General features: G+C 51.1%; 57 protein-coding genes and 1 other RNA gene (2 of these 58 cut by a window edge). 5 read left to right on the top strand and 53 right to left on the bottom strand.

What is annotated here, in order from left to right; genetic code table 11:
• The 5 genes from H8B09_RS04505 to H8B09_RS04485 all read right to left on the bottom strand — a co-directional run.
• A protein-coding gene (locus tag H8B09_RS04505; protein WP_191202243.1) for an adenosylhomocysteinase crosses the window boundary here: on the bottom strand, window positions 1-891 show its 5' portion. The gene continues 381 nt to the left of window position 1, outside the view; 891 of the gene's 1,272 nt are visible here — the first part of the coding sequence; it begins with the start codon at window positions 889-891; the stop codon falls past the left edge of the window.
• Between the two features lie 30 nt (window positions 892-921).
• The gene (gene bshC, locus H8B09_RS04500) at window positions 922-2,586 is read right to left on the bottom strand and encodes a bacillithiol biosynthesis cysteine-adding enzyme BshC (protein ID WP_191202242.1); all 1,665 of its coding nucleotides are present in this window, start codon (window positions 2,584-2,586) and stop codon (window positions 922-924) included.
• A 206-nt stretch (window positions 2,587-2,792) separates the two neighbouring features.
• Window positions 2,793-3,188 carry a DUF3397 domain-containing protein gene (locus H8B09_RS04495; protein ID WP_191202241.1) on the bottom strand — a complete coding sequence of 132 codons (396 nt, stop codon included), beginning with the start codon at window positions 3,186-3,188 and terminating at the stop codon, window positions 2,793-2,795.
• A 27-nt stretch (window positions 3,189-3,215) separates the two neighbouring features.
• Complete coding sequence (locus tag H8B09_RS04490) at window positions 3,216-4,199, bottom strand: ketopantoate reductase family protein (protein ID WP_191202240.1); 984 nt, start codon at window positions 4,197-4,199, stop codon at window positions 3,216-3,218.
• Between the two features lie 190 nt (window positions 4,200-4,389).
• Entirely contained in the window at window positions 4,390-5,043 is a 654-nt protein-coding gene (locus H8B09_RS04485) for an RsfA family transcriptional regulator (RefSeq protein ID WP_191202239.1), read from the bottom strand.
• 317 nt (window positions 5,044-5,360) lie between these two features.
• On the opposite strand from H8B09_RS04485, the gene H8B09_RS04480 reads away from it, so the two are divergent.
• Window positions 5,361-5,597, top strand: a complete 237-nt coding sequence (locus H8B09_RS04480; protein ID WP_110046467.1) for a DUF2626 family protein — start codon at window positions 5,361-5,363, stop codon at window positions 5,595-5,597.
• A 45-nt stretch (window positions 5,598-5,642) separates the two neighbouring features.
• Here H8B09_RS04480 and H8B09_RS04475 read toward each other — a convergent pair whose 3' ends face one another.
• Window positions 5,643-6,863 carry a class I SAM-dependent methyltransferase gene (locus tag H8B09_RS04475; protein ID WP_224753250.1) on the bottom strand — a complete coding sequence of 407 codons (1,221 nt, stop codon included), beginning with the start codon at window positions 6,861-6,863 and terminating at the stop codon, window positions 5,643-5,645.
• 109 nt (window positions 6,864-6,972) lie between these two features.
• Between H8B09_RS04475 and H8B09_RS04470 the strand changes: the two genes are divergently transcribed.
• Entirely contained in the window at window positions 6,973-8,058 is a 1,086-nt protein-coding gene (locus H8B09_RS04470) for a hypothetical protein (protein WP_191202237.1), read from the top strand.
• A 29-nt stretch (window positions 8,059-8,087) separates the two neighbouring features.
• Here H8B09_RS04470 and H8B09_RS04465 read toward each other — a convergent pair whose 3' ends face one another.
• From H8B09_RS04465 to H8B09_RS04455, 3 genes are all read right to left on the bottom strand, one after another.
• Window positions 8,088-9,365, bottom strand: a complete 1,278-nt coding sequence (locus H8B09_RS04465; RefSeq protein WP_191202236.1) for an ABC transporter substrate-binding protein — start codon at window positions 9,363-9,365, stop codon at window positions 8,088-8,090.
• A gap of 145 nt (window positions 9,366-9,510) precedes the next feature.
• The gene (locus tag H8B09_RS04460) at window positions 9,511-10,128 is read right to left on the bottom strand and encodes a GyrI-like domain-containing protein (protein WP_191202235.1); all 618 of its coding nucleotides are present in this window, start codon (window positions 10,126-10,128) and stop codon (window positions 9,511-9,513) included.
• Between the two features lie 219 nt (window positions 10,129-10,347).
• On the bottom strand, window positions 10,348-11,679 hold the full coding sequence (locus H8B09_RS04455; protein ID WP_191202234.1) for a PhoH family protein: 1,332 nt from the start codon (window positions 11,677-11,679) through the stop codon (window positions 10,348-10,350).
• 118 nt (window positions 11,680-11,797) lie between these two features.
• On the opposite strand from H8B09_RS04455, the gene H8B09_RS04450 reads away from it, so the two are divergent.
• Window positions 11,798-12,361, top strand: coding sequence for a YhcN/YlaJ family sporulation lipoprotein (locus tag H8B09_RS04450; protein ID WP_191202804.1), 564 nt, complete (start codon window positions 11,798-11,800; stop codon window positions 12,359-12,361).
• Between the two features lie 103 nt (window positions 12,362-12,464).
• Here H8B09_RS04450 and H8B09_RS04445 read toward each other — a convergent pair whose 3' ends face one another.
• The 7 genes from H8B09_RS04445 to H8B09_RS04415 form a co-directional block, all read right to left on the bottom strand.
• Window positions 12,465-12,605, bottom strand: a complete 141-nt coding sequence (locus tag H8B09_RS04445; RefSeq protein WP_191202233.1) for a hypothetical protein — start codon at window positions 12,603-12,605, stop codon at window positions 12,465-12,467.
• A 71-nt stretch (window positions 12,606-12,676) separates the two neighbouring features.
• Window positions 12,677-13,774, bottom strand: a complete 1,098-nt coding sequence (locus H8B09_RS04440) for an LCP family protein (RefSeq protein ID WP_224753249.1) — start codon at window positions 13,772-13,774, stop codon at window positions 12,677-12,679.
• Window positions 13,771-14,046, bottom strand: a complete 276-nt coding sequence (locus tag H8B09_RS04435; RefSeq protein WP_191202232.1) for a hypothetical protein — start codon at window positions 14,044-14,046, stop codon at window positions 13,771-13,773. Before H8B09_RS04435 ends, H8B09_RS04440 begins: the two co-directional genes overlap by 4 nt.
• Window positions 14,047-14,082: 36 nt before the next feature.
• Entirely contained in the window at window positions 14,083-14,382 is a 300-nt protein-coding gene (locus H8B09_RS04430) for a YlaH-like family protein (RefSeq protein WP_191202231.1), read from the bottom strand.
• 29 nt (window positions 14,383-14,411) lie between these two features.
• Window positions 14,412-16,259 (bottom strand): translational GTPase TypA, encoded by a 1,848-nt coding sequence (typA, locus tag H8B09_RS04425; protein ID WP_191202230.1) that lies wholly within the window; start codon window positions 16,257-16,259, stop codon window positions 14,412-14,414.
• Window positions 16,260-16,326: 67 nt separating this feature from the next.
• Complete coding sequence (locus H8B09_RS04420) at window positions 16,327-16,815, bottom strand: hypothetical protein (RefSeq protein ID WP_224753248.1); 489 nt, start codon at window positions 16,813-16,815, stop codon at window positions 16,327-16,329.
• 213 nt (window positions 16,816-17,028) lie between these two features.
• Window positions 17,029-17,712, bottom strand: coding sequence for a TerC family protein (locus H8B09_RS04415; protein WP_191202228.1), 684 nt, complete (start codon window positions 17,710-17,712; stop codon window positions 17,029-17,031).
• A 330-nt stretch (window positions 17,713-18,042) separates the two neighbouring features.
• On the opposite strand from H8B09_RS04415, the gene H8B09_RS04410 reads away from it, so the two are divergent.
• The gene (locus H8B09_RS04410; RefSeq protein ID WP_191202802.1) at window positions 18,043-18,759 is read left to right on the top strand and encodes a TerC family protein; all 717 of its coding nucleotides are present in this window, start codon (window positions 18,043-18,045) and stop codon (window positions 18,757-18,759) included.
• Window positions 18,760-18,789: 30 nt separating this feature from the next.
• Here H8B09_RS04410 and thiI read toward each other — a convergent pair whose 3' ends face one another.
• From thiI to H8B09_RS04380, 6 genes are all read right to left on the bottom strand, one after another.
• Window positions 18,790-20,004, bottom strand: coding sequence for a tRNA uracil 4-sulfurtransferase ThiI (gene thiI, locus H8B09_RS04405; protein ID WP_191202801.1), 1,215 nt, complete (start codon window positions 20,002-20,004; stop codon window positions 18,790-18,792).
• A gap of 21 nt (window positions 20,005-20,025) precedes the next feature.
• Complete coding sequence (locus H8B09_RS04400; RefSeq protein ID WP_191202227.1) at window positions 20,026-21,180, bottom strand: cysteine desulfurase family protein; 1,155 nt, start codon at window positions 21,178-21,180, stop codon at window positions 20,026-20,028.
• Window positions 21,181-21,431: 251 nt separating this feature from the next.
• Window positions 21,432-22,133, bottom strand: coding sequence for a lytic transglycosylase domain-containing protein (locus tag H8B09_RS30840; RefSeq protein WP_191202226.1), 702 nt, complete (start codon window positions 22,131-22,133; stop codon window positions 21,432-21,434).
• A 144-nt stretch (window positions 22,134-22,277) separates the two neighbouring features.
• Window positions 22,278-22,694, bottom strand: a complete 417-nt coding sequence (locus H8B09_RS04390) for a hypothetical protein (protein WP_191202225.1) — start codon at window positions 22,692-22,694, stop codon at window positions 22,278-22,280.
• Window positions 22,695-22,699: 5 nt separating this feature from the next.
• On the bottom strand, window positions 22,700-22,900 hold the full coding sequence (locus H8B09_RS04385; RefSeq protein WP_110046452.1) for a DUF1540 domain-containing protein: 201 nt from the start codon (window positions 22,898-22,900) through the stop codon (window positions 22,700-22,702).
• A gap of 52 nt (window positions 22,901-22,952) precedes the next feature.
• Window positions 22,953-23,453, bottom strand: coding sequence for a DUF3907 family protein (locus tag H8B09_RS04380; protein ID WP_191202800.1), 501 nt, complete (start codon window positions 23,451-23,453; stop codon window positions 22,953-22,955).
• Window positions 23,454-23,748: 295 nt separating this feature from the next.
• Between H8B09_RS04380 and H8B09_RS04375 the strand changes: the two genes are divergently transcribed.
• Window positions 23,749-25,653, top strand: a complete 1,905-nt coding sequence (locus H8B09_RS04375; protein WP_191202224.1) for a S8 family peptidase — start codon at window positions 23,749-23,751, stop codon at window positions 25,651-25,653.
• Window positions 25,654-25,808: 155 nt separating this feature from the next.
• On the opposite strand, the gene rnpB is transcribed toward H8B09_RS04375, so the two are convergent.
• The 31 genes from rnpB to addB form a co-directional block, all read right to left on the bottom strand.
• Window positions 25,809-26,211, bottom strand: an RNA gene (gene rnpB, locus H8B09_RS04370) — RNase P RNA component class A.
• 74 nt (window positions 26,212-26,285) lie between these two features.
• A complete protein-coding gene (locus tag H8B09_RS04365) occupies window positions 26,286-27,407 on the bottom strand; it encodes a Nif3-like dinuclear metal center hexameric protein (RefSeq protein WP_191202223.1) in 1,122 nt (373 codons plus the stop codon).
• Window positions 27,383-28,171 carry a tRNA (adenine(22)-N(1))-methyltransferase gene (locus H8B09_RS04360; protein ID WP_224753246.1) on the bottom strand — a complete coding sequence of 263 codons (789 nt, stop codon included), beginning with the start codon at window positions 28,169-28,171 and terminating at the stop codon, window positions 27,383-27,385. The genes H8B09_RS04365 and H8B09_RS04360 overlap by 25 nt, the downstream gene beginning before the upstream one ends.
• Window positions 28,171-29,001: a hypothetical protein gene (locus H8B09_RS04355; RefSeq protein ID WP_191202221.1), complete on the bottom strand. Its 831-nt coding sequence runs from the start codon at window positions 28,999-29,001 to the stop codon at window positions 28,171-28,173. Before H8B09_RS04355 ends, H8B09_RS04360 begins: the two co-directional genes overlap by 1 nt.
• Window positions 29,002-29,066: 65 nt before the next feature.
• Entirely contained in the window at window positions 29,067-30,203 is a 1,137-nt protein-coding gene (rpoD, locus tag H8B09_RS04350) for an RNA polymerase sigma factor RpoD (protein ID WP_191202220.1), read from the bottom strand.
• 18 nt (window positions 30,204-30,221) lie between these two features.
• The gene (gene dnaG, locus H8B09_RS04345) at window positions 30,222-32,072 is read right to left on the bottom strand and encodes a DNA primase (RefSeq protein WP_191202799.1); all 1,851 of its coding nucleotides are present in this window, start codon (window positions 32,070-32,072) and stop codon (window positions 30,222-30,224) included.
• 39 nt (window positions 32,073-32,111) lie between these two features.
• The gene (locus H8B09_RS04340) at window positions 32,112-32,600 is read right to left on the bottom strand and encodes a YaiI/YqxD family protein (RefSeq protein ID WP_224753245.1); all 489 of its coding nucleotides are present in this window, start codon (window positions 32,598-32,600) and stop codon (window positions 32,112-32,114) included.
• A 123-nt stretch (window positions 32,601-32,723) separates the two neighbouring features.
• Window positions 32,724-33,533 (bottom strand): pyruvate, water dikinase regulatory protein, encoded by an 810-nt coding sequence (locus tag H8B09_RS04335; RefSeq protein WP_191202218.1) that lies wholly within the window; start codon window positions 33,531-33,533, stop codon window positions 32,724-32,726.
• An 832-nt stretch (window positions 33,534-34,365) separates the two neighbouring features.
• Window positions 34,366-36,447, bottom strand: a complete 2,082-nt coding sequence (glyS, locus tag H8B09_RS04330; protein ID WP_191202217.1) for a glycine--tRNA ligase subunit beta — start codon at window positions 36,445-36,447, stop codon at window positions 34,366-34,368.
• Between the two features lie 2 nt (window positions 36,448-36,449).
• Window positions 36,450-37,328 carry a glycine--tRNA ligase subunit alpha gene (gene glyQ, locus H8B09_RS04325; protein ID WP_191202798.1) on the bottom strand — a complete coding sequence of 293 codons (879 nt, stop codon included), beginning with the start codon at window positions 37,326-37,328 and terminating at the stop codon, window positions 36,450-36,452.
• 634 nt (window positions 37,329-37,962) lie between these two features.
• On the bottom strand, window positions 37,963-39,378 hold the full coding sequence (locus H8B09_RS04320; RefSeq protein WP_224753244.1) for an MATE family efflux transporter: 1,416 nt from the start codon (window positions 39,376-39,378) through the stop codon (window positions 37,963-37,965).
• A gap of 154 nt (window positions 39,379-39,532) precedes the next feature.
• Window positions 39,533-40,282 (bottom strand): DNA repair protein RecO, encoded by a 750-nt coding sequence (recO, locus tag H8B09_RS04315; protein WP_191202215.1) that lies wholly within the window; start codon window positions 40,280-40,282, stop codon window positions 39,533-39,535.
• Window positions 40,283-40,363: 81 nt separating this feature from the next.
• Window positions 40,364-40,525 (bottom strand): YqzL family protein, encoded by a 162-nt coding sequence (locus H8B09_RS04310; protein ID WP_191202214.1) that lies wholly within the window; start codon window positions 40,523-40,525, stop codon window positions 40,364-40,366.
• A 192-nt stretch (window positions 40,526-40,717) separates the two neighbouring features.
• Window positions 40,718-41,641 (bottom strand): GTPase Era, encoded by a 924-nt coding sequence (gene era, locus H8B09_RS04305; protein ID WP_191202797.1) that lies wholly within the window; start codon window positions 41,639-41,641, stop codon window positions 40,718-40,720.
• Between the two features lie 40 nt (window positions 41,642-41,681).
• A complete protein-coding gene (locus H8B09_RS04300; protein WP_191202213.1) occupies window positions 41,682-42,110 on the bottom strand; it encodes a cytidine deaminase in 429 nt (142 codons plus the stop codon).
• A 33-nt stretch (window positions 42,111-42,143) separates the two neighbouring features.
• The gene (locus tag H8B09_RS04295) at window positions 42,144-42,497 is read right to left on the bottom strand and encodes a diacylglycerol kinase family protein (RefSeq protein ID WP_224753243.1); all 354 of its coding nucleotides are present in this window, start codon (window positions 42,495-42,497) and stop codon (window positions 42,144-42,146) included.
• Window positions 42,498-42,508: 11 nt separating this feature from the next.
• Window positions 42,509-43,006: an rRNA maturation RNase YbeY gene (ybeY, locus tag H8B09_RS04290; RefSeq protein WP_191202211.1), complete on the bottom strand. Its 498-nt coding sequence runs from the start codon at window positions 43,004-43,006 to the stop codon at window positions 42,509-42,511.
• Window positions 43,003-45,243 carry an HD family phosphohydrolase gene (locus H8B09_RS04285; RefSeq protein ID WP_191202210.1) on the bottom strand — a complete coding sequence of 747 codons (2,241 nt, stop codon included), beginning with the start codon at window positions 45,241-45,243 and terminating at the stop codon, window positions 43,003-43,005. The genes ybeY and H8B09_RS04285 overlap by 4 nt, the downstream gene beginning before the upstream one ends.
• 17 nt (window positions 45,244-45,260) lie before the next feature.
• On the bottom strand, window positions 45,261-46,232 hold the full coding sequence (locus H8B09_RS04280) for a PhoH family protein (RefSeq protein WP_191202209.1): 972 nt from the start codon (window positions 46,230-46,232) through the stop codon (window positions 45,261-45,263).
• A gap of 6 nt (window positions 46,233-46,238) precedes the next feature.
• On the bottom strand, window positions 46,239-47,432 hold the full coding sequence (gene yqfD, locus H8B09_RS04275; protein ID WP_191202208.1) for a sporulation protein YqfD: 1,194 nt from the start codon (window positions 47,430-47,432) through the stop codon (window positions 46,239-46,241).
• Between the two features lie 14 nt (window positions 47,433-47,446).
• Complete coding sequence (yqfC, locus tag H8B09_RS04270; protein ID WP_191202207.1) at window positions 47,447-47,722, bottom strand: sporulation protein YqfC; 276 nt, start codon at window positions 47,720-47,722, stop codon at window positions 47,447-47,449.
• Between the two features lie 151 nt (window positions 47,723-47,873).
• Window positions 47,874-48,371, bottom strand: a complete 498-nt coding sequence (locus tag H8B09_RS04265) for a YqfB family membrane protein (RefSeq protein ID WP_191202206.1) — start codon at window positions 48,369-48,371, stop codon at window positions 47,874-47,876.
• 5 nt (window positions 48,372-48,376) lie between these two features.
• On the bottom strand, window positions 48,377-49,372 hold the full coding sequence (floA, locus tag H8B09_RS04260) for a flotillin-like protein FloA (RefSeq protein WP_191202205.1): 996 nt from the start codon (window positions 49,370-49,372) through the stop codon (window positions 48,377-48,379).
• 12 nt (window positions 49,373-49,384) lie between these two features.
• A complete protein-coding gene (locus H8B09_RS04255; RefSeq protein ID WP_224753242.1) occupies window positions 49,385-50,794 on the bottom strand; it encodes an NfeD family protein in 1,410 nt (469 codons plus the stop codon).
• 174 nt (window positions 50,795-50,968) lie between these two features.
• Complete coding sequence (locus H8B09_RS04250) at window positions 50,969-51,412, bottom strand: GatB/YqeY domain-containing protein (RefSeq protein WP_191202204.1); 444 nt, start codon at window positions 51,410-51,412, stop codon at window positions 50,969-50,971.
• 15 nt (window positions 51,413-51,427) lie between these two features.
• Window positions 51,428-51,601, bottom strand: coding sequence for a 30S ribosomal protein S21 (gene rpsU / locus H8B09_RS04245; RefSeq protein ID WP_005547957.1), 174 nt, complete (start codon window positions 51,599-51,601; stop codon window positions 51,428-51,430).
• A gap of 83 nt (window positions 51,602-51,684) precedes the next feature.
• The gene (locus tag H8B09_RS04240) at window positions 51,685-52,041 is read right to left on the bottom strand and encodes a histidine triad nucleotide-binding protein (protein ID WP_191202203.1); all 357 of its coding nucleotides are present in this window, start codon (window positions 52,039-52,041) and stop codon (window positions 51,685-51,687) included.
• A 182-nt stretch (window positions 52,042-52,223) separates the two neighbouring features.
• Complete coding sequence (locus tag H8B09_RS30335) at window positions 52,224-52,718, bottom strand: hypothetical protein (RefSeq protein WP_224753241.1); 495 nt, start codon at window positions 52,716-52,718, stop codon at window positions 52,224-52,226.
• A gap of 90 nt (window positions 52,719-52,808) precedes the next feature.
• A complete protein-coding gene (locus H8B09_RS04230) occupies window positions 52,809-53,420 on the bottom strand; it encodes a hypothetical protein (RefSeq protein WP_191202202.1) in 612 nt (203 codons plus the stop codon).
• 56 nt (window positions 53,421-53,476) lie between these two features.
• The gene (gene addA, locus H8B09_RS04225; RefSeq protein ID WP_191202201.1) at window positions 53,477-57,403 is read right to left on the bottom strand and encodes a helicase-exonuclease AddAB subunit AddA; all 3,927 of its coding nucleotides are present in this window, start codon (window positions 57,401-57,403) and stop codon (window positions 53,477-53,479) included.
• On the bottom strand, window positions 57,384-57,671 hold the end of the coding sequence (gene addB / locus H8B09_RS04220; RefSeq protein ID WP_191202200.1) for a helicase-exonuclease AddAB subunit AddB. Its footprint extends 3,336 nt past the window's final position; the window shows 288 of its 3,624 coding nt (coding positions 3,337-3,624); the start codon falls outside the window, past its right edge — the gene reads right to left on this strand; the stop codon is at window positions 57,384-57,386. The genes addA and addB overlap by 20 nt, the downstream gene beginning before the upstream one ends.

The raw sequence follows: 57,671 nt of genomic DNA, 5'->3' as shown, positions 1-57,671 counted from the left end.
ATTGGACAGAATCGCGCCGTTCTTCATCACTTCGTAGTGCTCGCCGCGGATAACGTCACGGTTGCCCGTTACCGTTACGAAGATATCACCTGCTCGAGCAGCGTCCATCATCGACATAACAGCGAAGCCATCCATATATGCTTCAACAGCTTTGATCGCATCGATCTCGGTAACGATAACATTAGCGCCAAGACCTTTGGCACGCATCGCTACCCCTTTACCGCACCAGCCATAACCAACAACAACAACCGTCTTGCCTGCAACGACAAGGTTCGTCGTCCGGTTGATGCCGTCGAATACCGATTGACCCGTACCGTAACGGTTGTCGAACAAATGCTTGCAGTATGCATCGTTAACCGCAACCATCGGGAATTGCAGAGCATCCTGCTTCTCGAGCGCTTTCAGGCGGATAATGCCCGTCGTCGTCTCTTCGGCGCCGCCGCGAATCGTCGACAGGAGATCCTGCCGCTCCGAGTGAAGAATCGTCACAAGATCGCCGCCGTCGTCAATAATCAGATCCGGTTTCGTCTCGAGCGCTTTGATCATCAGCTCTTTGTATTCCTTCGGTTCTGGATTGTATTTAGCGAATACGCTAACGCCGTCCTCAACGAGCGCTGCACATACGTCATCCTGCGTGGACAATGGATTGCTTCCCGTAATCGTTACTTCAGCGCCGCCTGCTTTTACAACCTTCGCAAGATACGCTGTCTTCGCCTCAAGATGAAGGGCAATCGTAACTTTCAAGCCTTTGAATGGCTGATCGCGCTCGAATTGCTCGCGGATGCGGTTCAGCACGGGCATGTGGGCGCTAACCCAATCGATCTTCAGATGGCCCTCTGGCGCCAGCGACATATCCGCTACAATACTCGTTTGCTTCGAATCAATACTCATGTACATCTCTACCTTTCATTCGATAATGAATTACAAATATATAACGCGATGTCCGCCATTCGGATCATATGGCAGTTCTTGCAGACGTTTCAGCCAGTCTAATCCGTAACGGTTCCAATAAGCTGTCATATTCAATGCGCGTTCCTGCGGTTTGCCCGCTGGCCATATAGCCAAGCCGATCCGCTCCCAATGGCGAAGGGACGCTTCATGACTTTTGCGGAACGCGTCCGCTGTCTTCGATTCCAAATAGCTGATTTGCTCAATGATCTTGCTCATATTCGTCTGACCCAATTTCTCCAGTCCAGCCTGCACCTCTGCAGCGAGCGCCACCAGCGGCGTGTACAACTGCTCGAACTGATCCCTGGCGTGGCCGAACTTCGCAGCAATGTCGTAACGATCCTGCGCAGTGAGCCATGCCTGCTTCTTCTCCTCGAAGCGTGCCACGACATCATCGAACGTCAACTCATACTTCAACATATGCTTGGCAATCGTTCCTTCGACTAAGGTAAACGACATGCGAGGTGCAAGGATAGGCATCTCCATTCCAAAATGACGGAACGCTCCGCCTAACTGCGCCCAGTACGCAATCTCACCGGGTCCAAGCACAGCAGCCAGCACCGGCAGCACATAATCCTGCATGATCGGCCGCGTCAGTACATTGTTGCTAAGCTGCTCCGGTTTCGTCTCTGCCAATCCAAGCAGCTGCTCCCGGCTCCAGCTCGACTCTCCTTTGCGATCGGTAAACCCGCTTCCATCCTCGCGCTTGTACAGAAGCACACGCTCGTCCTTCAAGCCGAACTCGTCATTCTCAGGACGGAACAAGAACAAATTCGCACAACCTGGCGTGTAAGTCGCCTGTGCCCGGTAACCCAGCTCAGTCAGTTTGGCCGATGCATTGCTGTACGTATCGCCAAGCGGCTCCTGCTCATTAAGGATACGACAGAACATTGGTGCTTCAAGCGCTCGAAGCTGTTTATCGTCTGCATCCATCAGGACAAGTCCTTCACTGCCGAACAGCGTCATAATGAGATATGCGAATGATTCGCTCAAGGTGCTGCTGCTTGCCGAGATCGACCGCAGCTTATCGAGCAGCGCTTCTTTGAACTCAGAGCCAGGAAGCGTAGCCGCGAGCTCTTCAATCGCAGCTTCCCATGTCTCTGCTGACACAGGCGTTCGGCTGACCGATGTGCGAGGGCCTTCTGGTCTTGCAATCGACAGCTTGCGGAGTCCTTGATCCGTTACCGCCATCACATGATTCGCTTCATCCCAATCATGATCTTCGCCCGCAATCCAGAATACTGGCACAACGGCACGACCAAGAACCGAAGAAGCGTGTTTAGCTGCGGATATCACCGATACTGCTTTGTGGATCACGAGCAGTGGGCCTGTCCATAATCCAGCCTGCTGACCGCCAACAACAACAAGCGCGCCATCACCAAGCGCATCGATATTGGCCGCCACTTCCGAGGTCATGCCGTAACGCGAGTTATAAGCACGAAGCACACCTGCGATTTCCACGGATGATGCACGCTTGCTGACCGAACGGTCAAGATATTGCGCACGATTGCGCCAAGCTTCCTCCGAAGACGGATGACCGCTGTGAAACAGCTCGCCAAGACGTTGATCCGATTGCTGCGCATAAGCTTCACTCAACGGCTGTGAACCCGGAAGCTCGTAAAATTCAGTAGATGTCATATCCCATTTCAACCTCGATCCGCATCATATTCAGCAGCTCGTACGAACCGCACTGTATGCATAAAGTCATCATGAATGTACGATGTTAAAAGTTAACTTATTCATTGTACACAATGGAGCCTTGCAGCGTCAAAGCTCATAAATTCATGGGAATGAAAAAGCCACCCTGCACTTATGCCGGATGGCCGCCTTCCTATCCTATTGATCTACATCGGAAGCAGCAGCACCTTGCCAATTCCGATAAACATAAACAACACGTACAAAACACTCATAAACAAAAAACCGATTCGCCATACCGCCCGAAACACTTTCTTAGAATCCACTGCACCCCGCTTGCGGAACTGCATATTGCCAATAAAGCCGCCAAGCAGCAGCAGTACAAGTACAATCAAGTAGAAGCCGAAGCTGCCGCCGAATATATTGTTAAATAATACAGCTACACAACCTACCAGTAATACGGTCGTCACGTCCATCGCTAGCATGAACGCTTTCTTCCTATCGTTAGCGAAAGATCCATAGCCCCAATAAATGAGAGCGAACGGAATGACTGGTATGACTGCAAGAAATGCATACACTTGCCGAACGCTTTCCCATAGCCACATACCCGCCGCCTCCTTCAATGTACAGTGTTATTTCATTGCATTCACCAGCAGTGCAACGGAAGCATTCACGGGTGCCTCAAGCCCATACTGCGCTGCCAAACGGCAAACGCTGCCGTTAATCCATTCAATCTCCGTCTGCCGCCCTGCCCGAACATCTGCGAGCATGGACGATACGTTCTCCGATGTGCGCTCGCAAACTTGCAGCACCTGCTGCCAGCGATCTTCATCGCCAGTCATACCTGCCGCAACAAGCACATGAAAAGTCTCATCATACAACGCCCGCATTAGCGAAGCACGACGAGGATGCTGCGGAAGTTCGCCGTTGCGAACGTCAAACAGTGCGGTTAAAGGATTAATAACGGCATTCACGAGCAATTTCTGAAAAATACGATTATTCATCTCTTTCGACAACTCTGATGTAATTCCTGCTAATGAAAACGCATTCAATAACATTTTATGCCGTATTTCTTGCTCAGACTGCTTCATTCGTTCATTTAGCCCGTCATCGCTCGCCGATTTTTGTCTCAAATCGTTAAACGCATCCCCAATTGCAATCATACCTTCGCCGGTATGTTCAACCGTCCTCGGCCCATGCCGCAGCGCGCCTTCCGTCGTAACGCCTGTCAGCACGTAAGCATGCGGGACAGCTTGAACCAACTTCTCCACATGTCCAATCCCATTCTGTAAACCAATGACTAGCGCGTTCGGATCAGCCAGCTTACCAACCTGCTCCAGAAGAGCAGCTGTTAATTGCGTCTGCTTGACCGCAAGCAGGATGATCTGTTCCGAATCATCCATCTGCGGCAACTTGCGGCTGCATTCCTGCAGCGGGAAAGCATCTACATCAGCAACTCGGATGACTCCCTGCCTCACCAGCTCTATCCCATCGTCTGCAAGCCGCTCTGCTTGCTCTGCTGTTCTCGTCCATATCGTGACAGGATAACCTGCCAGAGCAAGTCTACCCCCATATAGCAATCCAATTGCGCCGCCGCCTATGATATCAAATCTCATGAAACACATCCTTCTTTATCGGTAGTTCAAAAAATACGCTTTTGATCATGATTTTGAACTCAAACCTATATATAGTAGTAATCAGTTTTATGTACGAGTAAGGTTTGTCCAGCCTACTGGACAATTTTAACGCAAAAACGCCCTCCGCATCTACTCATGCGAGGGCGTCTGCTATAGCTGATCCATTCGGTTATTCGATGCGCTCCAAGTTGCCGTTAGCATCCATTTTGAACCGAGGTTTCAGTTCATCTTCTTCATTTAATACTGCTAGTCTGCGAGCGCGATCCATAATCTGAATCAACGTTTTGTAGTCATCGTTAACGGTCCGATAATCCGTCTGTGCATTCGTGACTTCACTGTTGAGCCGGTGATTCTCAGATCGCAGCTCGGAAAGCTCTTCATCGCGGTCGAGCAAATCCTTCTCCAGCAGCTTTACTTGGCGTTGAAGCTCTTGATAGGCGCCACGCCATTGCCGCAAGAATCGGATAATACCGTCTATCGTAATGCTTTCCTCAGAGATTACATCCTGCTTGAATGACTTCGTGTCCTCATCCACAATGGTGAGGGATGAAACATGCGGTGCAGCTGCAACAGAAGACGATTGTTTCTTCAAATAATTGCGCTTCTGTCTATGCTGCTTAGCGATCTGAATCGCTTCCTCATAGCGTTTGCGAACACAGCTGTTCCAACGGAATCCGCAAGCTGCAGAGGTTCTTCCGATCCGCTCTCCGACCTCTTCGAAGGCAGCAAGTTGTGTACTGCCCTCTCGAATATGTCGCAGCGTTACCTCCGCAAGAATGATATCGTCGTCTGGACTCCAAGCATCTTGTCTGACTGCTGTCATGCTACCCAAACCTCCTAACGTTAAAGGCGCTTAATTATCTCTATGCCCTTGGTAGATTTCATAGAATCTATCGGATACTAATTTATATATCCATTTTTTTATAAGCTCATACATGTTCGGCAACGATTGTGTGCAAACTATAGGTGCAAGCTGTCCAAATGATTCAAATGTACCGAATGTTACCCTCTTACTGGAGACACTTTCTTGGATTTGAAAAAGTTTTCTGGTTTGTCACTGATTCAGGTTTACACTGCTTGTACGTAACGTTATAATTGGCAATAGAAAAAAAGGTCGAATCGAAGAGAGGGGGATGGAGAATGGCACGCATGTTTCGCGTTCTTGGCTTTTGGTGTTTCGTCATTGGCCTGATGTCGTTTGCAGGGGACATGACCGAAATGTCGCTCTTGTTCTTCATGCAAGCCGCCGCGTTCATCTTACTCGGCTATTTGAACTTCTCGGAACGTACATACATACTCATGTTCTGGGGCTACATGGTGTTCTCGTTTGTCGGATTCAGCTACTGGACCGTATTTAAGATGGGTCTCCCATTCTAATACACATCAAACGATCGATACCGCAGCACAAGAAAACAACCGGAATCATACCGATTCCGGTTGTTTTTGTATGCGCTCTATTCGAAAATCGCCTTTGGTCAGAATGATGATCTTGAACGTCTCGCTCATTCCGTCTGACAGCAGCAACTGCCGAATCGCTCGATTGCGCTTCGCCGTCTCGCTGAACGGGTCTCGATCCTGGTGACTGCGCAGCAGGTCAAGAATACCTTGATCAATTAGAAATTGCAGCTGCGTCGTCTCTTCAGCAGCCGTCCACCCTGCTTGCTCCGCCGCTCTCCTGAGCGCCGTAAAATTAACATGTGCGGTAATATCCTGTCCGCCAGGGGAGATGAACGGATCATCATGAGCAAGATGCTGTTTATAGCATAGCAACGTCCCGTACATCCGATATGCTGCACGATACTCCTCTGCTCGATGTCCATAATCGATAAGAATCAGCATCCCGCTCCGTACGATTCCGCCAATCATAGCAAGCCAATGCTCCGCGGCAAGATTCACTTCCGTCTCCTGCCCTTCGACCATCGGAATTCCGTCTGCTTCAATAGATCGCGCAATTACATTCGACGATAGCGGCATGTGAGCCCATTGAAATCGGATGCCATCTTCACGCTCTGATAGGCTTACACCCAGCTCCATCAGCATTCCGCCACGTTTAACGACTCGATGAACAGGCATCGCATCGATCAGCTCATTCGCCGCAATAATGAAATGACGGTTCTCAGCGATCGTTCCAAGCGTCTCTATCGCTTCTTCTGAGCTACTGTAAGAAACCGAATTAATTTCTACTCCACTCGCATTCTGATGTAAGGTTTCAATACGATGACGCGCCGCTTGCAGATGAGCCGGATGATCATCAACCACTTTATAATCAACCTGCCGCAGCCACTCTGAATGCTCTTCCACCCAGGCTCCCAGCATCTGCGCGGTCATGGCTCCCGTACCTGCACCCCATTCAACGATTACACTTTCGCCTTTATTCCCTGCTGCAGCACGCTGAATGTAACGCGCCAACATATGCCCCATTATGCCTCCAATAGCTCCACTCGTATAGAAGTCGCCCTCCCGACCCGTTCGAACGTTGCCACTCCGATAGTAGCCCTCTTGCTCGTCATATAAACACAATTCCATATATCGACTGAAAGTAATCGCCTTGCACGCCTCACCTTCAGCTGTCCTCGCATGTAATCCTTCCGAATCTATAGTTTCGGCTATACGATTAATCAATCGATGCTTCAGCATGTCCATTCTGCTGCCACTCCTTGCTTGATTCAGATATAATAGGAGAAATGAACGCATACAGTAATGCTAGGCTTGACTACATTCGCTGACGCTTACGATAAGGAGGAATCCTAGCATGATCGCCTGGATTCAACGTACGAGTATAGCTGCAATTGCAGCAGCTCTACTCTTGTTCGAGACGGTCGGCACTGCCTCAGCCCTAACCCCTGATGATGTAGAGATTCAACAACTGCTAGAGAAAAGCCTGTCAGTCGTTGAAATCGATAAAGAAATATCGCGTGTGCAGCAGGAACAGGCCCAGCAGCAAACGATACTTGCCGCTACGCAAACTCGCATCGATCAACAAGAGCAGCAGCTCGCCGATCAGCGCGAGGAGACCGGCCGAATTCTCCGCTCCTACTATATGGGCGAGCGGGACTGGCTGTTGAAGGCGCTACTCTCCTTCCACTCACTGCAAGAATGGATCAAGCTGCTGGACTATATCGATATTATTTTCTCGCGGGACCGTACGTTAATGACGCAATATGCAGAGCAAGCCCGCTCGCTCCGCCATGAATACGAAGAGCAGTCGGAGCAGCAGCGCAAGCTGCATCAAGCGGAAGAGGATTTATTGAAACAGCGTGACCGAGTCGCTCAGCTTCAGAAGGAAATGAACATTACGCTAGAGGGGAGATCCGATGCCGACAAGCTTAGATTGCTAATGAATGAGCTTAACACTTACTGGAACAATGTCGGCGTACGCGAGGTTCGCACGTATTTTCAAGCGCTGTCGGAAGCGATGGATCATTTGCCCGATTGGGCGCAGAAGAACAAGGAGTATCTGGAGATCAACGGCTTCAATTATAAGCTGAGGATTCCGGAGGATGCACTCAATGATTTTCTCCGTGAGCAAAATGAGATATTCAACGTATTCGCGTTTCATTTCAAGGATGGACAAGTGATTGCGAGCGGCTCGCGGGACGGCATATCAATCGAGGTTATTGGCACTTATACCGTCGAATCTGATCCGAAGAACCATATCCAATTTCATATTAATTCGCTCAAATTCAACGGCATTCCGCTGCCGGATACGACAAGACAGGAGTTGGAGCAAACGTTCGATCTTAGTTTCTATCCGCAGCAGATCCTTAAGTTTCTTACGGCAAAAGATGTCTCCATTAGTGATGGTGAGCTTGTCGTTTCGCTCGCTGTGAAATTCTAACGTTACTTCGATATGTCTGACTGAGATCTTTAGGAAGCAAAGCTGTTATTCCATAGTTCGGCAATTTCTTTCAACCAGTTATCATCGTGACTTAGATCGTTCCATACCTGCTCCCAATTCGCCAATCGAACCGGCCACTGCGGATCAAGCGTCTGGCTGGTCATCGCATCAAGCTGCTTCAGCCAGACGAAATCAGCCAGCTTATTCATGCCAATATCCAGAATGTTTTGTTCTCGCGTCGTATACAGCGGTTTAAGCGAAGGGAGCAGCCTGTACCGATCATAACTTGTCTGCTGCTCATCTTCACCGGCAATCATCTGCAGCCATAGTGATACCGCTTCTTCCTTCGCTCGGCTATGCGCGAATACAACGAAGCTTCGGCCGCCGTACCAGCCGTTCGGATATCCGATTGCCAGCTTCGAGCGCCGCTCCAACGTCAAGGCTTGCAGTTCAGACCATCGCATTACAGCCGATAGCAGTTCGCCTGCCGCAAGCTTCTCGGCTTTGTCTTTGCCGTTAGCCCGGCTGACTGTAAACGTCGTCCCTTGTCCCTCGGCAAGAAAAGCGAGCCTTTCCTTCAGATCTGCATCGAAGGGCTGAAGCGGTTCTGTCCGTTCCTTGGATGGAAATGAATCCAGCCATACGAGCAGTTGACGCGCATCTGTCGGGTCAAGCCGCACAAGCGGAACATCCGGCAGCTCCGCCCCCTCAGTGGACGCTAGATCAGCAAATGAGTTCCAATCTGCCGGGATCGTTCCGCCTGTCAGCTGATCTAACAACGGCCTGCTCCACACAACTAACTGCGGGTCAGCATCCTTCGGCATTCCCCACCAATAATTATTCCAATTAAGCGGCTCAAGCAGACCGCTAAGCCAGTCTCCAGGCATCGCTGCAACCAGCGAATCAAGCGGTTTCAGATAGCCGAGCACCGCAAACTCCTTCACCCATCCGCTATCCATCAGCGCAATATCCGGCCCCGTACCAAGCTGTGCATCGCTCTTCAAGCTGTCATACGCGAGATCGGGGCTAATATTGCGCAGTTCTACCGTAATGTTCGGATTCGCCTCCATAAAACGGGATGTCGCTTCGAGCATATTATCAAACTCATTCTCATGTATGGAAACGCTTACGATAATGTGCTGCGGATCATTTCCTGATTGCCCTGCGGGCAGCGGTGTAATCGTCTCGCCGCGTTTGGTCGATGGCGAGGAATTTCCATTCGGCAAATTGACCAGTGATAGGAAAACAACAATAACAGCCGCTAATGAACCCGTCAGCAGCAGGAGTGTTGATTTGCGATATACCACAGCACATTTTCCTTCCTTTCCAAATGCAGGTATAGTTCTATCATATCAAATGGGTCGCTCCGTTGTCTCCCACTACTTTATGACTTTTAACCTACGATTCAATAAAGGAAGGCTATGTATTGTTTCTTGATTGATTATCAAGTTATCAAGTTCTTACTTGAAATCTTAACACCGTTCTCAACTTCGCCTGTTCGGTCTTGCGAGGATCAGACAAATAAATTTCTCGATGAGTTTTACTTGCACGGATGAAGCCATGTTCAGTACAGTAAGCTTCCATTCGCGCGAAGCTTTCAGGTTCATCTTCAAAACTGCCCCTATGCATCATTTGACAGCATATACCATCTTCTACATATTCAAAGCGAACTCTGTCAAGGTACGGATTTGATTTTTTCCGCTTCGTCTGTCCTACAAATCGTTCGAACTCCTCTTCTGTCACAAAGTCAGGTTGACGTATCATGATGTTGTACTTAAAGTTGCTTTTATCTGTTGAGGGCTTTGAATAATCAATCAAATCCCATATCCCTTCAAGCGGAAAAACCGTATACTCATAATATCCAACGGGTACATCTTCACTTTTGTAGGACATTCTCACTGCATAACTTAAGCTGTACAAAGCTTCCGTTGCCTTGGCGTATTCCTCTCCATTAGGGTCTCCAGTTCCACTGACAATAAAAAACGGCATCCTCGGCACCTCCACAATTTCAGGAAGCGTTGTCGGCATATAAAGTTGCTTAAAATCTTTTTTGTAATCTACCTTAACCAAGTCCATCATCTCCTTATGTACAGTTATGAAAAAATGCTGCAAGGGGAAAGATCGCTCTTCGAATGTCTCTTAACATTGATGTCACTCCCAATTATAGAACAAACGTTCGCAATAATCAAATATTAACATCATTGCTTAACATCGCCTTATGCCAAAAAAAGACGGACGCTTCTGCGTCCGTCGCTGATTCCTATTAAGATACGCATTCGAATGACTATGCTACAGCAAATCGGCTGCAAGCTGCGCCAGCTTCGACCGCTCGCCTTTCTCCAGCGTAATATGACCGCTGGAGCTCTCACCTTTGAACCGTTCGACGATATGCGTGAGGCCATTGCTTATGGAGTCCAAGTAAGGATGGTCGATCTGCTCTGGATCCCCCATAAGCACGATTTTACTGCCTTCCCCTACGCGCGAGACGATTGTTTTCACCTCGTGCTTCGTTAAGTTTTGCGCTTCATCAATGATAATGAATTGCCCTGGGATGGAGCGGCCGCGAATGTAGGTCAGCGCTTCGACCTGAATGCTGCCGAGCCCCATTAATATTTTATCAATATCGCCGCTCTTCTTCGTATCGAATAAATACTCGAGGTTATCATAGATCGGCTGCATCCACGGTCGCAGCTTCTCCTCTTTCTCCCCTGGCAAATATCCGATATCTTTGCCCATTGGCACGACTGGCCGGGCGATGAGCAGCTTCTTGTACTTATGTTCATCTTCAACTTTCAGCAGGCCTGCGGCGAGCGCCAGCAGCGTTTTGCCGGTCCCTGCCTTACCTGTTAAAGTTACTAGCGGAATATCGTCGTTGAGCAGAAGCTCGAGTGCCATTCGCTGCTGCGCATTGCGAGCCGTTATCCCCCATACCGCATCGTTGCTTAGATAAAGCGGCTCCAGCCTCACCCCATCCTGACTCACTTTAAGCAGTGCCGACTTCGAAGTTCCCATTTCATCCCGCAGGATAATGAACTCATTCGGATACAGCTTCATCGACAACTGCAAGCTTTTTACGGACAGAAACCGGTACGTGTAGAACTCATCTATGACAGAAGGATGCACATGAAGGGTAGAATAACCGCCGTATAGATCCGTTGCAGAAACCGTTCGATCGGACAAATAATCTTGCGCTTGCAGGCCTAACACATCTGCTTTGATCCGGACAAGAACGTCTTTGCTTACCAACACGGTTCTTACGTTCGACCCTTTCTCCTGCTCCTCCATATCATAATTAAGCGCCACAGCGAGAATCCGATTGTCGTTGGTCATTTCGCCGAACATCTCTTGAACGCGGACGAAGCTCCGATGGTTAAGTTCCACCTTCAGCAGCCCGCCATTCTTCAGCACAATGCCCTCGTGCAAGTGTCCCTGCTCCCTCATGCTATCAAGGAGACGTGAGACCGAACGTGCGTTGCGGCCCAGCTCATCGGCCAGCCGCTTCTTGGAGTCGATTTCCTCGAGTACTATCGCCGGTATGATGATCTCATTGTCGTCGAATGCGAAGATGGCTTGCGGATCGTGGAGCAGCACATTCGTATCGAGCACGAAAATTTTTTTCATCGCGGACCCTCCTGGCGCCGAAATCGATGTGGTGACGAAAGGCATACATAACCATATTCAGCTTCGGGCAAACTATGCAGCGACGACAAAAGTGAATTGTGAAAGGTCTGGTGGCGATATGCGCATATTACTGGGTTGCCTTGCGTCCGCTACCGTGCTGTGCCTGCTGACTGCAGGATGCGGCACCGTGGCGCGCAATGAGACATCACCCTCTCCTCAGAATAATCCGAATGTAAGAGTACAGCAGACAGAACCAAGAGCCAAGCCAATCACCGACAGCAAATCCGTTGCGAACCATCTGGAATCGTTAGCCAAAGGTATTCCCGGCGTTCGTAATGCGCACTGCGTCATCGCCGGCAACGTTGCTGTTGTAGGTATTGATGTCGACTCGAAGCTGGAACGCTCTCGTATCGGCACGATCAAATACTCCGTAGCCGAAGCGTTCCGCAAGGACCCTTACGGAGTTAATGCCGTTGTGACTGCTGACATGGACTTATCCGAAAGGCTGAAGGAAATCGGTGCCGACATTCGCAACGGCCGACCGCTCCAAGGCTTCTCTGAGGAGATGGCGGATATTATCGGCCGCATCGTCCCTCAGATGCCGCGCGATACGATACCTAAGGATGAGCATACCGAGCGGAGCAGCACGAACCAAGCGCCGAAAATCAACAAGAACATGTGATAACCTTGTTGATGTCACTCGGAGATGAACGATCTTTGGCAGCTAATAATAAATTGTGGTAAATTCAACGCAAATGAGTACACAAAAAGCCTAGCGATAATCGCTAGGCTTTCATCATGACGGAAGACCATACTTGTCCTTCCATCGTATTCACATTGCGTACAAGACGGCATGCAGCTGCTAATGGTTCGCCAATCAAAGTTATCGATGTAACTTCGGATCTCGCTCGGATAAGTTCAGTCATCCGCATGACCTCCTCGGCAATGGCGTCTACTGTATATCCCCATTATAGCACAGCTTATACGCTTCGTACTACTACTGTTCGGACAATTGGGCTCTCAGCGCCTGACGGGTATCCGCAAGGCTTTGTTCATCCGCATGTACATAAGGACTGACCCATTTGCCTTCAAGCGGCTTAAACTCGACGTCCGAACGCGTGAGACCGAAGTAGGTAAACATCAGCTGGCGGACTTCCGACTCCGGAATGTCCGTCCGCATGTTGCCGCCCACTGCTCCGATAACGGATCCGAGTTTCGTTGCGCCGCCAAGTGACTTCAGACGATCGACAATTTCACCCAGCACCTCGCCTTGACGACGATTGCGGTCGAAGTCGCTCGACATGTTCTTGCCGTCGTTCGATTTGCGGTAGCGAACGAAGTCAAGTGCCTGCTCGCCTGTGAGCTCTTGGCGGCCCTTCTTCAGGTCGATATTCGTACCGTCCGCATTATCGACATAACGCATGTCCATATCGACGTCGACCCTGACCCCGCCCAATGCATCAACGACATCCGCGAAGCCTTGGAAGTTGATGATCGATGCATACTTGATATCAATGCCAAAGTAACGGCCAAACATCGTCTTCATATTATCAAGTGCCTGGAGCTTTGCTTGCTCTTTATCTTTCGTCGTCTTCAACGCATCATGATAAAAACTCGCATAATAGCTGTTAGCTTTGTGTTTCGCATATCCCGACTGTTCGATCCGCGTATCGCGCGGCACGGTCACGACCGTCACTTTCTTCGTCTCCGGATTCAATGCCGCGATCATGATGACGTCCGTATTCATCGTACCGGTCTTCTCACGCGAATCAAGCCCAAGCAGCAGAACGGCAGTCGGCTTCACCTTGACCGACTCTTCTGCCGGAACCTCGATCTTGGTCGGAAGTGAGATCTTGTCGATTGCCTTGCCGGCTTTGAAGAAAAGATCGACTACAAACCATCCGATCAATAGAACGGCCGCAAGAATGAGCATGCCGATAATTCGGCCCCATCGAACACGTTTCTTCGGCTTTACTACCTTACTAGTCTTATACGTCTGCTTCTGGTTGCCTGCATTAGACACCCTTTTGCCCGAACGGGGCGGCAGCGGCGTATTCGAATCCACGTAATCACCTTCTGTCCATGTGTCTTTCATGATTGACAGCGATCATTATAGACATCATTCACCAGTTGGTCTGCCGCTTCACGATCGAAGAAAAACAGCTTAGTGCCGCCCTCCTCCTTCTCGATGCGCACATACACCATCGTCGCATCTTCGGAACTCACGTTAACCTTGCGTATCCCGTGATCCTCCCGAAGCACTTGCAGGAAAAAATCGCGTGTATCGAGCGCAGCCTCATCATCAGGCTGCGCCTGCGCCACACGTTCGATTTGCAGCCAATTGAAGAGAGCATCCTCAAGCTTCATCTGACCCATCGCTCCTCGCCTATTGCAGGCTAATGGTTACTGGCTAGAATCTGTCTTCACATCTCCGTTGCGCTTGTTGCGCAGCTTATCGTACAGCTGCCGTCCACGAAGCATCATCATCATAAGGATCGCCACTGCCATACATTGAATGATTGGGAGTTTATCGACCTGAAGAATGTACAGAACGAAAGCTCCAATCGCCATGACTAGGTGTGCAAGAACTTCCTTGAGGATCGGCAGTCGCTTGACTCGGAACACCGCATTGAAGATGTAAATGATGCACGCCAATATTAAGACGTACGTAACGAGCGGATGGTTGCTAAACCATTCTTGCATCGTACAAATCCTCCTTCAACTACAAAGCATTACGCGTTGGCTTGTGCCATTTTGCGATGTTTCTCTGCACGCTCGCGCTCGCTCTTGTTTAGGATCTTCTTACGCAGACGAACCGACTTCGGCGTAATTTCGCAATATTCATCATCGTTGAGGTACTCCAGTGCAGCTTCAAGGGAGAACAGGATAGGCGTCTTCAGCTTAACCGTATCTTCCTTCGTAGCGGAGCGTACGTTCGTAAGTGCCTTCTCTTTGCAGATGTTTACGATAATGTCGTTGTCGCGGTTGTGCTCGCCAACGATCATACCTTCGTATACTTCCGTACCTGGCTCGAGGAAGAGCATACCGCGATCCTCTACGCCCAGCATGCCGTAGAACGTCGACGAACCATTCTCGCTCGATACGAGAACGCCTTGATGGCGACCGCCAACATTGGAAGCAATAACTGGACCAAAGCTATCGAATGCGTGGTTCATAATGCCATAACCGCGCGTCATTGTCAGGAAGTTCGTACGATAGCCGATCAGACCGCGAGCTGGCATGATGAACTCAAGGCGGACTTGGCCCGTACCGTTGTTAATCATGTTCACCATCTCAGCTTTGCGCGTTCCAAGGCTTTCCATTACTGCGCCCATGCTCTCTTCTGGTACGTCAATGAGCAGACGCTCGTACGGCTCGCACTTCACGCCGTCCACTTCTTTAATGATAACTTCAGGCTTCGATACTTGCATCTCAAAGCCTTCACGACGCATGTTCTCGATCAGAATGCCGAGGTGCAGCTCGCCGCGACCAGCAACGATGAATGCGTCCGGGCTGTCCGTATCTTCAACGCGCAGCGCAACGTCCGTCTCCAGCTCCTTGTACAGACGTTCACGAAGCTTACGGGAAGTTACCCACTTGCCCTCGCGGCCTGCGAATGGACTGTTGTTGACGAGGAACGTCATTTGCAGCGTTGGCTCATCGATCGTCAGGACAGGAAGCGCTTCTGGGTTCGCTGGGTCAGCGAGCGTTTCACCGATATTGATATCTTTAATACCAGCAATTGCAACGATGTCGCCAGCGCCAGCTTCTTCAACCTCAATACGTTTCAGTCCGTGGAAGCCGAACAGCTTCTCGATACGAGCTTGTTTAATGCCGCCTTCACGCGTCATAACAGCAATAGCTTGACCTTGTTTTACAATACCGCGGTTAACGCGGCCAACGGCGATACGGCCCAAATATTCGTTATAATCAAGCAGCGTAACGAGGAATTGAAGCGGCTCCTCTATGCTTTCCGTAGGCGCTGGAATTTTCTCAACAATCGTGTCGTACAGAGCACGCATGTTCTCTTCCTGCTTCTCTACCTCTGGCTCCAAGCTCGACGTACCCATGAGACCCGATGCATATACAACTGGGAAGTCCAATTGCTCATCCGACGCGCCAAGCTCGATGAACAGATCGAGCACTTCGTCGATGACTTCAGCAGGACGAGCGTTCGGACGGTCGATTTTGTTAACAACTACGATTGGCGTCAGGTTCGATTCGAGCGCTTTGCGGAGCACGAATTTCGTCTGCGGCATGCAACCCTCGAAGGAGTCGACAACGAGACATACGCCGTCAACCATTTTCATAATGCGTTCTACTTCGCCGCCGAAGTCAGCGTGGCCTGGTGTATCGACGATGTTGATCAGATACTCTTTGTAATTGATCGCCGTATTCTTCGCCAGAATCGTAATACCGCGCTCCCGTTCAATATCGTTCGAGTCCATGGCGCGCTCTTGTACCGCTTCATGGTCGCGGAACGTACCGGATTGCTGCAGCAGCTTGTCTACGAGCGTCGTCTTGCCGTGGTCAACGTGGGCAATGATTGCGATATTACGGATGTTCTGTCTTTCTTTCATGTTCTTAATCCACTCCAATTTGTCTTTGTTCTATATTATTACCGGTTGCGAATACAGGGGGCCAACATTACCAGCGTGACTTGCGGCCGCGTCCAACTGTCAGCCACAACCCAGCTCCGATCAATACAAGCCCTATGACATAGATACTCCAGCTTGAAATGAGGATGAATCCGAATGCAACGACCGTCACGGCCCCCAAGCCGACGGCTAGCTGCAGTGCAAGGCGAGGCTTGAACGGTTCGAACGCGTAATACTCATACAAGCCTGCCGCTGGACCGAACAGCACGAACGGCCACAGCTGATGAAAGGATGACCATCCGAATACGCTGCAGAACAGAAACAGCAGCCCGTAAACAGATAGTGTTCCTGCTGGCACAAGCGCAACTGTCGGAAGCATTCTCCCGAAATAAAGCACGTGCAGCAGAATGCCTGCGATTAGCAGTATGACTGGCCACAGCACACTGCCAATAAAGCTGAAAAAGCCCGATTTGCCAAGCAGAATGACAAGCCCTGCGCCAAGCAGAGCGATTCCCGCATAATGCTGTTTAGACACCATGTTTCCCCCCGATCGTTCCGGTTACAATCGGTATCTGTATCGCCGCCAATCTCTTTCGACGAAAGACGACACGATCCCGTCACTTCTCGCAACCTCTAGTGTAATAGAACTGCGCATAAAAAACCAGTGTAAACCACAGGATGCTTGCAAAAAGTAAAAGCCGGCTCATCCACTCCGCAGAGTTAGATGATGCCGGCTTACGAATGAAATCCCCTAATGCGCACGTAATTTCGGCCTTCCAATCAGTCCTATAATAATTACTAAAGGGATGCAAAACAACGGAATCGCATCGTGCATTGTCGCAGAGCTGTGAATCAATCGGCTTAAACCAGGATCGCTCACGAGCATCTCGCCAGCCGCATATCCAAGCAGCGCAGCACCAACATAAACCAACGGCGGAAACTTTCGAAGCAAAGCCCCAACGAAATGGCTGCCCCAAATAATAATCGGAATGCTGGCGACAATTCCAAGTATAAGCAGCACCGGCTCACCATCCGCAATGGCAGCAATTGCGAGCACATTATCCAAGCTCATTATAAAATCAGCAGCAACGATCGTACGGATCGCCACCATTAACGACACTGAACGTTTGTTCTTCCCGCTACCCGTCAATTCCGCTTCCTCGCCATTGTAAGCATCGCGGAACAGCTTCACTGCAATCATGCCTAGCAGCAGCGCGCCAGTTGCTTGCAGATAGGGGATTTGGAGCAGCGCAACCGCTGCCACCGTCAGAATACAGCGAAGCAGTACAGCGGCAGCGCTCCCCCACCATACGGCCTTCTTCCGCTGGGCGCTTGGCAGTCCGTTGCTCGCCATTGCAATAACGACGGCATTATCGCCGCTAAGCAGCATATTAATGAGGACGATCTGCATAAATACGAGTAGGCTATCCAACATGTACACACTCCTTAAAGCAATTTGCTTACTTCTTAGAGAAACTAGCTGTGAGCAAATTGCTTGCCTCGTAAGCATACGCTTAGCAATTCGCTTACTTCTTAGAGAAACTAGCTGTGAGCAAATTGCTTGCTTCGTAAGCATACGCTTAGCAATTTGCTTACTCCCTCGAGCTACTGCCTGCAAGCAAATTGCTTGCATCGTAAGCATACTCTTAATCAGAGGTATGTCCCTGCATGTCCGAATATGATTACAAAATGATTGAAACGGCAGGCATCGTTCGTCCGTAAGCAGTACTAGTTGAACACATGAGGAGGGCTTATTGGAATGGAGCTGGAAATTTTATCATGGGCGTTTGCTGCTGCTCTACTGCAAATTGTGTTCATTGACCTGGTACTCGCAGGCGATAACGCGATCGTCATCGGCATGGCTGCCCGCAATCTCCCGAAAGCGCAGCAGCGCAAAGCGGTAATCGGGGGAACGATTGGTGCCGTCGTTATTCGTGCCGTAGCTACCCTGCTCGTTGTACATTTGCTCGAAATACCATGGTTGCTGCTCGTCGGGGGTCTGCTGCTGCTATTCATCGCTTACAAGCTGCTGGTGCAGGAAGAAGATCATGACAATATTAAAGCTGGCAGTACATTGTGGCAGTCCATTCGCACGATCATTATCGCCGATGCCGCGATGGGATTAGACAACGTTATCGCAGTAGCAGGCGCCGCACACGGCAACGACCTGCTCGTTATTCTTGGACTCCTTATCAGCATTCCAATTGTCGTCTGGGGCAGCACGCTGTTCATCCGCCTCATCAATCGTTTCCCATGGATCGTCTATATCGGCTCCGGTGTTCTCGCCTATACGGCTGCCAAGATGGTTACGCATGAGGAGAAGCTCAAATCATTCTTCGATAACGCGTGGGTGTTATGGGGCTTTATCGCACTGTGTATCCTGCTGGTAGTTCTTGCGGGCAAGGCAACGAACAGTCTGAAGCGCAGAAGGAAGCAGCGCTCGGGCAAACAAGCCGTAATAAGCAACAGGGACTCCGCATAGGAGCCCCTGTTTTTTCGTATATGACTTTGTTTAGAACCACCGGTCTTCAGCTGTTTCTGCTGCCTGCTTCTGTGGCTGTTCCTGCTTCAATACAACCGTCACGGTATTTTTCACAGCGAGCGCAATCATCTCATCCAGATTCGGAATCAAAGCTTCCGCCTTCTCGACCGATTCCAAATTCGGATTCGTCGTCGGCGACTTCGGCACGAATAAGGTGCAGCAATCCTCATATGGCAAAATACTTGTCTCGTACGTACCGATGCTCTCTGCGATCCTGATAATGTCGACCTTGTCCATCATGACAAGCGGCCTTAGAATCGGCAGACTCGCTGCTCGGCCGATTACATTCATGCTGCCAAGTGTCTGGCTCGCGACTTGACCAAGGCTGTCGCCAGTTACAATGGCATGAGCGCTTTCGCGCTCTGCAATTTGTTCTGTAATGCGCAGCATCGCGCGGCGCATTAACGTAATGATCAGCCGCTCCTGTCCAGCTTGAACGAAGCTTGTCTGAATGTCTGTGAACGGCACGAGATGCAGCTTGAATTTGCCATTCGTATAATGAAGCAGACGCTTCGCAAGTGTAACGACTTTCTCTTTCGCCTGTTCGCTTGTGAATGGATACGAGTGAAAATGCACGGCTTCCAGCGTCAGCCCCTTGCGCATACCAAGCCAGCCGGCTACCGGGCTGTCAATCCCTCCTGATAGCAGCAGAAGCCCTTTACCGTTCGCACCATAAGGGAAGCCGCCCGCGCCTCTCTCGACGTCGCAGTATACATAAGCGGCGCCTTGTTGAATATCGACACGAAGTTCGACCTCTGGTTTGCGAATATCAACCTTTAGCTCCGGCGTTTCGCGAAGGACATGCGAAGCGATAAGATGATTCATCTCCATCGAATCATGAGGGAACTGCTTCCAGCCCCGTTTGACCGTCACCTTAAATGTGCTCTTCGGACCTTTATTCGCCCGAAACACCGCAAGCGCTGTGTTGCGAATCGCATCCAGGTCCGCTTCCGTCTTTTTGACCGGGCTAAATGAGACAAGGCCGAATACGTCGCGCAGCGCATCGGCAATCTCTTCGTACGGATGGTCATTGAGCATGACGTAAAGTCTGCCGTAAGTATGCTGAACATCAGCCCGATCAAACGGACGGAGTGCCTTACGGACATGATCCGCAAGTACCTGCTCGAATCGGTGACGGTTTTTCCCTTTCACCGTAATTTCGCTGCCTAGACGCAGCAGTACCATATCATAAATTGCAGCCGACAATTAAATTCTCCTCTCCATAGGCTTCAGTTCAGCAATCGTACGCTGGATTGCATCGGCAAGCTGATCCACGTCGCTCGCCGTATGCTCATCTCCGAAGCTGATTCTGATTCCGCTTGCCGCGCGTCTTGCGTCGCCTGTCATCGCCATGATCACGCGTGATGGCTTGTCATCCTTCGAGGAGCAGGCCGATTTGGTTGAAACGATAAAACCAAGCTTCTCAAGTGCATGCACGATCACTTCCGGCTTCATTCCAGGGTAGCTGAAATGAACGATATGCGGAGCAGAACTGCTATCGTCTTTCCCGCTATTCATTACTAACTCCGTTATTGGAACGAGCCGATCAATGAGCTGATTGCGAAGCTGCGACCATTGCTTGTTATGGTTCTCCGCTGCCTCCATCGCCATTCGAAACGCCTTAGCCGATGCAACGATCGCGGGTGTATTGGATGTGCCTGCACGCAGGGCACGCTCCTGCTCGCCACCTGTAAGCAGCGGTGCAATCACAAGCCCGCTCCGTATATAGGCAATGCCGACGCCCTTAGGTCCACGTACCTTATGAGCGGAACCAGATAACAAATCAATTCCCCAGCCAACCAGATCAATCGGCAGCTTCCCGATACTCTGCACCGCATCAACATGGAACAGTGTCTTCGGATGCGACTTGAGCAGTTGTCCGATCTCAGCTATCGGTTGGATTGCTCCCGTCTCATTGTTGACGTGCATGATGCTTACGAGTATCGTTTCCTCCGTCAACGCAGCCTTAAGAGCCTCCACGGATACAATTCCCCGCTCATCTACAGGCAAATACGTAACGGTATATCCTTCATGCTCTAATTGTTGAAATGTCTCGTATACCGAGGCATGCTCAATCGATGTCGTAATGAGATGCTTGCCTCTGCTTGCAAATTGCTTAGCAACGCCTCTAATGGCGAGGTTATTGCTTTCTGTGCCACCGGACGTAAAAACCCACTCTTCGGGCTTCGTATTGAACAGCTTCGCAATAAGGCCCCTTGAGCGTTCAATTAACTGACCTGCATCAGCGCCAGCCTGATGGATAGAGGATGGATTCGCATAGTGAATGCGCATCACTTCCGCTAACGTCTGGATGACTTCTTCGCGCGGCGGCGTTGAAGCGCAATGATCAAAGTAAAGCATATCCTTGTCTCCTTTCTAAAAGGATCTCTACCCACCTAAATCCTCCCTGCAAGGGAGGACCCCATGGGTTTCCAACACCTGGACCCCGGAATGGATTGTGGGATAAACAGAGCCGTAGATTATCTACTTCCTGCTGGGAGCCGCGTGCCCGTTGGGCACAACTTTCGTTCGAGCTCTTATAAAATCAAGAAAGGCTCCTCACGGAGCCTTTCGACAACGATAGTATAAGTAATTAATTGCTGTACGATTTCTTATTGCTTAGCCGCCAGAACTTTCGCTACATAACGCTGCGTTTCGACTGGGAGCGAAGACGCCAGTGCTTGGAGTTGTTCGTTCGTCGAGATCTGCAGACGATCGACACGACCCGGTCCTGCGTTATAAGCAGCAAGGGCTACTGCTTCATTGCCGTTATATTTGTTCAACAGCGAGGCAAGGTAACGAGTGCCTCCCTCAATATTTTGCGCAGGATCAAATGAATTGTAAACCCCAAGGCTCCGTGCTGTTCCATCCATAAGCTGCATAAGGCCTTTCGCGCCTGCAGAGGAGACCGCATTCGCATTATACGACGACTCTGTCTGGATAACCGCTCGAATGAGCGAAGGATCAATGCCATACTTCGATGCAGCTTCATTAATGTAATCATCGTATTCCGTTGAAGAAGCCGAAGAATCTGATTGCTGCTGCATTGAAGCATACAACAAACCATCAAGGCCTGCAATTGGCGGTATGATATTATCTCCAAGTCCGAGTGATGCGTATGACGAAGCATACGACGAAAAATCAGACGTATCCATGCCCGTCCCATTCATCATATATTGCGACAGCAGCGTATCAAATATGGAAGATTCACCCTCACCTGTTGCGGCTGTGAATGGCGATGCTGCGTAATCGCTTGTTTTATTCGTCCACTGCATCTGGAGCAGTGTTGCCATAGTACGCGGATCGATGCTCATATGATCTCTCCCGATGTTATGTAATGGTTAAAAATGATACCTTCGCATGTTTCGATATTATTTTACATGGTTTCGAGAAAGTTCGCCAGTCCCAACTCAAAAAGCCGATATTCCCGACAATCGGAAATACCGGCTTGTTTACATTCATCGGGCTGCCATATAGATCGGTATGAGCACCAGATACACGGCTGCTGCAATAATACCTAGCGTCATGGACCAGATGCCAAGCGCGCGGCTGCCTGTACTAAATGCATACAAACCTAATGCGGCTGCAGTTGGCCCCATGATGACCGGCCATAGAAACCAAGAAGCGATAGCGAATATGAGACCAATCCATCCCACTGTAGACGAGACTGATGATCTTTGCGTCGTCTCCTGATATACATGAGCCTCATGACGCTTATGCGCGTCCGGCAAATAGCCCGTATAGCTCGGGAATGCCCCAGCTTCAGCTGAAATTTCCGTATCGTCCCGCCGTTTGCGTCTCCATACCGTGCGGCGCGGATGATGATTGTTCGGTTCTTCAGGCTGTGAGCTCCAATCTTCCCAATCGTTGCCCATCTCTGTCACCTCTTCCGAAACGTTTGGCAGCAGGTGACAGAAGATTCAGTTGCTTCATCCTGATGATCGATAAATGATTCACTTGCAAATTCCGCGTAAAACGAGGCATGTGCGTCTAAATCAACCTCGATCTGATCCGCATTGCAACGATTGCCTTCCTTCCAGAACGTACAATTCGAAACGCTGCACTTGACGCCACTTGGCATCTTCATCACCTCCGCTACTAGCTTGCCGCAGCGGAGGTTTGCGCATGCGAGGTTATTTTTGCCCTTGCATGCGGCGTTGGGTCATATAGTCGTTCTCATAATAAGCAAGCTCGTCGCGAAGCTCCTCATACACTTTGGACACTGACAGCACGATTTCACGTGCAGGGCGAGTTGGAACGAAACGGAAACGAATCGCATCTTGCCCCGTGTACGCGTAACGACCATCTTCAGAATAACACTCATTCTTCGGATAGAAGAATGCGGCAACCGCTTGATGATAAGCTTCATACAGACTGCGCTCTGCAGCTTCCGTATCGAAGTTCGGACGGCGCAATACGATGCCGATTTTCTCATAGACCGTTTCCGAATACACAAGCAGATGACGCAAGTCAGCGAGCAGCCCTTTATAGAAGAGCGCCGCGCCCTCGCTCGTATCGCCGTTCGCAAGCTGCGGCACTGCATATTCGTTAAGGAACGACTCTAATTGGACAATAGCTTCCTTCAGCTTCGCGTGGGTTGTTTCGCTTAAACCTTTAACGTTGGCAACTGGCATATGGAGTTGCTCCCCTTTCTTATCCATCAAGGTGAAACGGCTGCCGCCTTCCTTCAAGCTGCACAGCGAGTTTCTTTTCCGGTAACAAATAAGCGCACCTATAAGCATCATCTTCTAGAAGTCGTTCAAACTTTTTGAACAGGAACTTATAGTGTCTTATATTTCAACAAAATCTTTATTATCGTACCATAAATGACTGCTCGATGGTACACTCCTTCGCCTCATTCTCCGCATAATTTAGATGCCGTTTTCTTACTCTAAGGAGGAATGCTGCGAACAGCCCCGCATAGGGCAGATGGAGGAATTAGAGTTGCGACAACAACAATGGAAAAGCTGGATCGCCTTGGCAACAGCTGCGCTTATCGTTCTGCCGCTTTCGTCCTGCTCGGAGCCTAAACCAAAGAGCAAGCCTGCACCATCCGCAACCACCAAGTCACGCGCGGAGTCAGTTAAAGCCGAAACGACGAGCAAGCTCAAAATTATGCAGCACGATATGGATGCCACTTCAATGCTTTGTACAACGGAATGCACCAAAGATTTCGCTCATTTGGCATCCGGACATGCAGAAGGTTCTACGAAGAGCGAGAAGATAAAAAACATGATGGACATGCATAAGCACATGCTGTACATCAGCTGGATGAACGACAAGCGTGCCGTCGAACGAGGAGCCGTTCCGGCAACTGTCCGTGACAAAGCGGATAAACTGCTGTCGGAGGCTCGTGCTGCTGTTAAGAAGGGCGACAAATACACATCATCTCCGTTCCTTCATAACGGACATCGGTACATTGTACTCGGCAGCCCTGAACCTAAGCATCTCGGAAGCGGCGTTGTTGGTCTCGTGAAGCAGGATGTCGTTGGCCAAGTCGAACGGCACCAGCGCCGGAATCTGCGGCTTGTCCCGTACCCTGCCGAAGGACACTACCGTGTTGAGTCCGTCAAAGCGAACTCGACCGAGGAAATGACTGTACGAACTGGCGAGGATAATGGCGGCGCAAGCCATTATCATGTTAACGAGGTAGTCGTACGTTTCCACAAAGACCCAACTGATCTTGAGCTTGCGCAAATCCGTAAAGACATCAATGCATTGACGATCCAAAAGCTTGGTTATACGTTTGTGTTCAGATCCGAAAAGATGGAAACGAAAACGATGATGCGTTATTTTGAGCAGCGCTGGAACCCAGTTTATGTAGAGCCCCATTATTTATATATGACGAATGATCGTCAAATACAATCAGGACAGTCGGCTCCATTATCGTTGGATGACCATAAGTCGGTTATTCCGAATGACGTACTGTATAAGGAATATCAGTGGAACTTGCCGAGAATCAGCACAGAGAAGGGATGGAGCGTTGGTCGAGGCAGCGATCAAATCCTAGTTGGCGTGCTTGATACTGGCGTTCAAGCTGATCATCCCGATCTGACGGGCAAGCTCGTCAATGGCATGAACATCGTGAGTCAAGAAGAGGCGCCGGAGGATGATGTTGGTCATGGCACGCATGTGGCGGGCATCATTGCAGCGGCTGTTAACAATGGCGAGGGCGTTGCGGGGATGACTTGGTATAACAAAATATTGCCGGTCAAGGTGCTCGACAGCAGTGGTGCCGGCTCCACTTATTCGGTCGCACAAGGCGTTATCTGGGCAACAGACCACGGAGCCAAGGTCATCAATATGAGTTTAGGCAATTATGCTGAAGCTCAATTTCTGCATGATGCGCTCAAGTACGCCTTTGACCATGATGTTGTACTTGTCGCTGCCAGCGGTAATGACAATTCAGAACGTCCTGGCTACCCGGCCGCTTATCCGGAAGTGTTGGCAGTTGCAGCAACCGATCAGAAGGGTCAGCGGGCTTCTTTCTCGAACTATGGCAAATATATCGATGTAGCCGCTCCTGGTGATTCTATCGCAAGCACCTATCCAGGCAGCCAATATGCCGCGCTGTCAGGCACATCGATGGCAAGCCCGCATGTGGCAGCACTCGCTGCGCTCATTCGGTCCATCAACCCTGAGCTTAAGAACACGGAAGTGATGGACATCATCCGGCAGACAGCAAAAGATCTTGGCGAGAAGGGCAAAGACATATACTTCGGCTATGGTCAAATCGACGTCGAGAAGGCGCTCGATGCCGCAGAACAGTCGGCTGTATCGCTGCAGCGTTACCCGCATAATGTCGCGCGTAAGTTGGGCAAATCAACCAAATAAAGCTCAAATAAGCGCAGGCTCACTGCGCTTATTTCTGTAATAAACTGATCCATCACTTCATGGAGCCTATGGCGGAAAATACAAAAAGGAGCTGCTCTGCTGTCATGATACATGACGCAGTGCCAGCTCCTTGTTCGTTAACATAATTGGTTCGTGCGGAAAGTTTGCCGTAAGCCGGGTTCTGTACTTTCGGTGGTGTAAACGGGAACGACCCTCCCACCTACTTAGCGACAATCATCTATCTAGGCCGAACATTGCTGAACGGCTCAAGCAACCAACCCGAACACGCCCCGGGCAAGGGTGCGCCTCACAGCGCTGCGTTCTCTCGGTCTTGCTCCAGATGGGGTTTACCAGGAACATAGTCACCTATGCTCCTCGTGGTCTCTTACACCACGGTTCCACCCTTACCTGATCCGGCATAAGCCGGCCATCGGCGGTCCATTTCTGTGGCACTATCCTTCAGCTCGCGCTGACTGGACGTTATCCAGCATCCTGCCCTACGGAGCCCGGACTTTCCTCTCGCGGCCTATAGCCGCCAGCGATTGTCTGTCAAACTTTCCGGTTCGCTTAGTTAGTATACTCGCAAATTTACGAAAGCTCAACCCATTATCGTAAACCAATCCAACCAAACATTATACGAATTGGAATGGCTCTGTCGATAATTGGGATGCAACGACCTCTGTCGTCGATTTACGTTCTGCAAGACGAGCAGCAAGCCACTCCGTTACACGCTGCTTCATGATCTTCTCTACGTTGTGACCAGGATCAATGATCATCATGCCGTCAGCAAGTGCATCATGTGCGGTATGGTAATCGATGTCGCCTGTTACAAGCACATCTGCACCAGCGAACGAAGCCGCTCTGACGTATTTGGAACCGGACCCGCCAAGTACGGCAAGCTTCTTCACTGGAGCGTTCAGATCGCCTACAACGCGAACGAAAGGCACCTCGAATGCCGTCTTCACACGTTCGACCAGCTCACCTAGCGATGCAGGCTGTTCCAGCTTGCCCACTCGCCCAAGACCGAAGGAACGGCCTTTCAAGTCAATCGGGTACAAGTCGTAAGCAACCTCTTCGTAAGGATGCGCCTTAAGCATTGCTTGAACGACAGCACGATGAATGCTGTGCGGCACAACAGTCTCAATTCGCACTTCTTTTACCTTCTCCAGCTTGCCCTGCTGCCCGATGAACGGATCAGTCCCTGCTCCTGGACGGAACGTACCCGTTCCTTCAATGACGAAGCTGCAGCTATCATAATTGCCGATTGTTCCAGCGCCTGCATTCCACAGCGCTTGCTGCACATGCTCTCCATGCGTTTCAGGTACGAAGACGACTAGTTTATATAGCTTATCCGTATGAACTTCCTCAAGGCTTGTGCGGCCCTCTGACACGATGCCGAGCATATCAGCCATCCAATCGTTAATGCCGCCATCCGTTACATCAAGATTCGTATGTGCGATATAAACAGCAATGTCATGCTTTATGAGCTTCTCGTACAGCTTGCCTGCTGGTGTCGATGTATCAATCTTAGCCAGTGGTCGGAAAATAATAGCGTGATGCGCAATAATCATATTCGCACCCGCTTCGATCGCTTCCTCAACAACTGCATCCGTAACATCAAGCGCAACCAATACCTTTGGAATTGGCTTGCTTAGCGTACCGAGCTGGAGTCCAATGCGGTCTCCCTCCACAGCGTAATGCTTTGGAGCAAGCTGCTCCATCAACTGCGCTACGGTTTGTCCTTTCGCAAACATGCGAGCACCTCCTCTATTTGCGCCATTTCAAGGCGGAACTGCTTCGCGCGAACGATCGCTTCATCGGCTCCCGACTGTTCCATCTGCGTACATATGCGATCCATCTTACGGAGCTCGCTATCCCATTTGAGATAAAATACTTCATTAGGTTCAGCAAGCAAGTAAGGTCCAAATCGGTAAATCAGCTCGACAGCCTCATCATCACTGATGAGTGAATTCGCTTGAACAGGAAGATGCAAAGCCTTGTACAACTCTCCATTATGCAGCGCAGCATCCTCCACCCGCGTCGCGCGAAGCACTTCATAAATTTTGCCGTCTTCTTCGAGAATCCGTTCTTCCATAAGTGCCCAGCCATGCTCTGTAAGCCAATGGCGGACTGCATCTTCCCCTACGTTCGGTTGAAGCACAAGCTCTTTAACCTGCTCCAGCTTCCCTGCGACACGGCCTTCTTCGAGAATAGTAGCGATCAGATGACCGCCCATACCAGCTATTGTTACTGTATCCGTCTCGCCAGGTGTGACGACAGCCATGCCATTCCCTTTGCGCACATCAACCTTTTGCGATAGCCCCGCCTCGCGAACCTGCCTGCGCGCAGCTTCGTAAGGCCCTTGATTCAGCTCGCCAGCAATGGCTGAAGGACACTGACCCTTAGATACAAGATAGACCGGCAGCAACGCGTGATCCGAGCCAATATCGGCTACACGCGCACCGTCGGTCACAAGCCCCGCAATTGTGCCAAGGCGATGAGACAATTTCGTTATCATTAAGCGACCCACGCAATCCATTGTTTTCTTAATCCGAATAGCAGCCCGCCGCCAATGGCAATCTTAGCGAACATAAGCAGCTGCGGCCAAGCACGTTCTTCTACGAACATCGCACTGTACACTTCCGGCATAAACCAAATGAAGCAGCCCACGATGAACAATACCGCTGCAACCGGACGCGACCAGCGTTGAATAAACCAACTGAACCAAGCAAATACGAATGTGATCGGCAGCCAATACAGCTGGATCTCATACCAAGGAGGTTCCGCATCCCGTCTTGCAAGCACCCATGCATATAACAGCAGCAGAACAACCCATCCTGCTAATTGAAGCAGCGATAATCGGGCACCGATGCCATAACAGATCCACAGCAGCGCGCATCCTGCTAGCAGCAGCGCCTTTGAAGACCAACTGTCATAGCTATGCTGATGAAGCAAATAGACGCCCATACCAAGCAATCCTAGCATATCCAACCCGATAACAGCGATACCTGCCGCCTCGTTCTTACGCCGAATTCGTTGGCCGTACCAGAGCAAAAGCACGAAGCCAACAGCCGTTACGCCTATTTGCAATAGCGGGTGAAAAGCGTTAAAATGAAGTACAACGAAGCAAATCAAGGAAAAAAAGACAATTGCAAACAGCCATTGTTTGCCTGAAGCGCTTCTTGCAGCTTCAGCAGCGCGTCCCGTTAACCGGGTCGATGGCTTTACTTGTTCCGCTTGTTCAGCATACAGATTTAGCAGGAAATCGCAATAATGATCCGGCAGCAGCTTGCTTTTGTGCCAATATTCGATTTCTTGTACGATGACTTTTCTTCGTTGCTGATCCATAATCCGCTCCCCCTCAGATTTGGAAAAAAAGACCTTGCTGCATAAAGCAGAAAGGTCCTAGGCGATTATTCAAGAAAATCTTTCAATCGCTTGCTGCGACTTGGATGTCTCAGCTTGCGAAGCGCCTTGGCCTCAATCTGGCGAATCCGTTCGCGCGTAACGCCGAACACTTTGCCGACTTCCTCCAACGTACGCGTACGTCCGTCATCGAGTCCGAAACGAAGGCGAAGTACGTTCTCCTCCCGCTCCGTCAGCGTGTCCAGTACGTCTTCAAGCCGCTCCTTCAGCAGCTCATAAGCGGCTGCGTCCGCCGGCGCAAGCGCCTCCTGATCCTCGATAAAATCGCCAAGATGCGAATCGTCCTCTTCACCAATCGGTGTTTCAAGCGATACCGGCTCTTGTGCAATCTTCATGATCTCTCTTACTTTATCGGTGCTAAGCTCCATCTCCGCCGCGATTTCTTCTGGCGTCGGTTCGCGTCCCAGCTCTTGCAGCAGTTGACGGGAAACCCGGATAAGCTTGTTAATGGTTTCAACCATATGGACCGGAATCCGAATGGTACGTGCCTGGTCGGCGATCGCACGGGTAATAGCCTGACGAATCCACCATGTTGCGTAGGTACTGAATTTGTACCCCTTCGTATGGTCGAATTTCTCGACGGCCTTGATCAGACCCATGTTGCCTTCTTGAATCAGGTCGAGGAACAGCATGCCGCGTCCGACATAACGCTTCGCAATACTTACAACGAGACGCAAGTTCGCTTCCGCAAGACGGCGCTTCGCTTCCTCATCGCCCTTCTCGATCCTTTTGGCCAATTCCACCTCATCATCTGCCGATAACAGCGGAACCCGTCCAATTTCTTTTAAATACATGCGCACCGGATCATTGATCTTGATGCCTGGCGGCAACGATAGATCATCATCGAAATTAAATTCGTCGTGCTCTTGATCTCTATCCCGATCATGCTCGTCCCGACTCATCGGGGAGTCATCGTCATTCTCATTGACAACCTCGATTCCTAAGTCATCAAGCTGCTCGAAAAACTCATCGATTTGTTCCGGATCCTGATCGAACGGGGCAAGCTTCTCCATTATCTCTTTGTACGTTAAGGAGGATCTCTTCTTACCGTGATCGATCAGTTGGTCTTTAACCAACTCAAGCTTCTGCTCCGTATCTAGTTCAGTATGTTGATCATTCGCCATATTCCGACTCCCTCCTCCCTAGAAACGATCGTCCTGCCGTCCTTTCAGCTGTCTCTCTAGGGCTATAATCTCACTTGCAATTTGCACAGCCTGCGCAATGTCTCCGGATCGCTCCGCCCGCACCAACTGTTCCTTCTTCTGTTCAAGCTCGCGTAAACGAGGAACTTTACGAATTTCCCGGATAAAATCATCGAGCAGCTGCTCATTGAATGGAAAATCGCCGTCCATTAACAGAATCGAAGCGGCTGTTCGCTCAAGACGATCGTCTTGAAGCGTGGAGATGAACCGTTTGACATCAGGATCATGACCTTGCGCATAAAATGCATATAAATAAGCAGCAAGCGCTGCGTGATCCTCAACATTAAAAGCATCGCCTAATTGATCGTGCACCGTTCGAGCCGTTGCTGCATCCCGCATCATAACGGACAACAATTTCCGCTCAGCCTGCTGATAAGCAGGCAACAATGCAGGAGGTCCGTAAGACGAAGGACGCTTTTCATTCCTACCATTATTCCACGAAAAATCGTTATTATCCCTTGGACCTTGCAAATTTTGATTTGTCAAGCGAACCGCGTTAACATCCTGGTTCAGCGTATTCATCGAAACGTCAAATTCACGTGACAGTTCCTTCAGGTACACCTCACGATCAATCGCCGACTCAAGCTCAGCCACGATTTTGGCTGCTTCAAGCAAATATTTGCGACGCCCATCATCTTCTTCTAGCATATGGTTTTTTCGCAAATATATAAGCTTAAATTTCACAGCCGAAACGGGGTGATCCATAACGTCGCGCAGGAATGCGTCGGGGCCGTAAGCATCAATCGCCTCGTCCGGATCCATGTTGCCAGGCAGCATTGCGACCGATACGACCAACCCTGCTTTCTCGAACATCGGGATCGCCTTCATGGCAGCCGCTTTACCTGCCGAGTCGCCATCATAGCAAATGATGATTTCGTCAGCCGATCGGGCTAAGATCGCCGCATGCTCGTCCGTCAGTGCCGTCCCCATTGTCGCAACACCATTACGAATGCCTGCACTCCATGTCTTGATGACGTCCATATACCCTTCGAACAAAACAACCTTGCGCCGTTTGCGTATGTCGGGCCGGGCGTTGTTGAAGTTGTACAAGATGCGGCTCTTCGTAAATAACGGTGATTCCGGAGAGTTCAAATATTTGGGCTGTCCATCTCCCATGATGCGTCCAGCGAAAGCAATCACTTTGCCGTCTCGGTTCCAAATCGGGAACATAATCCGTCCGCGGAAACGATCCACATAACCGCTGCCATCCTGCTTCGCAGACAGCAACCCGCCTTTCTCCATCAATGGAAGTGGAAACTTCCTTGATTCAAGAAACTTAGCGAGCGTATCCCAAGACTCCGGCGCATATCCGATCGAGAACTGGTCGATCATCTTGTCTGACAATCCACGTCCACGCAAATAGGCAAGCGCCGATTGGCCCTGCTTCGTATTCATCAACAAGTGATGATACAGCTTGGCTGTCAATTCGTGCGCTTCAATCTGCTTGTCGCGGTTCGGATCTGCCGGTGGTCCTGCATCCGCAGCATCAGCCCATGTAACGGGAATTGCCGCTTCCTCAGCCATTACACGTACCGCCTCAGGGAACGAGTACCCTTCGATCTCGGCGATGAAACGAATGACGTTGCCGCTCTTGCCACAACCATAGCAGTGGAAAATCTGCAGCTCGGGAGTGACGGTAAACGACGGCGTTCGTTCGGAATGAAATGGACATAGGCCTTTCATGTACTTCCCGTTTTTGGTGAGATGCACGTACTTGCCAACCGTCTCCACGATGTCATGCGCGTTGCGTACCGCTTCAATGGCGGATTCCGGAATTTTTCCGTATGCCACATTACTCACCCTTATCCTCTTGCACCTAATTACTATTCGCTAAGGCTGACTAATCTCCTGCCGTGGGCTCAAAAGTTTTGTCAGTTTTTGCTGAAACCGCATTCGATCCTCATCCGTCAAAGCCCTCGGACCCTTGGTGCGGCCTCCTGCGCGGCGTCTTCGTGCCGACTCGTGGCGACGCTCCAGCAAATAGCCGATTTGCTCCTCGACGATTTCTTCCCCTCGATTAGAAAGCACCAACCCGCCTTTGGCGAGCACAAGCGATGACAGTCCCAAATCCTGCGTTACAACAATATGTCCCCGCTTCACAAGATTGACGATGTACAAATCGACCGAATCGTTCCCGCGGTCAACTTGAATCACTTGTACCCCCGCTGCCGGCTCAAGCCAATGGTCATAGGACGATACCATAATGACAGGAACCTTGAACTGCTCTGCAACGAGAGCAATTTCACGTTTGACCGGACAAGCATCGGCGTCGACGAGGATCACTCTTTCCTGTGCAACTGATTGCATTTGGGGCTGCATAGCCAACATCACCATTCATCGATTGATTAAATAAAATATCTTACTATTAGAGGTTGTTCAAAATGTCCGCTTTTGATCACGAACTATTATATACGGCATTTTTCTTTAAAATCCTGCTCAAGGTTAATTCTGAAGTCGAATCCGCTCCATAATTAGGCTTGCCGTCTCTTCCACTGCGCGGAACGATACGTCAATTATCGTACAATCGAGCTGCTTCATAATACTTTCGGCATAGGCCAATTCCTGTTCGATTCGCGTCGTCGCTGCATATGCCGCACTATCCGGAAGACCAAGCGCCTTGAGACGTTCCTTCCGAATGATGTTCAGATACGGAACACCGATCGTCAGACCGATGATTTTATCCTTCCGAATCTCGAAGAGTTCCTTCGGCGGCTTCAGCTCTGGCACGAGCGGAACGTTGGCAACCTTGTACTTCTTATGTGCGAGATACATCGACAACGGCGTCTTCGACGTCCGGGATACCCCGACGAGAACGATGTCCGCCTTAAGGACTCCCGTCGTATCGCGAGCATCGTCATATTTGACAGCGAATTCGACTGCATCCACTTTGCGAAAATAGTCGGCGTCCAGCACGTGGTTGAGCCCCGGCTCCTGCCTTGCCGATTTGCCCGTCTGACGCTCAAGACTCTCCACAAGCGGTCCTAGCAGGTCAATACACTCAACCCCTTGCGTTCGGCCGAGTTGAATCAGCGCTTCGCGAAGCTCGGGAATAACAAGCGTGAACAAAATGATCCCGCCCGTCAGCTTGGCCCGCTGGATGACTCGTTCAAGCGCTGACACATCTTGAATAAAGGGAGCTCTGCGAATATCCGCATGAATCGGATGGAATTGCGCCGCAGCTGCTCTGACAACGAATTCGCCTGTCTCGCCCGCGGAGTCAGACACGACATAAACGATCAGATTTTGTTCCATACCTGGCTCCCTTAGCATTTGGCACGATTCGTAGCGGTGGTAAGTTGGAGTTCTCACCCGCTGCGGTGCGAAATGTTCCTGCGATCGCTGTTGTCCTCGGATTGTCTGAACTTATGAGATCGTCACAATGTAACAATCCGAGGACAAAGGCGAACACTTAAAGCTTTTCGGAGAAAAGCTGCTTCGAAAGCATAATCCCCTGTTTCTACGGAACAATTCCGCCCCTTCGCTCCACGTCCATCTCATGCCAACTGCTTCCCTTTTTTAATGATGATCGCTCGTCCAATCCGGACTCGCGTAGCTGCAAATCCTTCGCAGCTTGACCCTCTTTACTGTTGGACTAGCTTTATAACGAAAAAAGTGCAGCGTTCGCTGCATAAAGTTCACCATACATATTACGTAAGCAACTTACTTTTTGAGACGCTTGTTACCTATTTGACGTGAAGGTATATTTTACCTTCACTCATCAAAGATATTCATGATGTAGGGCCATAAAATGGCCCCATCATTTTATCTCCATCTGTCAACGCATCGAACGAGTAATCCCTCACAGTCTTTCTACTCCGTGAGCGGAGTCTAACGACGCGAGCGACCAAGTTACCCAAAAAAATGAGGTGAGCGCAGCGCCTACTTCAGCGGAGAGGACAGAATCATTCTGGAGAAACGAGCTTATGCTTCCGATGCTAGCTTTCCTCCGGAAAGCTTTTAGCGCTCGCCTTTGTCACTCGGATTGTTACCACTTCTGAACTCATATAATCAGAACAATCCGAGGACAACAGCGATCGGAAGAATGATCTGTCTTCGCAGCGTTGAACTTTCTACAATGTCACTTCTACCAGACCAACTTACTCACATCAGCGAGCTTCACAATATCTGCCGAGATCGATGCCAACGTAGCCAACCGGTTACGACGCACTTCTTCTTGCTCCGCCATTACCATGACCGAGTCGAAGTAGCCCGTAATCGGGGCCTTCAGCGACGCGAGCGACTCCAGTGCAGCTGCAACATTGCCACTAGCAAGCTGCTCCGAATACGCCGGATGCACCGATTTCCAAGCATCGTACAGCGAACGTTCCGCAGCTTCCACGAAGAGCGTCTCGTTCACTTCCGACGTCTCTGCCTTCGCCGCCAGATTGTTTACACGGCTCCATGCATCAACGACCAGCTTGAACTCATCTTTCGTTTCGCCTGCCGCACGTGCTGCCAGTACTGCAGCGCGTTCAACCGTCAGCTTAAGATCGTCGAAACCAGCAGCCATTACCGAATCTACAACGTCGTAACGTACACCTTGCTCCGTCAATACGTTCTTCACGCGCAGAGCGAAGAAGTCATACAGGTCTTTACGAATGTCAGCGGCAGAACGTTTCAAACCGCGCTGCTCGTGAACCGAAATCGCGATATCGAACAGATCGCCGAGTGCAAGCGGCAAGCTTTGTGCCAGTACGGTCTGTACGATACCTGCAGCTTGACGACGAAGTGCGTACGGATCTTGCGAGCCCGTTGGGATAATGCCGATCGAGAAGCAGCCGACGATCGTATCGATTTTGTCGGACAAGCTGACGATTGCGCCTGGCAGCGTTGCCGGCGCACGGTCGCCTGCGAAGCGAGGCTGATAGTGCTCATTGATTGCTTTGGCAACTTCTTCGCTTTCGCCTGCTTTGCGCGCATAGTCTTCACCCATGATGCCTTGCAGCTCTGGGAACTCGCCGACCATCAGTGTAACGAGGTCAAACTTGCTAATATCAGCGGCACGGCTAATGTCAGCTGCTGTAGTTGTATCAGCACCAACATGCGATGCCAGCTTGTCAGCAATGACGCGGATGCGGCGTACTTTGTCCGCTACCGTACCAAGCTCTTCTTGATACACGATCGTCTCCAGCTTCGCCAATGCGTCTGCAATTGCGAGCTTCTGATCTTCCGCGTAGAAGAACTTCGCATCGGACAGACGAGCGCGAAGAACTTTCTCGTTACCTTTGGCAACAACATCAAGCGATGTACGGTCGCCGTTACGAACGGTAACGAAGAATGGCAGCAGCTTGCCTTCCTTATCAAGGACAGGGAAGTAACGCTGATGTTCGCGCATCGACGTAATCAGAACTTCTTGCGGAATGTTCAAGAACGAAGGGTCGAACGTACCGAACAGAACGCTTGGCGTCTCAACCAGGAACAGAACCTCTTCGAGCAGATCTTCCTTGACCGCGATTTCCCAGTCTTTTTCCTTAGCAAGCTCTTCGATCTGACGAACGATCTCCGCTTCACGCTCTGCGATGTCAGCAATGACATACTGTGCGCGCAGTGCTTCCACATAATCAGCAGGCTTTGCAATCGTCGTCTCGGAACCAAGGAAACGGTGGCCGCGCGTTACATTGCTGCTCTGAACACCAGTAATCTCGAGTGGAACGATGTCTGTACCGAACAGCGCGATCAACCATTTGATCGGACGAACGAACTTCAGATCATAGCTGCCCCAACGCATGTTCTTAGGGAACGTCATCGATGTAATGATGCCCACGAGACCTTCAGACAGCACCGTTGCCGTCTCGACGCCTACGCTGCTTTTGTTGCCGTAAACATATTCAACGCCAGCCAGTTCTTTAAAATAAAGCTGTTCCGGTTCGATGCCTTGGCTGCGTGCGAAACCGAGTGCTGCTTTGCTCCATTCGCCTTGCTCGTTTTGAGCGATTTTGCGCGATGGACCTTTCACTTCCTCGTTCACGTCCGATTGCTTCTCGGCAACTTCACTTACGAGAACAGCAAGGCGGCGAGGCGTCGCGTAAGCTTCTACCTTGCCATAAGCAATACGGGAGTCATCCAGCCATTTGGACAATTTATCTTTCAATTGGTTAACCGCAGCGCGTACGAAGCGTGCGGGCACCTCTTCAAGACCGATTTCGAACAAAAGATCTTTTGCCATAGTTACGCATCTCCTTTCTTAAGCAGCGGGAATCCGAGACGTTCGCGTTCCTCCAAGTATGTCGCTGCGCAAGCGCGAGCGAGGTTGCGGACACGAATGATATAGCCCGTACGCTCTGTTACGCTGATTGCACCACGCGCATCAAGCAGATTGAATGCGTGCGAGCATTTGAGAGCATAGTCATAGGCCGGGAAAACAAGATTGCTCTCGAGTGCATTCTTCGATTCTTCCTCGTACATGTTGAACAGTTTGAACAGCATTGCCGTGTCAGACTTCTCGAACGTATATTTGGAATGCTCGAACTCAGGTTGCAGGAATACGTCGCCGTATTTCACATCGCCAACCCACTCCAGCTCGAACACATTTTCTTTCTCTTGAATGTACGAAGCCAGACGCTCCATACCATACGTAATCTCAACAGCGATTGGGTTCATATCGATGCCGCCAACTTGTTGGAAGTACGTGAACTGCGTAATCTCCATGCCGTCCAGCCATACTTCCCAGCCAAGACCCCAAGCGCCAAGACCTGGATGCTCCCAGTTGTCTTCAACGAAGCGAATGTCATGATGGGCAGGGTCGATGCCGAGACGCTTCAAGCTCTCAAGATACAGCTCTTGAATGTTGTCTGGCGACGGCTTCATGATCACTTGGAATTGGTGATGCTGATACAGACGGTTCGGGTTCTCACCATAACGACCATCTGCCGGACGACGGGATGGTTCAACATAAGCGACATTCCAAGGTTCTGGACCGATTACTCGGAGAAAAGTCATAGGGTTCAGCGTACCTGCACCCTTCTCGACGTCATATGGCTGTACGAGAATGCAGTTTTGTTCCGCCCAGAATTGCTGCAGCGTAAGAATCATGTTCTGGAAATTCATTTTCATAAGCTCTACTCCTTTTTAGTATGTGTTCAAAAAGTCGGGTTTTCAGCACCGAAAAGATTGCGAGAACCTGAATAGCGTATCCTTACGCTGAGGTTATTTGCTCGCAGGTTGTAACACCTGAAGGGTCGCAAATAACTTCAGGAGGAACGGAGTGTAGGCAAAACCTACATGATACAAGGTTTCCAGCGGAAACCTACATCGAAAGCATAAACTCCGGACTCCGAAGGTGAACGCAAGCTTCGACGTCGAATTGGCTTCCTGATTCACTTCGTGATCAAAAGACGACCTTACACAATGTTCAAGCTCAAGGCATCGCTATTCGGTCCTTATGTAGACACAAAAAAGCTCCCGCCTCTACGCCTGATTAATCAGACGTAGGGACGAGAGCATGCTCCCGCGGTTCCACCCTACTTGGCAGGCGCTGCATGAAGCCCATCGGCCTCCAACGATCCTACCCTCTTTTAAGCAAAATGCACTCCAGAGCGCCCCTTCATCGAATGATCCGTCCGGGCTTTCACTATCCCCGAATCGCTATACGGCCGACCGCTTCCGATTACTCTCTCCATCATCGCACATATACTTTATTCAAACTTGCCTTGGAATATAGTATTCGTTTTTCATGCCATTGTCAAATCGAGACCGGCTTTGTCGATCCATCTTCCGCAAGTTGGGCGGTAGATGAGCGGAACGCCGATGCGAACTTTGTTTTCTTATGATGGCGCCAGCGCAGGAAGCTGACCGTCCCACGCACATATTCATCGCTGATCATCCCGATATAGATACCAAGGAGCCCATACTCGAACGGTATGGCAAGGTAATACGAAACAACAACCGCGCAGAACCACATGATCGGAAGGGTATAGTACATAACGTTTCGACTGTCGCCAATTGCATTAAGCGACTGTCCAATCGCCATGTTCCACATTTTGCCCGGCTGCAGAATGAGATTAAGCCACAACAGCGACAAGGCGCTGTCGATGATGCGCTGATCGTCGGTGAACAACTGAAGCAGTTGATGACGGAACAACAGGATAACGCCGGTGTTCACAAGCACGATGGCGATCCCCCGCACGAGCACCTTATAGGAATCGGAGTACATCTCTCGATAACGGCCGGCACCGTACAAGTAGCTGATACGAATCTGTATGCCCATCGACAGCGACATCCCGAATAGGAACGCGAACGATTCGATCGTGTTCAGATATGTACGCGTAGCCAACTGCTCGGCACCCATCGTCGCAATGAATGAGAAGATGGTTAGCTGCGAGAACGTCCATGACGCGCCATTCATGCTTAGCGGCCAGCCGAGCTTGACGACTTCCTTCAGCAGCTTGCGGTTAAACTTCATAAACTCGCGGAACAGTATTCGTTCACCGAATGCATGCCGGAACAACCGCAGCTGGAATAGCATCGCTGTTGCACGAGCAATGATCATCGATAAAGCTACACCATACAAGCCCCACTTCGGAAGTCCGAAAGCGCCGAAAATAAAACCGTAGTTCAGCACGATGTGGAGTACGTTCATGCCGACAGCAATGAGCATCGGCGAACGCGTATCCCCCGTGTTGCGAACCGTCGTACTAAACGACAGATTGAGCGCCGTAATGATCATGCCGCCACCGACAATGGACATGTAGGTATGCGCCAGCGGGCGAATCTCTGTCGGTACGTTCAGCATGTTAATGAACAGGTTCGTGCAGCAGACGAGCAAGACCGATACAACGATGCCAATCATCGCTGTAATGGCCACCGACATCACGCCGATCTGTCTCGCCTCCAGCTTCTTGTTTGCCCCCAGCTTCTGAGCAATGAGAATACCGGAACCGCTGCAAACGAGTGAAAATAATACGATTACGGCATTGAAAAATTGCGTGGAGATGCCGACGACGGCGACTGCATCGTCCGAAATCCGGCTCACCATGACGGTATCTGCCGTACCAAGCATGAATTGAAGCGTCATCTCAATCATGATTGGCCACGTCAGCGCCCAGATCGACAGCTTCGATTCATTCGAAGAAACCGAAGCCTTATTTTTGTTAAACATATTGTCAACCGCCCCTCCTGTCTGACGCAATTGTAAAGGCATGCGGAAAGTCCGTCAAACCTCAAATGTAATCGAATTCATCCATATACGCCGAAAAAAGAAAGAGATGTTCGACATTTCCGAACATCCCTTCCATATTAGCCTATGAGTGCCGTTATATCTCGTATTTATCCATCTGATCAAGAAAGTTTCTGGATTTCAACTGCAAGCCAAGATGGGAATCGAGCAAACGACGCATCACTTTCTTCACCTCTTGCTTCGTCTCCGGCTTTAGGGCAATGTTGCCCAGCCTGCGAAGGTCCAGCTTTCGGAACAACCGAAGCACCTTTAGCGTCCCATCGCTCAGTCGGATCGCATACGGATCACGGTGAACACATCGTCTGCACAGAACGCCGCCGCCGCCAACACTGAGTACGAACGGAGCCTCCTCCGAGTCGCACGATACGCAGTTATCCAGCTGTGGATCGTAACCGGCTCTCTGCAATATTTTCATCTCGTACAGATGACTGACGATCTGCGGATCCTTGTCTGCCTGCAGCGCCTCAAAACATGCCTTTAATTGGACATACAGGAACGGATCCGACTCGTCATCCTGTAAACTGCGATCCGTCAGTTCCGCTGCGTAGGAGGCATATGCAGCCAGCTCTAACCGTTCCCGCAGCAAATGGTGAGACTCCATAATCTCACCATGGTTTAGCGTTCCGAGCCCGCTATTCCCTTTGAAAAACACAAACTCCCCGTATGTAAACGGCTGGGCGAGCGAGCCATGACGGCTTCTTGCCTTCTTCGCACCGCGAATAATGACGCCTGTCTTGCCGCCGCCCTCCGTCAGCAGGGTTACGATCTTGTTGCCTTCCCCATAATCCATACTTCGAATAATGATGGCGCAGGTTCGGTACAGCATCCCCTATCTTCTCCCATCGCAGGCATTCGCCCTGCGCCAGTCCAGGAGCGCAAAACCGTGGATGCATCGAACCAGCTGCTCCTACCCGGAAGCTGGCGTTCCTTCCTCCTCGCTCTCCAGCATATCGAGGGAGGCTGCATCATCTGCGGAATTGTTCTCGCTAAGCTGGTGCATTTCCTTGTAGAGCAAAAACGCGTCAACGTTGCCCGTCAACGAAAAATACTTCCACGAAAAATCTCGCATACGTATTCACCCTTTCCGCCCTGTGAGAAAACCTTTATCGAGGCCATATGGAGATTAGCGGCCGCGCTTAGAGGTAGCTAACATCGCCAATTAGAAAATTGGGGCGATCGTCGCCTGACATCTATAGGTTGCGAAATATGGGGAATACGTATCCTTGTCAAAATTCGTCAATCGCTCTGACCCTGCTTGCGATTAATCGTTCTGGAAGCCGAGATCCTTCAGAACTCGATCCTGGTTCCGCCAGTCCTTCTTCACTTTGACCCATAGCTCAAGGAAGGTACGGGAACCAAGCAGCGTCTCAATATCGCGCCGCGCCTTCTGGCCGACTGACTTCAGCAGCGCGCCTTGCTTCCCGATAATAATGCCTTTCTGCGAATCCCGTTCGACGAAGATAACTGCGCCAATATAGACGACACCATTCTCTTGTACACGCATATCCTCGATCTGCACGGCAATGGAATGAGGAACTTCCTCGCGCGTCTGATGCAGTATTTTTTCACGGATGAGCTCTGCAACTACGAACTGCTCCGGGTGATCCGTAATCTGGTCAGCTGGATAGTACTGCGGTCCTTCTGGTAAATATTTGCTGATTTGTTCCAGAAGAGTATCCACATTATTACCTTGCAGCGCGCTGATCGGCACGATCTCAGCGAATTCATACAGATCCTTGTACTGTACGATCGTCTTCAGCAGCGTCTCAGGATCAACCTTATCGATTTTGTTCATGACAAGGAATACAGGCGTATTCTTAACTTTCTTCAATTGCTCGATGATGAAACGGTCGCCGCCGCCAAGTCCTTCCGATACATCGATCAAGAACAGTGCCGCTTCGACCTCTTCCAGAGCGCTGACTGCCGATTTGACCATGAAGTTGCCCAGTTTCGATGTCGGCTTATGGATACCTGGCGTATCGAGAAATACGATCTGCTTGTCATCCTTCGTGTATACGCCATGGATTTTGTTCCGCGTCGTCTGCGGCTTGTCCGACATGATCGCAATCTTCTGCCCGATAATATGGTTCATCAGCGTCGATTTGCCGACGTTAGGCCGTCCTACAATGGCTACAAAGCCAGAATGAAATTTGCTTTTACCGCGTTGTTCGGTATGATTCTTCATCAATGGATATCCCTTCTATGCTTGCTCTGCTATGTTTATTTTATTTGTTCAAATCAGCTGCCGAGAACGCGCCGGGCAGCAATTCGCCGACCGTCATGACCGCTCGGTCGCCATGCAGGTTGCCCATCACAACGGGCATATCAGGTCCGCACAGCTCCAGCAGCACCTGGCGGCATACCCCGCATGGTGCGATCGGTCCATCCGTATCGCCGATGACAGCGATCGCCTGGAAAGTCCCTGGCTGACAGCCATCTGCGATTGCCCGAAATAATGCCGTCCGCTCCGCGCAGTTCGTCGGACCATAAGCTGCATTCTCGACGTTGCATCCGTAATGGATACGTCCGTCCTTGTCCATAAGTGCTGCACCGACTTGAAAATGGGAATACGGCACGTAGGCTCGATTCCGAGCTTCACGCGCCGCATCCATCAACTCGCCCCATTGCTGCAGCCTGTTTGCTGCTTCAGACATGCATCCAGACCTCCCAAGCTTATTGCGATCCGTCTATCTGTCAAACAGTTGATGCCACATCGGCGGACCGAGCAGCAGCAAGCCGATACCGATTGCAAAAATAACTGCGATAAGTACAGCGCCAGCCGCTGTATCCTTCGCTGCCTTGGCGAGCGGGTGCTGCTCAAGTCCAATGCGATCAATCGTCAGCTCAATCGCCGTATTGACGATCTCCAGCGCGATAACGAGTGCGAACAGGACGAGCAGCAAAGCCCACTCAATCGTCTCCAGCTCCAACCATATGGCAGCCGCTGATACGAGTAATGCTGCTGTAATATGGATACGCACATGCCGCTGTGTCCGTATCGCATATGCGACTCCTGCGCTTGCAGCGCGCAGGCTCTTCATGAACCGCCGCATTAACGCGGCAGGCCGGCCTTCTGCAGCACCGCTTCTTGCTTGGCCGTCATTTCAGCTTCCGTCTCGGCATCCTGATGGTCGTAACCGATCAAATGCAAGAAACCGTGCACGAACAGGAAGCCGATTTCACGTTCCAGCGAATGGCCGTAATCTTCGCTCTGCAGCTTCGCCCGTTCCGTCGAAATAATAATGTCGCCGAGCATGCCGGAGAACGGGTCCTGCTCATCTTCCGATTCAACTTCAAAGACGATTTCCGGCTCTTCCTCGCCTTCTTCCTGCATCGCAAACGACAATACGTCAGTTGGCCGGTCGATATTGCGGAATTCGCGGTTCAACCGATGGATTTCTTCATCATCGACGAACGTCAGCGATACTTCGCCTTCCGTAATGCCTTCCTGCTCGCCTGCGATTTGAAGCAGCTGCTCCAACCGCGTAATCCAAGCGTCCGGTATCTCAATCTTCGATTGTTCATTGCTCCAATCCAATTGCAAGCTCATGCCAGCCGCTCCTTCGGTTTGACGTCTTCCGGATATTCAATGCGCGAGTGGAAAATGCCGATGACGGCTTCCTTCAGCGTCTGTGCGATCTTATCGAGCTCTTTCATCGTCAGGTCGCACTCATTGAATTGATTGTCATCCAGACGGTCTTTAATAATCTTGTGGATCATCGTTTCAATCTGTTCCATCGTCGGCTTGCGCAAGCTGCGGACCGCTGCTTCAACACAGTCTGCGATGCCTACGATCGCTGCTTCCTTCGACTGTGCCTTCGGTCCCGGATAACGGAAATCATCTGCCGTAAAGTCCGGTTCGACACCATGCTCCTCTGCCTGTTTCAATGCCTTGTGGTAAAAATATTTCAGGAACGTCGTTCCGTGATGCTGCTCTGCAATATCTCGAATCGGCCGCGGAATGTTGTAACCTCGCAGCATCTCAACGCCGTCCCGCGCATGCGCAACGATAATCGATTTGCTCAGCTTCGGCTCGATTGAATCGTGCGGATTCTCAATATTGGTCTGATTCTCGATAAAATAGTTCGGACGCTTCGTCTTCCCGATATCGTGATAGAACGATCCTACCCGGCAGAGCAGACCGTCCGCTCCGATTGCCTCAGCGGCAGCCTCGGACAGGTTCCCCACCATAACGCTGTGATGGTAGGTGCCTGGCGTTTCCGTCAGCAGCTTGCGCAGCAGCGGATGGTTCGGGCTCGACAGTTCAATCAGCTTAAGCGCAGATAGAATGCCGAACGTCACTTCGAAGAATGGCATAATGCCTATCACGAGTACAGCGGTAATCAAGCCGCTTGCAAAAGCGAAGCCGGTTGAATACAGCAGCTGGCTCTCATCGATTTTCTCCCCAAGCAGTTGAATCGCTAAGACAGATAGAGCGCCGAATAAGCTCGCCATAATGCCGGCTTTCAGAATCGTCGAGCGTTGGCTCGCACGATGAACGGCGAATATTGCCGAGAACGACACAACAGCGATTACGAAACCATAATCGAAATCGAACAACCGCTCATGGCTGGCATTGAATATGATACTGCCAGCAATCGCGAACAAGAACGAACTGACGATAGCGACCTGCATATCCAACAGAAGCGCGATGAGCATCGTGCCCGTCGCAACTGGCGCCAGATAACCGACATACGAAGTATCCGCTGTCTGCGGCAGACTGACGATCTGCATCATCGTCAAATTCAGAATGAAAATGAGCAGCAGCATGAACAGCTGTGGATTGCCATACTTCGGCTTCGCTCCGCTGATGCCGCCAGACTGCGCCATGAAATTAAAGAGAATGACGACGAACAGCACCGACAGCAAGAAAGATCCAAGCTGCGGCCAGTACGTTTTCTTGTCTTGAAGAAGTCCTGCATTCTCGAGCAGCTCATATTTCTCAGCAGTGATCATCTCGCCCTTGGCAACGATGACTTCCCCTTCCGGAATAACGACGCGCTGCGTCATCTCGCGTGCATGTGCCTTCGCGTCATTCGTCGCTTCTTTATCAAAGAACTTGTTCGGCATGATCGCATATCGAGCCAGCTCCTGTACGATCTCGCGCGAAGTGCGGTCGGTCAATGTACTTGTGTTGACGAGCTCGGATACGCGTGCGCGCGCCGTCTCCGCGTCGCGCAGCTGCTCGCCCATCAGCTTGCGAACCGTTTCCATCGCGACGCTGCGCATTTCGGTCAATTTATCCTGAGACAGCTTCGGAAGCTTATAATACGTTTCTTCAGGAATCGCATATTTCTGTCCTTTGGCCGCTTGCAGCATTTCGTCTAGCAGCGTGTCGTTGTAAGTGCCAAGACCTCGGTTCGTCTTCGCATACTGCTCGAGGTATTCATCATATTTGCGCGGAATTTCATTCCGGTAAATTTCGATTTTCTCTTCCGTTGTGACACCATCATCCATGTTCAGCTGATCCATTCGCGCAAAGATTTGATCCGCTAGCTGATCGCCGCGAAGCGCAACGAATGTATAGATCTGTTCAACCGCTTCCGCGGCTTTCTCCTGCGCTTGCAGCGTCGCTTTCTCATCGAATATTTGCTTAGGCGCTTCAATCGTCTTCTCGCTGACCGCGCCTTTCATCACATTATACGTTTGCGGTACGAGATAAGGAGAGAAATTGAAGTAGAACAGCAGCATGAACAGAAAAAGCAGCGCGTAGCGTACGCCCGCGCTCTGCTTCCAGCCTGTCGTTCTCGTCCGATGCTTATGACGGTTGTCGTGTTTTACGTCCATGCAGCGTACAATCCTCTCTATGCTTGGTTTTCCGCGTCGTGGTTGTAAGCCGTAATAATTTTCTGTACCAAGGTATGACGTACGACATCCTGCTCCGAGAAGGTAATAAATCCGATTTCATCAATGCCTTGGAGAATGCGAGACGCCTCAATGAGACCACTCTTCTTGCCCCTTGGCAAGTCAATTTGTGTAACGTCACCTGTAATGACCATCTTCGAGCCGAACCCAAGACGCGTTAGAAACATTTTCATTTGCTCAGGTGTCGTATTCTGCGCTTCATCGAGAATAATAAACGAATCATCAAGCGTCCGTCCCCGCATGTAAGCAAGCGGTGCCACTTCGATCATGCCGCGTTCGAACAGCTTGGTCGTCTGCTCAAGGCCAAGCACATCATGCAGTGCATCATATAGAGGTCTCAGGTAAGGATCAACCTTTTCTTGCAGGTCACCTGGCAGGAAGCCTAGATTCTCACCGGCTTCAACCGCAGGACGCGTCAGCATAATACGTTTGACAGCGCCTTCCTTCAGCGCCGCGACTGCAAGCACGACTGCAAGATACGTTTTGCCGGTGCCGGCAGGTCCTATGCCGAATACGATATCTTTCTTCTTGATCGTCTGAATGTAGTGACGTTGTCCGATCGTCTTCACACGAATTGGCTTGCCTTTATACGTCGTTGTAATCGTATATGTCAGCAAATCAAGCAGTTGATCGGCCTGCAGCGAACGTGCAAGCTCCAGCGCATAGGTCACATCCCGCTCCGTCGGCGTGAATCCGCCACGAATCAATTGCAGCAATACACTGAATAGCTGCTCCAGCGATTCAACCTCTTCTGCGTCGCCGTGAATGACAATCTCAGCTTCGCGCGATTGAATCGAAGCGCTCATTTGTTCTTCGATCAGCCGCAAATATCGGTCCTGAGGACCAAATACTGCAAGACCTTCCGCTGCGTTCCGCAGCGTCAATTTTACCGATTTCGTCTCATTGTGCAAATAGACTCATTCTCCTTGCGTACTCACGATTGGCATTTCGGTCACAATAGATTGTTCGACTTCCAAAAGCACTTTCAAATAAACTTTACCATTGTCCGTCTTTTCATGCAAAAGTTTTTCCGCCACAATAACCGCATCTGCCCCAGCTTTCGTCATCAAATCGGCTTTGGCCTGCTGTATTCCCTTCGTTACGGCTTCTTCCTCCGTCAACTTCCGTTCATCCACGCGGACCTCTAGTACCGACTCCTTCATTCGGCCGAATGGGAGCTTAATCCCATGCCAGGACAACTGCTCCTCCCTTTGCACCACTTCGTAATCTGTATAAGGAGTTTTACCGAATCCGCTGACCTGCAGCGCTCGTCCTCCTGCAACAACATGCCACTTCGTTGTAGACAGTCCTGTATATACTTTAACCTTTTCTGTTAATGGGGAAACGACGTCGTACTCATGCCATACAATGCCGCGCACTTTCCCTTTGGCTATAACGGTCTGAATGTTCGTCTCGTCGCCCAACGAGCCCGAAATGAGGATATCGCCCTTCTTGACACGCATATTGCGTTTAACAACCGGTCTGCCTGTATCGGCCTGTATATCGGTGATGACCGCATCGTCAGTCGCGATAAGATGTCTAGGACTTAGCAGCGGCCCCTCATTAGGCTTGGTCGATTCTACGATATTAATAACGATGGACGTCCCTTTCTTCTCCACTCCGACCCAAGAAGCGTCCGGCAGACGCGCGGCGATCTTTTTGGATAAAACAGCTGGATCCTGCAGCTTGAATGACCACTGCAGCTGATGGACGCCCTCCGCTTCCGCCGCCTTCAGAATCTGCTCGTCCGAAATTCGAATATTGCCAGAGATTTGAACGTTCCATACAAGAGAGGACAGCAAATATAGTCCGACAAAAAACAACAAAAGTCCGACACCGAAAAACACGCGGCGCCGCACCTTCAATATCCAGAACGGCATCCCGTTTCGGCCTGTGACATGAACGCGGCAGCTTGTCCGCTTTAAGTAGGGACGAAGACGGAAAAAATGTCCCACCGTCGTCTCAAATTCCAATTGTCCCTCGCTTGTCCGCCTAATGGACCATAATGTAAGGCCCCCTTGAAGCGCCTGGTTGACGAACGATTCAAGCTCGCCGCCTCTCGCTCGCACCGTGACGATGCCCTTCATCCAGTGCAGCCATGTCCCCTTCATACCGGTCGCTCCTCTCAACGCACTTCAATATGCTTAATGACGCCTTCAACGAACACTTCCTCTGTCCAAATCGTCCGAATGACCAGGTCTTCGCCGGTCACCTCTAGCTCGCCCTTGCTGAGCGCAAGACGCAGCCGGTCGCTGGAGAAGTGAAGCACGCCGCGATGGTTCTCAATATAGAGCTGCCGGTCGCCGATCATCGTCACACGCGGAAGGTCATATACAACATCCTGAGGAAGCTCCAACAGGTTCGCCGTCCACTTCTGTAATCTGCGGTTCATTCGACGCATAGCGGTATCAGCTCCCTCCTCCCGTACTTTACCAACCTATGCGGCCCTATCCCCTTTTATGAAGCTAACATCCATGATGAAGAAGCGTTTTTAGGAACAAAAAAAACACCGGCGCCAGATAGCTGGCGGCCGGTGCTTCGAATTAGATGCGTTATTTGCTGCGATATGGACGTTTGGCGCGGGGAGGCCCTAACACCTCCGACCATATGATTGCCTGCCTCAGCGTGGCTGCTGACAGCTCTGGAGACGTGTTATCAGAGCTATCGGATGCCTCGATTGAAGGTTTATCGGCTGCAGCAATCATCGGCTGCCGCCGCGGTGCAGGCGTCACGGTCTGAACAACAGGACTCATCGGGCGCTGCTCGACCGGTGCAGGAGAAGGGGAACTTGCCGCATACGGCGAGTACTCTCCTTCTTCTTCTTCCTCCTCGTCATCCTCCCAAACCCTCCGTCCTGCAGACGGCTGGTTCTCAGGCGCACTATAGACAGGCGAAGGAACCGAAGGGCGTTCTCCGCTTCCGAACGGAGGCATCTGACGGGGCTGTCTGTTATTGTTGCCTTTCATCTTGCTAATCGCAGATAAAAGGAAGCCGCCTACTACGATGACGATGTAAATATTTTTAATTAAAAACTCGATCAGCTTCTCCATAGGAGTTACGCCTTATGATCATCGGATGGAGCGTTGGACGCATCTGGCTTGCCGATCGAGCTGCGCATTTGCGTATCTGCTTCAATGTTCTTCAAGTTCATGTAGTCCATAACACCGATCTTGCCGCTCTTCAATGCATCCGCCATCGCAAGCGGCACTTGCGATTCCGATTCGACAACGCGAGCGCGCATCTCGACAACTTTCGCTTTCATCTCCTGCTCTTGTGCAACAGCCATCGCACGACGTTCTTCCGCTTTCGCTTGCGCAATGCGTTTGTCAGCTTCAGCTTGCTCGGTCTGGAGATGAGCACCGATATTCTTGCCTACGTCTACGTCCGCAATATCGATCGAGAGAATTTCGAAAGCTGTGCCCGCATCAAGTCCTTTGCCAAGCACCGTACGCGAAATCATATCCGGATTCTCGAGGACATCCTTATGCGAGTTGGAGGAACCTACCGTCGTTACGATACCTTCGCCAACACGTGCGATGATCGTTTCTTCGCCCGCACCACCAACGAGACGTTCAATATTGGCGCGTACCGTAACGCGTGCCTTAACCTTCACTTCGATACCGTCTTTCGCTACAGCAGCAACGGTAGGCGTTTCAATAACACGTGGGTTAACGCTCATTTGCACAGCTTGAAGTACGTCACGGCCCGCAAGGTCGATTGCGGCAGCACGCTCGAACACCAGGTGAATGTTAGCGCGCTCAGCTGCGATCAATGCATTAACGACGCGGTCAACGTTACCGCCTGCAAGGAAGTGACTCTCCAGTTGGTTAATGTTAAGACCTAGCCCCGCCTTCGTCGCTTTAATAAGCGGATTAACAATGCGACTTGGCACTACGCGGCGCAGACGCATCGCAACGAGCGTAATAATGCTGATACGTACGCCCGACGCAAATGCGGATATCCACAACATGATCGGGAAGAAGCTGAGGAAAATGATCAAAAAGATTACTACAACAGCAATGATAAGCAATGTGACGATTTGAGGATCCATGCATACAACTCCCTATTCGTTATTGGTTGAGCGAACTTCCTTGACGACGATGCGCGCACCTTCTGCCGTCACGACAACGACAGGTACGCCTGCTCCAATAAATCGGCCATCGGTTACAACATCGAGTCGTTCACCGTCGATATCGACTGTACCGGCTGGACGAAGCGGTGACAATGTAACACCTGTTCGTCCAATTAGCGATTCGCGTGACGGAGCAGATACATATCCTTGTTCGGTAGTTAGTTTATCGCGAAGAATGAATTTGTTCCAAATGCCGCGATGGCCAAATTTCTTCGCCATGACATACACGATGATTGCCGCTACGACCAATGCGATGAGCAGCGCATACAGCGCCGTGAGCGCATCATGCGAGGCTGTCACAACCCCCGATATGAGCGAGATTGCTCCGAGGATGCCCAGAATACCAAAGCTAGGAATAAACAGCTCAGAAACGAGCAGCGCAAGGCCTAGAACGAACAGAAGGATGGACTCCTGCCCTGCAAACCCTGCTACATAATGACCGAAGAAGAACAACACGAACGATACAAGCCCGACTATACCCGGAATGCCAAAGCCCGGAATCATCATCTCAATCGCGATGCCGGCAATACCAAGTATAAGCAGCAGCGTTACAATAATCGGTGAAGTGAGCCATGCCGCAAGATTCTCAGCCCATGTCGTTGTAACTTCAATCTGGGTGCGTCCTTCGAGGCCGAGCCACTTAATCGTTTCTTGAACATTAGCTGCTACATGATCGGCATAACCCGCCTTCTCTGCTTCGGTTGTAGTCAGCGTCAGAATATCGCCGCTTGCTTTCTTACGCCCAATTTCCTTTAGATCAATCGCGGCATTCACATCCGTCATCGCGGCTGCATAATCTGGATTTCGACCGTGCAGTCGCGCCGCCTCCACCATTTCACCTGTCCAGAAGGAAATGGTCTTCGGATTATCGATAAGTTCGCCAGAGCCATTAACGACAGCTGCAGCACCAATCGTGCTGCCGGGCTGCATCACAATCTGCTCGGCATTGAGCGCAATGTACGTGCCAGCCGATACAGCCTTCCCTTCAACGAAAATAGTCGTTGGAACCTTGCTCGTACGGATCAGTTCACCAATGTCCATGGCACTATCGACCCGCCCGCCGAATGTGTTAAGGACAAGCACAATGCGTTCTGCATGCGCCTCATCAGCTTCCCTATAGGCGCGTTCTAGGAATGACTCTAATCCCGCCTCAACGGTCTGCTTCGCGTGCACGATATACACCGCTCCGCCAGCGGCGGATGAAGACTTCACTTGCTCGTCTGCGCTCGCAGCCGAAGCCGTCGCGTGAGCGAACCACGGGAGCATAACGATGACAAGCAGCATCCAAACAGCACAGCGCAGAAGCGGATTGCTTCTTGCTCTTAGGTTTCGAACATACAAGTGACGATGCCTCCCCCTTCTTTGCGTTTACAAATGCATACGCACAAATAGGCCTTAGGTTGCGTTTATTTGTCAGATGCTGTATGCACTAATGCATAGGTACCTTTTCGAGCTTCCTCTATTATACAGAAAAAACACCCCCTCTTACGAGGGAGTGTTTAGGTCCGTATGAATTTATTGCAAGGATTGTTGCACAATCGTGTTTACCAGTTTACCATCAGCGCGCCCTTTAACCTTAGGCATAAGAGCGGTCATGATTTTTCCCATCTCGGCTTTCGAAGAAGCACCGGTTTCCTGGATGGTCTGCAGTACAATTGACTTGATTTCTTCTTCTGTCAGCTGCTCGGGAAGGTATACACCAATAATATCGATCTCTGCGGCAACATCTTTGGCAAGGTCATCGCGGCCGGCTTTATTAAATTCTTGGAGGGAATCTTTACGTTGTTTGATTTCACGACTCAGTATATCAAGCACTTCGCTATCCTCCAAGGAACGACGCAAATCAATTTCCGCGTTCTTGATGGACGCACGAATCATGCGAATCGTAGTAAGTCTAAACTTGTCCTGATTTTTCATCGCTTGCTTCATATCGTCGTTCAATCTTTCGCTAAGGTTCATTGGGACATGATCCTCCTAAAACTTTCTTTTCCGCGCAGCCTCGGACTTCTTCTTGCGTTTCACGCTTGGCTTCTCGTAATGCTTGCGCTTCTTAACCTCAGCAAGAACGCCGTCCTTTGCGATGGAGCGCTTGAAGCGGCGGAGTGCAGCATCGATAGTCTCGTTTTTGCGAACTTTCGTTTCAGACACCAGTTTTCCCTCCCTCCGAAACAGACCGTCCAGAGCATTTCACCGTAATCAAATTTCATTATAGAGGATAAGGAAAGGCAGTGTCAACTTTCTAGGCGCGAAACAATTGTACCCAATTTTCGTCCGCCCAGTATATGGATATGCAAGTGACTCACTTCCATGCCGCTATCCTCATTGCAATTGTTGACTAGGCGATAACCCGATTCTGCGATGCCAAGCTCCCGCGCGATCTGACGAGCGGCCTGGAACAGCTCGGCAACGACTGCGTCGTCCTTACCTGTCTCCACCTCATTCATCGTATCGATATGCTTCTTCGGAACGATGATGACGTGCACAGGCGCTTGCGGCGTAATGTCATGAAAGGCTAGAACATTGTCACTTTCATATGCTTTGCGGGACGGAAGCTCACCATTTACAATTTTGCAAAAAATACAACTCATCTTCTACACCCTCTCCTGCCCTCGCGGCTATAACTACGTTTGAATAACCTCTGTATGTACAATAAATCCATCATATCGAATTCGGGACCGCTCGTCCAATCGCATGCAAACGTTCGGCGCCAGATGCACTGGTCCTTGCCTGGAAGGATGCATCCAAGGCGCCATGCCGTCCGATGTTGTACTCAATAGAATGGCAGCAGCGACAGCCCGACCAGCGCGGCCAGCGGCAACGTCTGCCGGATAAAGCGGCGGCGCGGATAATACGGGTATGGATAAAATGGTGCGCCGATCGGTCCGCCAAACGGTCCGCCGAATGGCGAAAACCCGCGCGCATCCACGTATACAACGCCGCATGGCACCGCCAAGCATACAAATTGATCATCGATATGCTCGACGATTCCGTCAACGCACCAGCCGTTATATGTCCGTGCCAGTACATAACGATTCATACGCTGCTTGCACCAATGCTTCATCTCGGTTTTGTCGCCTGCCGCCGGTGCCGTTACCTGCGGTACTGGCGCTGTCAGCTGTTTAATGCCAGTCGGCTGTTTCACCACGGCTCCAGGCTTTGCAGCAGCACTCGGCTTCGCAGCCGTCTCCTGTTTCGCTGACGTTTCTTGCTTCGCAGCTTCCGTTTTGGCAGTCGCCTGCTTTTGACCCAATTTACCAAGCTCCATGTCAGTTCACCCTCCTGTCTCCTACAATGTATGCAGCAATAGGCATTTGGCTACTGAATGGCGTTTGGTGCGCCCTTTTTCGCTTTGTACTTATCCGTTTGAGGATGTACCTGTCTGCGCCTCGACAACCGCTTGCTCAAGGGCCAGGCCAGTATCGACCCAGTTGCCGCCTGTCAGCACCGACATTTCGACCAACTTGTCTCCGCTCTCGAGCTTGAACGATGCTAATTGTTTCTTCAGCTTGGAGTAAAGCGCCTGCATCGACTGAATCGACTGTTTGTCTTCTGCCGTCAGTTCACCAGTAATCGTGCCGATAGCAGCAAATTGGCTGTTCAACGCTTGCAGCGCCTTCTCGCTCTGTTCATCCTTAATCGGTGGCGATAAGGTATGGCGGCGAGCATCGTCAATGAAGAACGCTAGATCCACCTGGCTAGCAGACGCTTGACCGAGGTCATACAGCTTCGCAGCGCGGTCGGCAGACGTTGATGACGCCAGGCCATTCAATGCGTCCAGAGCGGCATCAACGTGCGCCTTCGCGGCTAATCCATGGTTGATGATGGACTGACCGTCTCTCTGCTTCGTGTCTTGTCCGTTCTGCAGATCCTGGGAGTAAAAAAATACGTTGCCGATCAGGCTGAACGTCAGCAAGACGAGCAGGATCGGCACTGTGTATGAACGTTTCTTCGGCGTTTCCTTTTCCACTGATAAACCCTCCGTCAAATTCCATGTTCGATTCGTCGTATTCGTATCGCTTATCGTTATCGCAACCGAACCGTAACGCCTCCGCTCAGGAAGTGCACATAGCTCTCCTGGATAGGCATGCCTAGCGACAATTCCAGCGCTTCTGCATAAAGCTCCAACTGGAAGCGATGCTTCTCGGCTGCTTGCTCCCATTGCTGCAAATAAACCTGATCCGTCTTGTAGTCCAGCAGTACGATGCCATCTTGGTCACGGAACAAGCAGTCTACGACACCCTGAATAAGAATCGGCTCCTCTTCAGAGCCTTCCGCTTGAGCGCCATAGACGCGAGCCGCCGGGAACGTGCAGCTGAATGGCACTTCCCGCTTTACCCAGTCCGCCATCAAGATGCGCTGGCCGAGCGTGCCTGTGAATAGCTCTACAACAGGTTCTAACGAAATAACCTCAGCCTGCTTCACTGTCATAATCTGCCGTGCAATCAGATCATCGACCAATGTTTGCAGCACTTGCAGCGTGACAGGCTTGTCCAATGGGACATGCTGCATCAGCAGATGGCTTGCGGTTCCGCGTTCTGCTGCCGTAAGAGCATTCTCCTCCATGAAGCGAGGTCTGCGCAGGCGGAATGTATAAGCTGCGCTTGGTTTATCATCTGTTGATTGAAGTTGGGTCAGCAGCGCAGCTTCTTCCTCACGCTCGGCATGCAGACGTTTCATCTCCGTTACAGAGGTTTTGGCCGGTACGGCTGCTGCAGATGAATAACGGTATGACCACGACAACAGCCGGTCCACTTCTTCGGCTGCATCAGAAGATTCCATAATCGCAAGCTCGCTAATCGCCTGCATCCGTTCGCGCTTGTCCCGTTCCTGTTCTTCATCAGCCTCGATAACGATGGCTGATTCCTCTGCGAACAGCGACGCTGGCATAACCGCGAACCGCCAGCCCTCCAGCGGCAGACGATCGGCTGGTGTACGGCCGTCAAGTGAAGCGATATCGGCCGCCGCTTGATCAGCTGCAATAACAGCGTGCGCCTCGTCCGGCATGCCCGCCGGCGTGGCTACTGATGTGGAGATCATGTTACTTCCAGCGGCAAGCGGCCCTATCCAGTCGATATAAGAACGCGCAGCTGCCAGACGATCATCGGACAACCGGTTTTCACTATCTACAGCCCCGGCCCATTCCTCCAGCTTCGCTACAGCATCTTTCAATGTGCCGACCAGAATCATTTTCTCCTTCGGCCGCGTGAGCGCAACGTACAGAATACGCATTTCCTCCGCAAGCATTTCCATTCGCAGCTTGCGTCCGATAGCAAGGCAAGGGAGCGTCGGATAACTGACGCGCAGCTCGGCATCAACGAACTTCGGCCCGTAGCCAAGTTCCTTGTGGAGCAGGAATGGTGCGTTTAAGTCCTGCATGTTGAACATTTTGCCGAGTCCAGCCACGAACACAACCGGAAACTCGAGACCTTTACTCTTATGAATCGACATGATGCGGACGACATCTTCTTGCTCACCCAGCGCGCGCGCCGTACCCAAGTCCCCGCCCGTATCGCGCATCCGCTCGATAAATCGGAGGAAACGGAACAGTCCTCGGAACGAGGTCGATTCGTATTGGCGCGCCCGGTCGAGCAAGGCTCGCAGATTCGCCTGGCGCTGCAGGCCGCCTGGCAGGCCGCCGACGAAGTCATAGTAGCCGGTCTCGCGGTACAAGGCGGCCAACATCTCCGTCACGGAGCCTTGCCGTGCCGTTTCCCGCCATTGTTCTAGTCGGCTTAGGAAGCGGTCCAGCTTAAGTCGAATATCCTCGCGAACGGACGCTTGCGCAGAGGCACGGCGCACCGCATCGTAGAAACTGCCTCTCCCTGCATCGATTCGAACCTTCGCAAGATCTTCAGCGGTTAAGCCGAAGATTGGCGATCGCAGAACGCCTGCGAGCGGAATGTCCTGATACGGGTTGTCGATGACGCGCAGCAGCGACATCATCACTTCCACTTCCGTCGCGTCAAAATACCCCGTTCCAAGCTCCGCATACGCCGGTATTCCGAACGTCTGCAGCTCTTCGATCAGAATCGGGGCCCAGCTGGCAGTTGCGCGCAGCAGGATGACGATATCGCGCATCTGGAGCGGCCGATATCGCTTCTGCTTGCCATCCCATACCGGATGGCCTTCCGACATCAGATCGATAATGCGGCGGGCAATTACGCGCGCTTCCAGCTGCGCCGTCTGCAGATCAGCTGCATCCGCTTGCGGCGTTCCTTCTTCGGACTCGGCGGAATCGGCATCGAAATCCTCCGATACCTCGGGCTCGCTCTGCGTCGCTGCCCCGTTCCGATCGACTAACACGAGCTCGGCTGCGCAGCGCCCTGGAATATCTGGAGGCGGGTACGATGCGCCGCATACCAGCTCCGCCCGCTCATCGTACTCCAGTTCTCCGACGCTCTCGCGCATGACTGCGCGGAAGATGCCGTTGACGCCGTCGACGACCTCGCTGCGGCTTCGGAAGTTGCGGGCTAGATCGATGCGTACCCCCTGCTCTTCATGATCCGCAGCGTCGCTTGCACTTGGGACATGCAGCTTATCTACGAGATCGGCAGGCGTATAGGTTTTATATTTGTGCAGGAAGAGATTCGGCTCTGCAAGTCGGAAGCGATAGATGCTCTGTTTCACGTCGCCAACCATGAAACGATTGTCTGCACGGGCGATGAGCGATACGATCGCTTCCTGCACCGTATTCGTATCCTGATATTCATCAAGCAAAATCTCGACAAAACGTTCTTGGTATTCCCGCGCTGCCACGGAAGGGATTTCCTTCTCCGGCGTTGACTTTGCATCGCGCAGAATCGATAAACAGCCGTGCTCCAAATCGCTGAAGTCGAGCAGCCCTTTATCCCGTTTCAGCGCCTCGTACCGTTGACCGAAGTCGATAACAAGCTCAGACAACGTCTCCATCATCGGCGTGAGCTCCGCAAGTTCTTCCAGATACTGCTCCGGTGTACGGCGGAACCAGCGGTCAACTACACCCGACAGCAAGTCTTTTACTTTATCCCGAAGATCTTTGACGCGCTGCTGCAGCACCTTGTCATATTCATCGCCGCGCATACTCTTCAGCTTGCCGAAGGATATAGCCGCAAACGTTTCTGCCCACGCCTCCCAAGGCTCAACCGATGTTAAGCCGAGTAAGTTCGACACCATATTCAAATCGTCAGACAGCGTCTCGGCATAAGGAGCCGGACCAGCAGGCCGTTTCGTCAGCTCAAGCGCCTGCTCCAGCAGACCAACCGCTCCGATTAAGGAAAGATGAACATCGGCCTTCGCGGCTTCAACCCATTCTGAACTGCCTAACGACGAAGCCTCCGCTGCACGAAATCTAGCCGCTGTCTCGCGCAGCCAATGATCCGGCCAAGGATTGCTTCTCGAGAAATCATACAGCTTCTGTACGAGGCGATACAGCGGCTCGTCACCACGCTCTCCGCCATATCGGTCGGCCAGCATCATGAATACGCCGCTGTCAGCGTCCTCGCCGGTATATTTGTGCTCGAACAGCGCGTCGAGCGCATCGATGCGCAGCAGCTCGCTCTCCGTCTCGCCTGCCATCCGAAACCCCGGATCAAGACCAATCAACGGGTAGTAGCTGCGGATGACATCCAGACAGAACGAGTGCAGCGTCGTGATGGATGAACGATTGATAAGCGCAAGCTGTCGGCGCAGGTGCTCCGACTCTGGATTGCGTTCTAGCGCCCCTTCAAGTGCGATGCGGACGCGTTCCTTCATCTCGGAGGCCGCTGCCTTCGTGAATGTTGCAACGAGCAGACGGTCGACGTCGGTATCGTTCGAGATTTTGCGAATAATCCGCTCGACCAATACAGCTGTCTTGCCGGAGCCGGCAGCCGCTGCAACTAGAATATTGCTTCCTTCTGCCGATACTGCACGCCACTGATCATCCGTCCATGCGGCGCCTTCCGGCTTCGGACTAAACGTTACGCCGATCATTCCCGTTCCCCCTCGTCATGAATGCCTCGGCCGCTGCCGCTGTTTCGCGAACATGCACGTTCGGCTCGCCGTCCCCTGCTCCCTGAGACCGAAGCACGGACCATACATCGTCCCGACCCAGCTTCGGCAGCTTCGCGTATTCATTCCCCTCATACAGCGGATCGAATTGGCACACGGGCTTGTACGAACAGAACGTACATGGCGATTTGCCGCCCATCCGGTATGGCGATATCGAGACCGCGCCGCAGCCGATCGCTCCGCCGATACG

It is taken from the genome of Paenibacillus terricola, from assembly GCF_014779765.1.
In the GTDB taxonomy this organism is placed as follows: Bacteria; Bacillota; Bacilli; order Paenibacillales; family Paenibacillaceae; genus Paenibacillus_T; species Paenibacillus_T terricola.
Note: the sequence above shows the minus strand (reverse complement) of the source record. Positions and strands in the feature narration are given on the sequence as shown.

Coding starts and splice junctions, on each gene's coding strand:
- H8B09_RS04340 (WP_224753245.1), bottom strand. CDS start 32,600: ATGCAGCCCCAAATGCAATCAGTTGCACAGGAAAGAGTGATCCTCGTC.
- H8B09_RS04445 (WP_191202233.1), bottom strand. CDS start 12,605: ATGACTGAACTTATCCGAGCGAGATCCGAAGTTACATCGATAACTTTG.
- recO (WP_191202215.1), bottom strand. CDS start 40,282: ATGCTGTACCGAACCTGCGCCATCATTATTCGAAGTATGGATTATGGG.
- H8B09_RS04495 (WP_191202241.1), bottom strand. CDS start 3,188: ATGTGGCTATGGGAAAGCGTTCGGCAAGTGTATGCATTTCTTGCAGTC.
- H8B09_RS04320 (WP_224753244.1), bottom strand. CDS start 39,378: ATGTTTAACAAAAATAAGGCTTCGGTTTCTTCGAATGAATCGAAGCTG.
- H8B09_RS04310 (WP_191202214.1), bottom strand. CDS start 40,525: ATGCGAGATTTTTCGTGGAAGTATTTTTCGTTGACGGGCAACGTTGAC.
- H8B09_RS04415 (WP_191202228.1), bottom strand. CDS start 17,712: ATGTTGGATAGCCTACTCGTATTTATGCAGATCGTCCTCATTAATATG.
- H8B09_RS04435 (WP_191202232.1), bottom strand. CDS start 14,046: ATGAAGCTTGAGGATGCTCTCTTCAATTGGCTGCAAATCGAACGTGTG.
- H8B09_RS04285 (WP_191202210.1), bottom strand. CDS start 45,243: ATGGACGTAAAACACGACAACCGTCATAAGCATCGGACGAGAACGACA.
- H8B09_RS04420 (WP_224753248.1), bottom strand. CDS start 16,815: ATGGTGTCTAAACAGCATTATGCGGGAATCGCTCTGCTTGGCGCAGGG.
- thiI (WP_191202801.1), bottom strand. CDS start 20,004: ATGGTACTGCTGCGTCTAGGCAGCGAAATTACGGTGAAAGGGAAAAAC.
- H8B09_RS04375 (WP_191202224.1), top strand. CDS start 23,749: ATGGAGGAATTAGAGTTGCGACAACAACAATGGAAAAGCTGGATCGCC.
- era (WP_191202797.1), bottom strand. CDS start 41,641: ATGAAGAATCATACCGAACAACGCGGTAAAAGCAAATTTCATTCTGGC.
- bshC (WP_191202242.1), bottom strand. CDS start 2,586: ATGACATCTACTGAATTTTACGAGCTTCCGGGTTCACAGCCGTTGAGT.
- H8B09_RS04470 (WP_191202237.1), top strand. CDS start 6,973: ATGATCGCCTGGATTCAACGTACGAGTATAGCTGCAATTGCAGCAGCT.
- H8B09_RS04490 (WP_191202240.1), bottom strand. CDS start 4,199: ATGAGATTTGATATCATAGGCGGCGGCGCAATTGGATTGCTATATGGG.
- H8B09_RS04385 (WP_110046452.1), bottom strand. CDS start 22,900: ATGCCAAGTGGCGTCAAGTGCAGCGTTTCGAATTGTACGTTCTGGAAG.
- H8B09_RS04380 (WP_191202800.1), bottom strand. CDS start 23,453: ATGCCAGTTGCCAACGTTAAAGGTTTAAGCGAAACAACCCACGCGAAG.
- H8B09_RS30840 (WP_191202226.1), bottom strand. CDS start 22,133: ATGAGCATCGATCCGCGTACTATGGCAACACTGCTCCAGATGCAGTGG.
- H8B09_RS04455 (WP_191202234.1), bottom strand. CDS start 11,679: ATGAAAAAAATTTTCGTGCTCGATACGAATGTGCTGCTCCACGATCCG.
- H8B09_RS04475 (WP_224753250.1), bottom strand. CDS start 6,863: ATGGACATGCTGAAGCATCGATTGATTAATCGTATAGCCGAAACTATA.
- yqfC (WP_191202207.1), bottom strand. CDS start 47,722: ATGCGTCGAATGAACCGCAGATTACAGAAGTGGACGGCGAACCTGTTG.
- H8B09_RS04335 (WP_191202218.1), bottom strand. CDS start 33,533: ATGGAACAAAATCTGATCGTTTATGTCGTGTCTGACTCCGCGGGCGAG.
- glyS (WP_191202217.1), bottom strand. CDS start 36,447: ATGGCAAAAGATCTTTTGTTCGAAATCGGTCTTGAAGAGGTGCCCGCA.
- H8B09_RS04440 (WP_224753249.1), bottom strand. CDS start 13,774: ATGAAAGACACATGGACAGAAGGTGATTACGTGGATTCGAATACGCCG.
- H8B09_RS30335 (WP_224753241.1), bottom strand. CDS start 52,718: ATGGAGCTTGGTAAATTGGGTCAAAAGCAGGCGACTGCCAAAACGGAA.
- H8B09_RS04400 (WP_191202227.1), bottom strand. CDS start 21,180: ATGCTTTACTTTGATCATTGCGCTTCAACGCCGCCGCGCGAAGAAGTC.
- rpoD (WP_191202220.1), bottom strand. CDS start 30,203: ATGGCGAATGATCAACATACTGAACTAGATACGGAGCAGAAGCTTGAG.
- yqfD (WP_191202208.1), bottom strand. CDS start 47,432: ATGAAGGGGACATGGCTGCACTGGATGAAGGGCATCGTCACGGTGCGA.
- H8B09_RS04240 (WP_191202203.1), bottom strand. CDS start 52,041: ATGAGTTGTATTTTTTGCAAAATTGTAAATGGTGAGCTTCCGTCCCGC.
- H8B09_RS04300 (WP_191202213.1), bottom strand. CDS start 42,110: ATGTCTGAAGCAGCAAACAGGCTGCAGCAATGGGGCGAGTTGATGGAT.
- H8B09_RS04360 (WP_224753246.1), bottom strand. CDS start 28,171: ATGATAACGAAATTGTCTCATCGCCTTGGCACAATTGCGGGGCTTGTG.
- H8B09_RS04250 (WP_191202204.1), bottom strand. CDS start 51,412: ATGAACCTTAGCGAAAGATTGAACGACGATATGAAGCAAGCGATGAAA.
- H8B09_RS04485 (WP_191202239.1), bottom strand. CDS start 5,043: ATGACAGCAGTCAGACAAGATGCTTGGAGTCCAGACGACGATATCATT.
- H8B09_RS04365 (WP_191202223.1), bottom strand. CDS start 27,407: ATGTTTGCGAAAGGACAAACCGTAGCGCAGTTGATGGAGCAGCTTGCT.
- glyQ (WP_191202798.1), bottom strand. CDS start 37,328: ATGAATTTCCAGAACATGATTCTTACGCTGCAGCAATTCTGGGCGGAA.
- H8B09_RS04265 (WP_191202206.1), bottom strand. CDS start 48,371: ATGGAGAAGCTGATCGAGTTTTTAATTAAAAATATTTACATCGTCATC.
- H8B09_RS04450 (WP_191202804.1), top strand. CDS start 11,798: ATGCGCATATTACTGGGTTGCCTTGCGTCCGCTACCGTGCTGTGCCTG.
- H8B09_RS04430 (WP_191202231.1), bottom strand. CDS start 14,382: ATGCAAGAATGGTTTAGCAACCATCCGCTCGTTACGTACGTCTTAATA.
- floA (WP_191202205.1), bottom strand. CDS start 49,372: ATGGATCCTCAAATCGTCACATTGCTTATCATTGCTGTTGTAGTAATC.
- H8B09_RS04480 (WP_110046467.1), top strand. CDS start 5,361: ATGGCACGCATGTTTCGCGTTCTTGGCTTTTGGTGTTTCGTCATTGGC.
- H8B09_RS04390 (WP_191202225.1), bottom strand. CDS start 22,694: ATGGGCAACGATTGGGAAGATTGGAGCTCACAGCCTGAAGAACCGAAC.
- H8B09_RS04355 (WP_191202221.1), bottom strand. CDS start 29,001: ATGGATCAGCAACGAAGAAAAGTCATCGTACAAGAAATCGAATATTGG.
- typA (WP_191202230.1), bottom strand. CDS start 16,259: ATGAAAGAAAGACAGAACATCCGTAATATCGCAATCATTGCCCACGTT.
- addA (WP_191202201.1), bottom strand. CDS start 57,403: ATGATCGGCGTAACGTTTAGTCCGAAGCCGGAAGGCGCCGCATGGACG.
- H8B09_RS04295 (WP_224753243.1), bottom strand. CDS start 42,497: ATGAAGAGCCTGCGCGCTGCAAGCGCAGGAGTCGCATATGCGATACGG.
- ybeY (WP_191202211.1), bottom strand. CDS start 43,006: ATGAGCTTGCAATTGGATTGGAGCAATGAACAATCGAAGATTGAGATA.